This window comes from Streptomyces sp. EDA2-14 (assembly GCF_054963755.1).
This window is the reverse complement of the sequence record NZ_JBUEGE010000001.1, coordinates 342,439-399,698: the sequence shown is the minus strand read 5'-3', so window position 1 is coordinate 399,698 and position 57,260 is coordinate 342,439. Positions and strand designations below refer to the sequence as shown.

The 57,260-nt window shown below is 69.9% G+C and carries 51 protein-coding genes, 1 tRNA gene and 1 pseudogene (2 of these 53 only partly in view); 19 read left to right on the top strand and 34 right to left on the bottom strand.

Annotation, left to right across the window (positions count from 1 at the left end):
* The 4 genes in view from ACY34M_RS01745 to ACY34M_RS01730 are tightly spaced (at most 58 nt apart) and all read left to right on the top strand, a layout consistent with a single transcriptional unit that may run on beyond the window.
* Positions 1-1,553: the 3' portion of a serine/threonine-protein kinase gene (locus ACY34M_RS01745; RefSeq protein WP_462717706.1), read on the top strand. It extends 940 nt beyond the left edge of the window; only the last 1,553 of its 2,493 coding nucleotides appear in the window; its start codon lies off the left edge, out of view; the stop codon is at positions 1,551-1,553.
* A 2-nt stretch (positions 1,554-1,555) separates the two neighbouring features.
* Entirely contained in the window at positions 1,556-2,860 is a 1,305-nt protein-coding gene (locus ACY34M_RS01740) for a protein phosphatase 2C domain-containing protein (RefSeq protein ID WP_462717226.1), read from the top strand.
* A 47-nt stretch (positions 2,861-2,907) separates the two neighbouring features.
* Positions 2,908-4,263, top strand: coding sequence for a vWA domain-containing protein (locus ACY34M_RS01735; RefSeq protein ID WP_462717225.1), 1,356 nt, complete (start codon positions 2,908-2,910; stop codon positions 4,261-4,263).
* A gap of 58 nt (positions 4,264-4,321) precedes the next feature.
* On the top strand, positions 4,322-5,644 hold the full coding sequence (locus ACY34M_RS01730; protein WP_462717224.1) for an FHA domain-containing protein: 1,323 nt from the start codon (positions 4,322-4,324) through the stop codon (positions 5,642-5,644).
* 32 nt (positions 5,645-5,676) lie between these two features.
* Here ACY34M_RS01730 and ACY34M_RS01725 read toward each other — a convergent pair whose 3' ends face one another.
* Positions 5,677-6,660, bottom strand: coding sequence for a methyltransferase domain-containing protein (locus ACY34M_RS01725; protein WP_462717223.1), 984 nt, complete (start codon positions 6,658-6,660; stop codon positions 5,677-5,679).
* A 104-nt stretch (positions 6,661-6,764) separates the two neighbouring features.
* Between ACY34M_RS01725 and ACY34M_RS01720 the strand changes: the two genes are divergently transcribed.
* A complete protein-coding gene (locus ACY34M_RS01720) occupies positions 6,765-7,169 on the top strand; it encodes a globin (protein ID WP_462717222.1) in 405 nt (134 codons plus the stop codon).
* A 105-nt stretch (positions 7,170-7,274) separates the two neighbouring features.
* On the opposite strand, the gene ACY34M_RS01715 is transcribed toward ACY34M_RS01720, so the two are convergent.
* The 3 genes from ACY34M_RS01715 to ettA are packed head-to-tail and all read right to left on the bottom strand — an operon-like array spanning position 7,275 to position 10,050.
* Positions 7,275-7,967, bottom strand: a complete 693-nt coding sequence (locus ACY34M_RS01715) for a hypothetical protein (protein WP_462717221.1) — start codon at positions 7,965-7,967, stop codon at positions 7,275-7,277.
* Positions 7,964-8,386, bottom strand: a complete 423-nt coding sequence (locus tag ACY34M_RS01710) for an acyl-CoA thioesterase (protein ID WP_462717220.1) — start codon at positions 8,384-8,386, stop codon at positions 7,964-7,966. The genes ACY34M_RS01715 and ACY34M_RS01710 overlap by 4 nt, the downstream gene beginning before the upstream one ends.
* Positions 8,386-10,050: an energy-dependent translational throttle protein EttA gene (gene ettA / locus ACY34M_RS01705; protein WP_462717219.1), complete on the bottom strand. Its 1,665-nt coding sequence runs from the start codon at positions 10,048-10,050 to the stop codon at positions 8,386-8,388. The genes ACY34M_RS01710 and ettA overlap by 1 nt, the downstream gene beginning before the upstream one ends.
* A gap of 294 nt (positions 10,051-10,344) precedes the next feature.
* Between ettA and ACY34M_RS01700 the strand changes: the two are divergent.
* Positions 10,345-10,695, top strand: a pseudogene (locus tag ACY34M_RS01700) (winged helix-turn-helix domain-containing protein); the annotation flags it as partial.
* Positions 10,696-10,725: 30 nt separating this feature from the next.
* A complete protein-coding gene (locus tag ACY34M_RS01695) occupies positions 10,726-13,485 on the top strand; it encodes a BTAD domain-containing putative transcriptional regulator (RefSeq protein ID WP_462717705.1) in 2,760 nt (919 codons plus the stop codon).
* A gap of 84 nt (positions 13,486-13,569) precedes the next feature.
* Here the strand turns inward: ACY34M_RS01695 and ACY34M_RS01690 are convergent, their stop codons facing one another.
* From ACY34M_RS01690 to ACY34M_RS01670, 5 genes are all read right to left on the bottom strand, one after another.
* Entirely contained in the window at positions 13,570-14,394 is an 825-nt protein-coding gene (locus tag ACY34M_RS01690; RefSeq protein ID WP_462717218.1) for a cutinase family protein, read from the bottom strand.
* Positions 14,395-14,599: 205 nt separating this feature from the next.
* Positions 14,600-16,063 (bottom strand): Cys-Gln thioester bond-forming surface protein, encoded by a 1,464-nt coding sequence (locus ACY34M_RS01685; protein WP_462717217.1) that lies wholly within the window; start codon positions 16,061-16,063, stop codon positions 14,600-14,602.
* Positions 16,064-16,531: 468 nt separating this feature from the next.
* Positions 16,532-17,068 (bottom strand): single-stranded DNA-binding protein, encoded by a 537-nt coding sequence (locus tag ACY34M_RS01680; protein ID WP_462717216.1) that lies wholly within the window; start codon positions 17,066-17,068, stop codon positions 16,532-16,534.
* 122 nt (positions 17,069-17,190) lie between these two features.
* Positions 17,191-19,161 carry a YfjP family GTPase gene (locus ACY34M_RS01675; RefSeq protein WP_462717704.1) on the bottom strand — a complete coding sequence of 657 codons (1,971 nt, stop codon included), beginning with the start codon at positions 19,159-19,161 and terminating at the stop codon, positions 17,191-17,193.
* Positions 19,162-19,166: 5 nt separating this feature from the next.
* Entirely contained in the window at positions 19,167-20,810 is a 1,644-nt protein-coding gene (locus tag ACY34M_RS01670) for a dynamin family protein (protein ID WP_462717215.1), read from the bottom strand.
* A gap of 333 nt (positions 20,811-21,143) precedes the next feature.
* Here ACY34M_RS01670 and ACY34M_RS01665 point away from each other — a divergent pair.
* A tRNA-Arg gene (locus ACY34M_RS01665) sits at positions 21,144-21,216 on the top strand.
* A 359-nt stretch (positions 21,217-21,575) separates the two neighbouring features.
* Positions 21,576-22,145 (top strand): hypothetical protein, encoded by a 570-nt coding sequence (locus tag ACY34M_RS01660; protein WP_462723881.1) that lies wholly within the window; start codon positions 21,576-21,578, stop codon positions 22,143-22,145.
* Between the two features lie 119 nt (positions 22,146-22,264).
* Here the strand turns inward: ACY34M_RS01660 and ACY34M_RS01655 are convergent, their stop codons facing one another.
* The 18 genes from ACY34M_RS01655 to ACY34M_RS01570 all read right to left on the bottom strand — a co-directional run bounded on the left by ACY34M_RS01655 (position 22,265) and on the right by ACY34M_RS01570 (position 36,102).
* The gene (locus tag ACY34M_RS01655) at positions 22,265-23,653 is read right to left on the bottom strand and encodes a tyrosine-type recombinase/integrase (protein WP_462723882.1); all 1,389 of its coding nucleotides are present in this window, start codon (positions 23,651-23,653) and stop codon (positions 22,265-22,267) included.
* Positions 23,653-23,856, bottom strand: a complete 204-nt coding sequence (locus ACY34M_RS01650) for a helix-turn-helix transcriptional regulator (RefSeq protein ID WP_462723883.1) — start codon at positions 23,854-23,856, stop codon at positions 23,653-23,655. The genes ACY34M_RS01655 and ACY34M_RS01650 overlap by 1 nt, the downstream gene beginning before the upstream one ends.
* A gap of 345 nt (positions 23,857-24,201) precedes the next feature.
* Positions 24,202-25,593 carry a DNA primase family protein gene (locus tag ACY34M_RS01645; protein ID WP_462723884.1) on the bottom strand — a complete coding sequence of 464 codons (1,392 nt, stop codon included), beginning with the start codon at positions 25,591-25,593 and terminating at the stop codon, positions 24,202-24,204.
* A gap of 37 nt (positions 25,594-25,630) precedes the next feature.
* Entirely contained in the window at positions 25,631-26,545 is a 915-nt protein-coding gene (locus ACY34M_RS01640) for a bifunctional DNA primase/polymerase (protein ID WP_462723885.1), read from the bottom strand.
* 90 nt (positions 26,546-26,635) lie between these two features.
* The gene (locus ACY34M_RS01635; RefSeq protein ID WP_462723886.1) at positions 26,636-27,475 is read right to left on the bottom strand and encodes a phosphoadenosine phosphosulfate reductase; all 840 of its coding nucleotides are present in this window, start codon (positions 27,473-27,475) and stop codon (positions 26,636-26,638) included.
* A gap of 106 nt (positions 27,476-27,581) precedes the next feature.
* Entirely contained in the window at positions 27,582-27,860 is a 279-nt protein-coding gene (locus tag ACY34M_RS01630) for a hypothetical protein (RefSeq protein WP_462723887.1), read from the bottom strand.
* Complete coding sequence (locus ACY34M_RS01625; RefSeq protein ID WP_462723888.1) at positions 27,857-28,057, bottom strand: hypothetical protein; 201 nt, start codon at positions 28,055-28,057, stop codon at positions 27,857-27,859. Before ACY34M_RS01625 ends, ACY34M_RS01630 begins: the two co-directional genes overlap by 4 nt.
* Positions 28,058-28,071: 14 nt before the next feature.
* On the bottom strand, positions 28,072-28,260 hold the full coding sequence (locus tag ACY34M_RS01620; protein WP_462723889.1) for a hypothetical protein: 189 nt from the start codon (positions 28,258-28,260) through the stop codon (positions 28,072-28,074).
* Positions 28,261-28,263: 3 nt separating this feature from the next.
* Entirely contained in the window at positions 28,264-28,557 is a 294-nt protein-coding gene (locus ACY34M_RS01615; RefSeq protein ID WP_462723890.1) for a hypothetical protein, read from the bottom strand.
* Between the two features lie 153 nt (positions 28,558-28,710).
* Positions 28,711-30,933: a cell division protein FtsK gene (locus ACY34M_RS01610; protein WP_462723891.1), complete on the bottom strand. Its 2,223-nt coding sequence runs from the start codon at positions 30,931-30,933 to the stop codon at positions 28,711-28,713.
* A gap of 104 nt (positions 30,934-31,037) precedes the next feature.
* A complete protein-coding gene (locus tag ACY34M_RS01605) occupies positions 31,038-31,373 on the bottom strand; it encodes a hypothetical protein (protein ID WP_462723892.1) in 336 nt (111 codons plus the stop codon).
* Positions 31,370-32,338, bottom strand: a complete 969-nt coding sequence (locus tag ACY34M_RS01600; protein WP_462723893.1) for a DNA cytosine methyltransferase — start codon at positions 32,336-32,338, stop codon at positions 31,370-31,372. Before ACY34M_RS01600 ends, ACY34M_RS01605 begins: the two co-directional genes overlap by 4 nt.
* Positions 32,335-32,985 carry a GGDEF domain-containing protein gene (locus tag ACY34M_RS01595; protein WP_462723894.1) on the bottom strand — a complete coding sequence of 217 codons (651 nt, stop codon included), beginning with the start codon at positions 32,983-32,985 and terminating at the stop codon, positions 32,335-32,337. The genes ACY34M_RS01600 and ACY34M_RS01595 overlap by 4 nt, the downstream gene beginning before the upstream one ends.
* Positions 32,982-33,953 carry a DUF2637 domain-containing protein gene (locus tag ACY34M_RS01590; RefSeq protein WP_462723895.1) on the bottom strand — a complete coding sequence of 324 codons (972 nt, stop codon included), beginning with the start codon at positions 33,951-33,953 and terminating at the stop codon, positions 32,982-32,984. The genes ACY34M_RS01595 and ACY34M_RS01590 overlap by 4 nt, the downstream gene beginning before the upstream one ends.
* Entirely contained in the window at positions 33,950-34,240 is a 291-nt protein-coding gene (locus ACY34M_RS01585; RefSeq protein WP_462723896.1) for a hypothetical protein, read from the bottom strand. Before ACY34M_RS01585 ends, ACY34M_RS01590 begins: the two co-directional genes overlap by 4 nt.
* A gap of 128 nt (positions 34,241-34,368) precedes the next feature.
* Complete coding sequence (locus ACY34M_RS01580) at positions 34,369-34,860, bottom strand: nucleoside 2-deoxyribosyltransferase domain-containing protein (RefSeq protein ID WP_462723897.1); 492 nt, start codon at positions 34,858-34,860, stop codon at positions 34,369-34,371.
* Positions 34,857-35,213: an HIT family protein gene (locus tag ACY34M_RS01575; protein ID WP_462723898.1), complete on the bottom strand. Its 357-nt coding sequence runs from the start codon at positions 35,211-35,213 to the stop codon at positions 34,857-34,859. The genes ACY34M_RS01580 and ACY34M_RS01575 overlap by 4 nt, the downstream gene beginning before the upstream one ends.
* A 73-nt stretch (positions 35,214-35,286) precedes the next feature.
* Complete coding sequence (locus ACY34M_RS01570; RefSeq protein ID WP_462723899.1) at positions 35,287-36,102, bottom strand: DUF4097 family beta strand repeat-containing protein; 816 nt, start codon at positions 36,100-36,102, stop codon at positions 35,287-35,289.
* Positions 36,103-36,705: 603 nt separating this feature from the next.
* Between ACY34M_RS01570 and ACY34M_RS01565 the strand changes: the two genes are divergently transcribed.
* A complete protein-coding gene (locus ACY34M_RS01565; RefSeq protein WP_462723900.1) occupies positions 36,706-37,473 on the top strand; it encodes a helix-turn-helix domain-containing protein in 768 nt (255 codons plus the stop codon).
* A complete protein-coding gene (locus ACY34M_RS01560; protein WP_462723901.1) occupies positions 37,473-37,946 on the top strand; it encodes an NUDIX domain-containing protein in 474 nt (157 codons plus the stop codon). Before ACY34M_RS01565 ends, ACY34M_RS01560 begins: the two co-directional genes overlap by 1 nt.
* Here the strand turns inward: ACY34M_RS01560 and ACY34M_RS01555 are convergent.
* From ACY34M_RS01555 to ACY34M_RS01535, 5 genes are all read right to left on the bottom strand, one after another.
* Entirely contained in the window at positions 37,943-38,503 is a 561-nt protein-coding gene (locus tag ACY34M_RS01555; RefSeq protein ID WP_462723902.1) for an HD domain-containing protein, read from the bottom strand. The genes ACY34M_RS01560 and ACY34M_RS01555 overlap by 4 nt on opposite strands.
* Positions 38,504-38,514: 11 nt before the next feature.
* Entirely contained in the window at positions 38,515-38,961 is a 447-nt protein-coding gene (locus ACY34M_RS01550) for a winged helix-turn-helix domain-containing protein (protein ID WP_462723903.1), read from the bottom strand.
* Between the two features lie 186 nt (positions 38,962-39,147).
* On the bottom strand, positions 39,148-39,882 hold the full coding sequence (locus ACY34M_RS01545) for a pentapeptide repeat-containing protein (protein WP_462723904.1): 735 nt from the start codon (positions 39,880-39,882) through the stop codon (positions 39,148-39,150).
* Positions 39,883-39,904: 22 nt separating this feature from the next.
* Complete coding sequence (locus ACY34M_RS01540) at positions 39,905-40,210, bottom strand: hypothetical protein (protein ID WP_462723905.1); 306 nt, start codon at positions 40,208-40,210, stop codon at positions 39,905-39,907.
* Positions 40,207-40,503, bottom strand: coding sequence for a DUF6313 family protein (locus ACY34M_RS01535; RefSeq protein ID WP_462724105.1), 297 nt, complete (start codon positions 40,501-40,503; stop codon positions 40,207-40,209). Before ACY34M_RS01535 ends, ACY34M_RS01540 begins: the two co-directional genes overlap by 4 nt.
* Before the next feature lie 859 nt (positions 40,504-41,362).
* Here ACY34M_RS01535 and ACY34M_RS01530 point away from each other — a divergent pair.
* The 3 genes from ACY34M_RS01530 to ACY34M_RS01520 all read left to right on the top strand — a co-directional run bounded on the left by ACY34M_RS01530 (position 41,363) and on the right by ACY34M_RS01520 (position 43,728).
* Positions 41,363-41,632: a prevent-host-death protein gene (locus ACY34M_RS01530; RefSeq protein ID WP_462719207.1), complete on the top strand. Its 270-nt coding sequence runs from the start codon at positions 41,363-41,365 to the stop codon at positions 41,630-41,632.
* Entirely contained in the window at positions 41,622-42,080 is a 459-nt protein-coding gene (locus tag ACY34M_RS01525) for a PIN domain-containing protein (RefSeq protein WP_462719206.1), read from the top strand. Before ACY34M_RS01530 ends, ACY34M_RS01525 begins: the two co-directional genes overlap by 11 nt.
* 397 nt (positions 42,081-42,477) lie before the next feature.
* Positions 42,478-43,728 carry a DNA cytosine methyltransferase gene (locus tag ACY34M_RS01520; RefSeq protein WP_462719205.1) on the top strand — a complete coding sequence of 417 codons (1,251 nt, stop codon included), beginning with the start codon at positions 42,478-42,480 and terminating at the stop codon, positions 43,726-43,728.
* Between the two features lie 32 nt (positions 43,729-43,760).
* Here the strand turns inward: ACY34M_RS01520 and ACY34M_RS01515 are convergent, their stop codons facing one another.
* Positions 43,761-44,525 carry a hypothetical protein gene (locus ACY34M_RS01515; protein ID WP_462719204.1) on the bottom strand — a complete coding sequence of 255 codons (765 nt, stop codon included), beginning with the start codon at positions 44,523-44,525 and terminating at the stop codon, positions 43,761-43,763.
* 266 nt (positions 44,526-44,791) lie between these two features.
* On the opposite strand from ACY34M_RS01515, the gene ACY34M_RS01510 reads away from it, so the two are divergent.
* The 5 genes from ACY34M_RS01510 (at position 44,792) to ACY34M_RS01490 (ending at position 55,382) form a co-directional block, all read left to right on the top strand.
* Positions 44,792-45,091: a WXG100 family type VII secretion target gene (locus ACY34M_RS01510; RefSeq protein WP_033268020.1), complete on the top strand. Its 300-nt coding sequence runs from the start codon at positions 44,792-44,794 to the stop codon at positions 45,089-45,091.
* Between the two features lie 77 nt (positions 45,092-45,168).
* Positions 45,169-45,483 carry a hypothetical protein gene (locus ACY34M_RS01505; protein WP_361121436.1) on the top strand — a complete coding sequence of 105 codons (315 nt, stop codon included), beginning with the start codon at positions 45,169-45,171 and terminating at the stop codon, positions 45,481-45,483.
* Between the two features lie 32 nt (positions 45,484-45,515).
* Positions 45,516-46,214 carry a hypothetical protein gene (locus tag ACY34M_RS01500; RefSeq protein ID WP_462719203.1) on the top strand — a complete coding sequence of 233 codons (699 nt, stop codon included), beginning with the start codon at positions 45,516-45,518 and terminating at the stop codon, positions 46,212-46,214.
* A gap of 85 nt (positions 46,215-46,299) precedes the next feature.
* Positions 46,300-50,829 (top strand): RHS repeat-associated core domain-containing protein, encoded by a 4,530-nt coding sequence (locus tag ACY34M_RS01495; RefSeq protein WP_462719202.1) that lies wholly within the window; start codon positions 46,300-46,302, stop codon positions 50,827-50,829.
* A gap of 74 nt (positions 50,830-50,903) precedes the next feature.
* Positions 50,904-55,382, top strand: a complete 4,479-nt coding sequence (locus ACY34M_RS01490; RefSeq protein WP_462719201.1) for a DUF6531 domain-containing protein — start codon at positions 50,904-50,906, stop codon at positions 55,380-55,382.
* A gap of 119 nt (positions 55,383-55,501) precedes the next feature.
* On the opposite strand, the gene ACY34M_RS01485 is transcribed toward ACY34M_RS01490, so the two are convergent.
* Positions 55,502-57,260, bottom strand: partial view of an FtsK/SpoIIIE domain-containing protein gene (locus ACY34M_RS01485; protein WP_462719222.1) — the 3' portion only. It continues 2,633 nt past the right edge of the window; 1,759 of the gene's 4,392 nt are visible here — the last part of the coding sequence; the start codon falls outside the window, past its right edge; it ends in the stop codon at positions 55,502-55,504.

Genomic DNA, 57,260 nt, shown 5'->3' with positions numbered 1-57,260 from the left:
AGGTCGACAACGCGATCCAGACCGAGGACCAGCTCAAGCTCATCGACATGGGCGCGGTCCGCAGGATGGACGACGGCGAGAGCGCGATCTACGGGACGGTCGGCTTCCAGGCGCCCGAGGTCGCGGAGCTCGGCCCGTCGGTGGCCTCGGACCTGTACACCGTGGCCCGTACGCTCGCCCTGCTGACCTTCGACTTCCAGGGGTACACGAGCGTGTTCGTGGACTCCCTGCCCGACCCCGACAACATCGAGGTGTTCCGCACCTACGAGTCGTTCTACCGGCTCCTCGTGCGCGCCACCGACCCGGACCCGGCCCGCCGCTTCGCCTCGGCGCAGGAGATGGCCGAGCAGTTGACGGGTGTCCTGCGCGAGGTCGTCGCGCTGCAGACGAACCGGCCGAGGCCGGCCCTGTCGACGCTGTTCGGGCCCGAGGTGAAGGTCACGGACACGGAGCTGTTCGCCCTGCTGGAGGGCGAGGTGTCGCCGCTCGGCGCGCGGCAGATCCCGGTCCGCGTCCGCAACGGCCGGGGCTCACGGAAGGCGGTGGCCGCGCTGCCCCCGCCGCCGCCCGTCGCGCCCGCGCTGCCGCCGTCCTCGCACGAGCTCGTCAAACCGCTGCAGGGGCAGGGCACCGCGCTCGCGCTGCCGGTGCCGCGCGTCGATCCGGGGGATCCGAACGCCGGGTTCCTCGCGGGCCTCATGACGTCGGCGCCCGGCGAGCTGATCGCCGCGCTGCACGCGGCGCCCGCCGACTCCCTCGAACTGCGCCTGCGGGAGCTGCGGGCCCGCCTGGAGATGGGCGAACTGGACTCGGCCGCGCGCGGGTTGGCAGCTCTGGAGGCCGACCATCCCGACGACTGGCGGGTGGTCTGGTACCGGGGCGTCGCGGCGCTCGCGACCGGTGACCACACGAACGCGGCACTGTCCTTCGACGCCATATACGACGCGTTCCCCGGCGAGCCCGCGCCGAAGCTGGCGCTCGGCGTGTGCGCGGAGGTGCTCGGCCAGCTCGACAACGCGGCGGAGTACTACCGCCTGGTGTGGGCGACCGACCCGAGCTATGTCAGCGCGGCGTTCGGCCTCGCGCGCGTGCAGCTCGCCTCCGGCGACCGGGGCGGCGCGGTGCACACCCTGGAGTCGGTGCCCGAGTCGTCGATCCACTACACGGCGGCGCGGGTCGCCTCGGTGCGGGCACGGCTGCGCGGCCGGACGGCTCAGGGGGCGAACGGGGACCCGCTGCTGCACGACCTGACGGCCGCCGCGGGGCAGGTCGAGGCACTGGACTCGTTCGGCCTCGACGCGGTGCGCCGCGAGCAGTTGTCCACCGAGGTGCTCGGCACGGCCCTGGACTGGGTACTCTCCGGTAGGCAGGGTTCCGGTCCCGCTCAGGACCCCGTGCGTACGGTGGTGCTCGGCAGCGATCTGGACGAGCGCGGCCTCCGCCTCGGTCTCGAACGTTCCTACCGGACCCTGGCAAGGCTCGCTCAGCGCGGCGAGGAGAGGATCGAACTGGTGGAGCGGGCGAACCGCTACCGCCCCCGGACGTGGGTGTGAGGATGTCGCAGACGCAGAAGGCGGCCGCTATGTCGGTGTGTCCCAGTTGCGAGGAGCCTCTGGAGGAGGCCGATCGCTTCTGCGGGGCATGCGGGTACGACCTTTCCTCGGCGCCCCGGCCAGGCACGCCGGACGCCGGGCGGGACGGCGCCGAAGAGACCGCTTCCGTCGACTGGCCCGCGGCCCCCGATCTGGACGGTTCGGACCAGCCGGCCCCGGTGCACCTGCCGACGGACCTGCAGGGCACGGACTCCGGCGGCTCCGAACTGCCCGCCGCCGTACGCTTCGACGGGCCGCCGGCCGACGCGGAGGGCGATACGTTCCGGCTCGCCGCGCCCGACCCGCGCACCGCGACGCCCGAGCAGCTGGAGGCGGCGACGCCGGCGGCAGGCACCAAGCTGTGCGTGGCGTGCCGCTCCGGGCACGTCGACCCGGACGGCTACTGCGAGAACTGCGGGCACGCGCAGCCGCGCGAACGCGACCACATGGAGCAGGAGTTGGGCGCGGTCGCCGCCGTCAGCGACCGGGGCCTGCGCCACCACAGGAACGAGGACTCCTTCGTGATCTCCTCGGCGGCGCTGCCCGACGGCTCCGCGGCCGTCGTCGCCGTGGTCTGCGACGGGGTGTCCTCGGCGACCCGGCCCGACGATGCCTCGCTCGCCGCGTCCCGCGCCGCCACCGAGGCGCTGCACGAGGCGCTGCCGCGCGGCACGCACCCGCAGCAGGCCATGCACGAGTCGATCGTCGCGGCGGCCGAGTCGGTCAACGCGCTCGCGGACGAGCCCGAGACGGCCCGCGAGCACAAGCCGAACCAGAACGCGCCGGCGTGCACCTTCGTGGCCTCGATCGTCACCAAGGAGCTGCTCGTCGTCGGCTGGATCGGCGACTCGCGCGCCTACTGGGTGCCCGACGACCGCGAGGCGCCCGCGGCCCGGCTCACCGAGGACGACTCGTGGGCCGCGCAGATGGTCGCGGCGGGCCTGATGAGCGAGGCGGAGGCGTACGCGGACGAGCGGGCGCACGCGATCACGGGCTGGCTCGGCGCGGACGCGTACGAACTGGAGCCGCACACCGCGTCGTTCAAGCCGGACCGCCCCGGAGTGGTCGTGGTCTGCACGGACGGGCTGTGGAACTACGCGGAGTCCGCCGACGAGATGGCCCGCGCGCTGCCCGCGGACGCGGCCGAGCGCCCGCTGCACGCCGCGCAGGTGCTCGTCGGCCACGCCCTCGACGGCGGGGGCCACGACAACGTAACAGTGGCGGTGCTGCCGTTCCCGGTGCCGCAGACGGGGGCAGGATCGGCGTAGCGCGGGAAAGCCGCACAAATGGTCTTGTTCAGGGGGGACATGACGCCATGGCCAATTTCTCGAAATCGCACGTTCCACAGTTCAGCGTCGAGGTCTACCAGAACGAATATCTGCCGGAGGGCGGCCGCGAGGTCAACGCGATCGTCACGGTGACCTCGACCGGGGGAGGCACCGTGGGGGGCGCGGTGAGCGCTCCCCATCTCTACAGCGTCGCGGGCGGGGGCACGGACGCCGCGGTCGCGCTGATGGTCGACTGCTCGGGCTCGATGGACTATCCGCCCACCAAGATGCGGGGCGCGCGCGAGGCCTCGGCCGCCGCGATCGACGCGCTGCGCGACGGGGTGCGCTTCGCGGTGATCGGGGGCACCCATGTGGCCAAGGAGATCTATCCGGGCGGGGGCCGGCTCTCCGTCGCGGACCCGGCGACCCGCGGTCAGGCCAAGCAGGCGCTGCGCAAGCTCTCGGCGGGCGGCGGCACCGCGATCGGCACCTGGCTGCGCCTCGCCGACCGCCTGCTGAACTCGGCGGACGTCGCCATCAAGCACGGCATCCTGCTCACCGACGGCCGCAACGAGCACGAGTCGCCGGAGGATCTGCGGGCGACGCTCGACGCGTGCGCGGGCCGCTTCACCTGTGACGCCCGTGGCGTCGGTACGGACTGGGAGGTGAAGGAGGTCACAGGAGTCGCCTCCGCCCTCCTCGGCACCGCGGACATCGTTGCCGATCCGGCGCATCTCGCGGAGGACTTCACGCAGATGATGGAGACGGCGATGGGCAAGGAGGTCGCGGACGTGAGCCTGCGGCTGTGGACGCCGCTCGACTCCGAGATCAAGTTCGTGAAGCAAGTCGCGCCCACGGTCGAGGAGTTGACGGATCGCCGCACGGAGGCGGGTCCGCGGGCGGGCGACTATCCGACCGGCTCCTGGGGCGACGAGTCCCGCGACTACCACGTGTGCGTGCGCGTCCCGGACGCCGAGCTCGGCCAGGAGATGCTCGCCGCCCGCGTCTCCCTGGTGATCCCGCAGCCGGACGGCTCGGCGCAGGCTGTGGCGCCGGGGGCACAGGGTCTCGTCCGTGCGGTGTGGACGGACGACATGGCAGCCTCTACGTCGATCAACCCGCAGGTTGCCCACTACACGGGCCAGGCCGAACTGGCACAAGTCATTCAGCAGGGTCTTGACGCCCGCAAATCGGGTGATGTGGATGGGGCGACCGCGAAGCTGGGCCGCGCGGTGCAGCTGGCGGCGCTTTCCGGGAACGCCGATACGGCCAAGCTGCTTTCGAAGGTGGTGGACGTGGTGGACGCCGCGGAAGGTACTGTTCGATTGAAGACGAAGGTCGCGGAGGCCGACGAGATGACTCTCGAAACCCGGTCGACCAAGACGGTTCGCGTCAAGAAATAACCACCCACGCACTACCGCAAGCCCGGCTTGCACTTGAAGGAGAGGGGGAAGCGCCGACATGCCGACCTGCCCGAACGGACACCAGTCGGGTTCCGACGACTGGTGCGAGGTCTGCGGTCACCGCATGGCCGGTGCCGTGCCCCCGCCCCCTCCGCCGCCCCCGGCCGCCGGCTACGGCTATCCCCCGCAGCCGGCCGCGCCGCAGGCGCCCCAGGGTGGGGCCGGGACGCCCGAGCTGTGCCCGCAGTGCCGTACGCCGCGTGAGGGCGGCGCCCCGTTCTGCGAGGAGTGCCGCTGGAACTTCCTCACGAACACGGCGACGTCGTACACCCCCGCGGCTCCGAACCCGCCGCTGCCCACGTCGGGCGGCCAGGGCGGCCCCGGTGCGCCCGGCTTCCCCCAGCAGCCCCAGCAGCCCCAGGACCCTCAGGGCCCGAACCCGGCGCTGCGCTTCCAGCAGCAGCCGCCCGGACCCGACTCGTACGAGTACCAGGGCTCGCGGCCCTCGCAGATGAACCGGCCCGCGGAGCCGATCCCGCCGTCGCCGTTCGGGACCGAGCCGTCGGGTCAGGCCCCGCCGCCGCCGCCGTCCTTCGACGAGACGGGCGGCGGCGCCCCGCAGGGCTTCCAGCAGCAGGCTCCGGCCCCGGCCCCGCCCGCGCAGCCGGGCCCACCGCCCGGCTTCCCGCAGCACCAGGACCCGCAGGGCCCGCCGCCGCCCGGACCGGCGCAGCCCGTGCAGCCGGGGCCCATGCAGCCCCCGCCGCCCGGTTTCCCCCAGCACCAGGACCCGCAGGGCCCGCCCCAGCCGCACAACCCGTCGTTCGGCGGCCCTGGTGGCCCCGGCGGCCCGGGTGGTCCCGGTGGCACGAACGGGGACGACTGGATGCTGCCGCCTCCGTCGGACCCGTCGGCCGGTCCTTCCACGACCCCGCCGCCGTACCAGCAGCACCCTCCGCAGCAGCCGCAGGGGCCGGTGACGTGGTCGGCGACGATCGGCCCGGACCGCGACTACTTCATGGCGATGATGCAGCGCAGCGGCCCCGAGGCCTCGGGGCTCAACCTGCCCGCGTACTCGCCGGAGCAGCAGCGTCAGCTCACCGGGAACCAGCTGTCGATCGGCCGGCGCCGGCACTCCACCGGGGAGTCGCCCGACATCGACCTGTCGGTGCCGCCGGAGGACCCGGGCGTCTCGCACCAGCACGCGGTGCTCGTGCAGCAGCCGGACGGCACGTGGGCCGTCGTCGACCAGAACTCGACGAACGGCACGACGGTCAACGGCGGTGACGAACCGATCCAGCCGTTCGTCCCGGTGCCGCTGCAGGACGGTGACCGGGTGCACGTCGGAGCGTGGACGACGATCACGATCCGGCGCGGCTGAGCACACGGAGCAGCAGGAAGTTGCCGGGCGCCCTACGGGGTGTCCGGCAACTGCCATGTGTGGGGTCCGTCCGGATCGTCCAGCCAGGCCCACTGGCGCTCGCCGCGCACGGTCACCCCGAACCGTTCGCGCTCGGGCCGCCCCTCGCGCTCCCACAGCGAGAGCACCTCGCGCGCGTCCAGGCGCCCCGACGTCAGCGTCAGCAGGAACCGGAACGACTCCTCCCGCAGCACCGGGTGGGGCAGGCCCCCGATCCACGCCTCAGGCGCCGGGCCCGCGCCGCCGCGCAACGCCATGAAGTACGCGGGCGTGTGCAGGAAGCGCCCTTGCGCGTACTCCGCGTCGCGCACGTCGAGGGCCACGATCCCGGTCGACAGCGGCGCGAGGATCCGGCCCCCGGCCGCGCACTGGCCGAGCCACGCCCGCGGCACCGAGGGCAGCGCGCACGTCGCCATGATCCGGTCGTACGGTGCCCGCCGCGGGCAGCCGCGCGCCCCGTCGCCCGTGACGAGGGTCGGGTGACAGCCGGCCGCGGCGAGGTGGCTGCGGGCGGATTCGGTGATCTCGGGATCGAGGTCGACGGATGTGACGTTCTCGGCACCGACCCGGTACGCAAGCAGCGCCGCGTTGTACCCGGTGCCCGCGCCGATCTCCAGGACTCGCTCCCCGCCCCGCACCCGCAGCCCCACGAGCATCCGCGCCATCAGGGACGGCTGGCTGCTGGAGGAGACCAGCTCGCCGTCGCGCAGCCGGGTGGCCAGCGGCTCGTCGGCGTAGGCGCCGCGCAGCCACCGCTCGCGCCGCTCCGGGTCGGGGTGCTCGCCCCACAGCCGCTCGTATCCGCCGGGCACGCCGACGAAGTAGTACGGCACGAACAGGTGGCGCGGCACCGCGGCGAACGCCTCCCGCCACACCGGATCCGCGTCCCAGGCCCCACTGTGATCGATCTCGCGCACGAGCCCGGCCCGCGCCCGTACGGCGAGCTGCTCAAGATCTCCGGTGTGCTCTGCGCCCATATGTCCACTGTCCTGCGGCAACCGGAAAACGGCGACCCCCGCTCCGGAGCCGGAGGGGTCCTAGGACCGGGGCCCTGGGCCGGTGCGTCTGAGAGCATGGAGGGGTGACTGAGATCCCGCGCGACACGCTTCAGGAGCAGACGTTCTACGAGCAGGTGGGTGGCGAGGAGACGTTCCGCCGCCTCGTGCACCGCTTCTACGAGGGCGTCGCACAGGACGAGCTGCTGCGCCCCATGTACCCGGAGGAGGACCTGGGCCCGGCCGAGGAGCGCCTCGCGCTGTTCCTCATGCAGTACTGGGGCGGCCCCCGCACGTACAGCGACAACCGCGGCCACCCGCGCCTGCGGATGCGGCACGCCCCGTTCCAGGTGGACCGTGCCGCGCACGACGCGTGGCTGAAGCACATGCGGGTGGCGGTGGAGGAACTGAGCCTCTCCGAGGAGCACGAGCGGACGCTGTGGAACTACCTGACGTACGCGGCTGCCTCGATGGTGAACACGGCGGGCTGACGCATCCGGTCAAGCCCCTTTTCCAGCCCCTGCGGCGATTGAGCAGCGGGGTCCGGGGCGGAGCCCCGAGGCCGCACCCCGTCTGGGCGCACGCTCGGACGGGACTCAGGCGGGACTGACGGAAAGCCCACCCAACCCGGCGGACGCCCTCCGCACCGCCACGGACCCGTACGCGGTGCGCAGCCTCACCCACGCCCCGGCCGCCAGCAGGTCGACCTCGGACCCGCGCAGGAACCCGAGGGAGGCCGCGGCATGCACGATCCGCACCGGAGCCCCGCTCGTGCCGATCTCCCGCGACCAGACCTCGCCACCGATCCGGTCGAGTTCACCGCGGGTGCGCGCCTCGGGCGCCAACTGCTCGACACGCGCCCGGAATTCGGCCACGGCCGCCTTCACGAGCCCACGCAGCGCGTCGGCGTCCGGGAACCCGGCCACCCGCTCCCAGCCGCCGAGCGGCGGCAGCACCCCGGCCCAGGGCGGACCGGTGACGGCGGCGGGGACGGTGACGGTGGTGTCCGTCTCGCCCTCGTCACGGATGGAGTCCAGCAACTCCCCCGCGGACACGGTCACGTCGAGGGAGTCCTCGATCCCGTGCTCGTACGGCTTGAGCAGCCGTGCCGTACGCACGGCGAGCACCTCGAACGAAGGCGGCCGGCCGAACACCGCGAGCGCCTGGCCACCGGCCTGCGCGCGCAGCCGTACGGCGGCCGCCTTGTCGTAGTGCAGCAGCCGGCCGAGGAAGGCGGCGAGGTCCGCCGCCTCCCCCGAGTCGGCCAGGAACAGCACGGGCGCGCTCATGCGACGAGCGCCTCCGCACGGTCCGCGTCGTCGTCCCGGTACTCGTCGAGGAACTCCCGCTCCTCGGCGGTGATCCGGCGCGGCCGCTGCGCCTCGAAGTCGAACGGCACGACGACCGTGGAGGCGCGCACGTACACCACGTCCTCGTCCTTGACCTCGTACGACAACGTGAACGAGGCGGCCTTTATCTCACTCACCCACAGCTCGATGTCCACCGGACGGTGCCGGTGGACCAACTGCCGCTTGTAGTCGATCTCATGGCGCGCCACGACGGACCCCTGCTGGAAGTCCTTGTCGGGCCGGAACAGGAAGTCGATACGGGCTTCCTCCAAGTACCGGAGGAACACGACATTGTTGACGTGTCCGTACGCGTCCATGTCGGCCCAACGCAGGGGGCAGGCGTATACGTGGCGAGCCATCAGCCGCGGGTCAGCTTCTTGTAGGTGGCGCGGTGCGGACGGGCGGCGTCCGCGCCGAGCCGCTCGATCTTGTTCTTCTCGTAGGACTCGAAGTTGCCCTCGAACCAGAACCACTTGGACTCACCCTCGTACGCGAGGATGTGCGTGGCGACCCGGTCCAGGAACCACCGGTCGTGGGACACGACCACAGCGCAGCCCGGGAACTCGAGAAGCGCGTTCTCAAGGCTGCTGAGGGTCTCGACGTCCAGGTCGTTGGTCGGTTCGTCGAGGAGCAGCAGGTTGCCGCCCTGCTTGAGGGTGAGCGCGAGGTTCAGGCGGTTGCGCTCACCACCGGAGAGCACACCGGCCGGCTTCTGCTGGTCGGGACCCTTGAACCCGAACGCCGACACGTACGCACGCGACGGCATCTCGACCTGGCCGACGTTGATGTAGTCGAGCTCGTCGGAGACCACGGCCCAAAGGGTCTTCTTCGGGTCGATGTTGGAGCGGTTCTGGTCGACGTACGAGATCTTGACGGTGTCGCCGACCTTGATGGCGCCGGAGTCCGGCTCCTCGAAGCCCTGAAGCATCTTGAACAGGGTGGTCTTACCGGCACCGTTGGGACCGATGACACCGACGATGCCGTTGCGCGGCAGCGTGAAGGAGAGGTCGTCGATGAGGACCTTGTCCCCGAACGCCTTGCTGAGGTGCTCGACCTCGACGACGATGTTGCCCAGGCGCGGGCCCGGCGGGATCTGGATCTCCTCGAAGTCCAGCTTCCGCATCTTGTCGGCCTCGGCGGCCATCTCCTCGTAGCGGGCCAGACGCGACTTCGACTTGGTCTGACGGCCCTTGGCGTTGGACCGCACCCACTCGAGCTCTTCCTTGAGCCGCTTCTGCCGCTTCTCGTCCTTCTTGCCCTCGACCTTGAGGCGCTCGGACTTCTTCTGCAGGTAGGTCGAGTAGTTGCCCTCGTAGGGGATGGCCCGCCCGCGGTCGAGCTCGAGAATCCACTCGGCGACGTTGTCCAGGAAGTACCGGTCGTGAGTGATCGCGACAACGGTGCCCTTGTACTGGGCCAGGTGCTGCTCCAGCCAGTTCACGGACTCGGCGTCGAGGTGGTTGGTGGGCTCGTCGAGGAGCAGCAGGTCGGGCGCCTCGATCAGCAGCTTGCAGAGCGCGACGCGACGCTTCTCACCACCGGAGAGGTTCGTGACGGCCCAGTCGCCGGGCGGGCAGCCCAGGGCGTCCATGGCCTGCTCCAGCTGACCGTCGAGGTCCCACGCGTCGGCGTGGTCGAGGTCCTCCTGAAGCTTGCCCATCTCCTCCATGAGCTCGTCCGAGTAATCGGTGGCCATGAGCTCGGCGACCTCATTGAAGCGCTTGAGCTTGCCCATGATCTCGGCGGCGCCGTCCTGCACGTTCTCCAGAACGGTCTTGGACTCGTCGAGCTTCGGCTCCTGCATGAGGATGCCGACGCTGTAACCGGGCGAAAGGAAGGCGTCACCGTTCGACGGCTGCTCAAGGCCCGCCATGATCTTCAGGACGGTCGACTTACCGGCACCGTTCGGGCCGACAACGCCGATCTTCGCCCCCGGGTACATGCTCAGGGTGACGTCGTCGAGGATCACCTTGTCGCCGTGCGCCTTGCGCGCCTTGCGCATGGTGTAGATGAACTCAGCCAAGAGAAACCGTCCGGCAGTCGAAGTGTGTATCGCAGTAAGGGGCCCGCGTGCTGCGGCTCCACCGCGTGAGGGCAGATACACCCCATCTTGCCGTACAGCCACCGCTCGGCGGAAACCCGTATCGACGGAGGGCCCTGAACTGCGCTTTCGATACGCCCTGCCGTAGCGGCTACGTCACTGTCGGTGGCGCCCCGTCCGGGACCGCGGGCCGCCCGTCGGGCAGACGGATGTGTCGTCGTCGTACGCGATGGGCGCAGGTCTTGTGGGGGTCGTGCAGGGAAGGGGTGGGGGTGAGTGCCGCCCGGTTACCCTCGCCGCGTGCCGATTCCGAGCGAGTTGCCCACGGAAGCGAACCAGAACCAGCAACTTCGTTTCGCTCTTCTCGGTCCGCCCCAGGCGTGGCGGGGCGAAGCCGCTGTGGAGCTCGGGCCGGTTCGTGAGCAGGCGCTCCTGATCTCCCTGCTGCTGCGGCCGGGGCGGACGGTCAGTCGGCAGCAGCTGCTCGACGGGGTGTGGGGGACGGAGCCGCCCGGCACCGGTAACAGGGTGATCCCCGTCTACGTGCATCGGTTACGGCGTCGGCTGGATGCCCCCGGCGACGGCTCGACGGATTCCGTGGCTTCTGTGATCGAGACCGTTCGCGGTGGGTACCGCTTCGTTCCGGGACGTGCGTCCGTGGATGTCGCACGGTGGGAGGAGGCCGTCGCCGAGGGGCACGCGGCGAAGAACGCCGGGGACCGGGCGGCCGCGGTGGACGTATGGTCCCGCGCGCTGGAACTGTTCCGCGGTGAGCCCCTGGCCGGGATCCCCGGACCGTTCGCGGAAGGGGAACGGCTGCGGCTCGTGGAGCAGCGGCTCCTGGCCGTGCAGGACAAGGTGGACTGCCAACTCTGCGCCGGGCAGCACTCGGAGGCCATCGGCGAGCTGTTCTCCCTGACCACCGCCCACCCCTACAACGAGGCGCTGGCCACCCTGCTCATGCGCGCCCTGCACGCCGCCAACCGGCAGGCCGACGCGCTCGACGTCTACGCGACCGTGCGCCGCCGTCTCGTGGACGAGCAGGGCGTGGAGCCCGGCGCCGAACTGCGCCGGACGCACGCGGCGGTTCTGCGGGGCGACGATCCGTACCCGCCGCCGTCGCCATCGCCGTCACCGTCACCGTCGCCATCGCCGTCGCCGTCGCCGTCGCCCGACGGGACCGTCCCCTCCGCTTCAGTACCCGCGCCGGCGCCGGCACCAGCCCCGGTACAGGAAGCACGGCCGGACCGCTCACCCCGCCCGCATCCGGCCCGGCACGAACTGCCCGTCGACATCAGCAACTTCACCGGCCGAGAGCGACAGCACCAGCTCCTCGTCGCCCCCGCCGACGACCAGGAGGTCACCGTCCGGGCCGTCGACGGCATGGCGGGCGTGGGCAAGACCGCGCTGGTGGTGCGCGCCGCGCGCGCCCTGCGCGGCCGGTATCCGGACGGCTGCCTGTTCGTGGAGTTGCACGGGCACCGCGAGGGGCGCGAGGCCGTGGGGCGGCAGCGCGTCCTGCGCCGATTACTCCGCGCGGTGGGCGCCGGCGAGGGGCAGGACTCCGAGGACCTGGACGAGCTGGCCGCGTCGTGGCGCGCGGCCACCGCCTCCCTCCGGCTGCTCCTCGTACTCGACGACGCCGCCCGCGCCGAACAGGTGCGCCCCCTGCTGCCCGCCGGTCGCGGCACCCTGGTGATGGTCACGAGCCGTCGGCGCCTGACCGGCCTCGACGTGGACCGCCGGGTCTCCCTGTCCCCGCTCGGCATCGACGACGCGACGGAGCTGCTGACCCGGATCGTCGGCGGCGAGGAAGAGGACCCCGAGGCCGACGCCGGGGCCGACGCCGGGGCCGACGCCGGGGCCGGTCACCAACGCGCCGCCGTACGCGAACTCGCCGCGCTCTGCGGACGGCTCCCCCTCGCCCTGCGCATCGTGGGCGCCCGCATACAGGACCGCCCGCCCTGGGCGGTGGAAGCCCTCGCGGCCCGGCTGACCGACGACGAGCGCCGCCTCGACGAACTCGCGGTGGAGGACCGCAGCGTGGAGGCCGCGTTCGGGATCTCCTACGCCCAGCTCCCGTCCGCCGAGCAGCACGCCTTCCGTGTCCTGGGCCTCTCCCCCACCGTGCGCCTCGACCGGCTGACGCTCGCCGCGCTGCTCGACCTGCCGCCCGCCGACGCCGAGCGCGCCCTGGAGAACCTCGCCGACGCGAGCCTGCTGCAACGGGTGACCGCCGACCGCTACCGCCTGCACGACCTGGTCGCGGTGTACGCCCGCCGCGTCGCCGCCGCGTCCCCCGACGAAGCCTCGGCGGCACGCGAGAGGGTCTTCCGGCTGTACGTCGCCGCCGCCCGCTGCGCCAGCGACTGGGGTACGTCGTCCACCCCGACGGGACCGCAGGGCATCGGCCCCTTCACCGACTGGGAGGAGGCGACGGCCTGGCTGGACGAGGCGGGCGGCGAACTGGTCGACGTCGTCGGTCAGGCAGTGGCCGTCGGCCGGGTGGACGAGGCGTGCTGGATCGCCGAGGGCCTGGTCGACTACCTCACCAGACAGGGCCGGTTCCACGAGTGCCGCACCGCGCTGGACATGCTGCTCCCCCTGCTCGACCGGGCCACCGACCGCCGCATGGACTCCGCACTCCGCACGGGACTCGGCATTCTGTACGGGGTCCAGGGCCGCTACGAGCAGGCCCGCGACTGGTTCGGCCAGGCCCTGGACATCAGCCGCCGGGCCCACGACCGCCACGAACAGGCCAGGGCCTCGGCCGGCCTCGGGACCTTCGCCAATCTGGAGGGGCGGGTCGCCGAGTCCATGACCCACTTCGGCGAAGTGCTGCGGCTCGCAGGTGAGTTGACGCACGACGAGTGGCTGACGGGTTCGATCATGACCCGCGCCGGGGACATGCACCACCAGCTCGGCGAGCACGACAAGGCGTACGACCGCTATCTGAAGGCGATCGCGCTGGCCGAGAAGGCGGGCAGCCCCCGGCTCCTCGGCAAGACCCTGCTCCGCCTCGGCGGCCTCCAACTCGATCTCGGGCGGCCCACCGAGGCCGTCGGCACCCTCGGCAAGGCGGAGAGCCTGGCCAGACGTCTCGGCGACGTCCCCCTGTACGCCGCCGCCCTCGACCGGCTGTCCACGGCCGAGGCCGAGCTGGGCAACCTGGAGGCCGCCGCCGATCTCCGGCGCCGTGCGCGCACCGTCCTGGACGGGACGACCGGCACCGCCCCGGAGCTCGCGATACGGCACCGGCTGCTCTGGCACGACGCCGTGGCCGAGGATCTGTCCGGGTCCCGCGACTTCTTCGAACGCGGCACCGCCCTCCCCGACACCGAAGCCAACCGGGCGCGCATCTCCCGCGTGCTGGACGACCTCGGCGACGGGCGCGAGGCCCCGGAGGACGGGGCCTAGGGCCCCGTGTCCGGCGCCCCGTGTCCGGCCCCTGTTGCACCCCCGTGTCATCAGGGACCGGCACCGCGTGACCCTCGATGCGACCTACACGGGGTCACCGTTCTGGTTCAGCCACTCGACTCCGTTCCCACCGGTGCGGGTGAGGTTCTTGGGGATGGCGACCGCCGGATACAGCGGATGGATGTCGAAGTAATGGGGCGCGTTGGTGATCGACCGCAGGTCGCAGACCGGGTCGCCGACGATGCAGAACCGCTTGACCGGGATGCCCTCGAAGTTCGCCGGGCCCGCGCCGGGCGCGGAGGCCACGCCGGGGATGCCGAGCCCCTTCGGGACACTGGCCCCGAAACCGGTGTCGGGCTGCATCGGGTCGGCGTAGAGCATGCCGTCGACCTGCGAGCGCGGAATACCGGTGTCGCCCTTCGCGATCTTCTGGAGCACCACGTCCGCCGCCTGCGCCCCCTGGGAGTAGCCGGTGATCGTGAGCTGGGCGTCGGGGTGCGCGTTGTGCGTGTCCTGCGCCGCCTTCAGCCCCCGCTCGATGCCGAGCTGCACGCTGGCGTCGTAGGTCGGCGAGGTGAGGGCCTCGGGGTTGACCTTCCCCGAAGGCTCGACGAGTCCGCCGGACGGGCCGATGAGCGGGCCCGCGGACGCCGGGTAGCACACCTTGATCGCGGAGGCGCCGAGGCCGAACGCGTCGTTCGCGGCGTCGTACGACGAATTGGTGTTGGGGCAGCCGTCCTTGTTCGTCGTGGGACCGGTGCCGCCGATCTCGATGTAGTAGTGCTCCGCGCCGTCCGCGTGCGCCGCCGGCGCGAACGCGACCGCGCTGCCTGCGGTCAGCACCGCCGCCACGGCAGCGGCTCGAACAGTCCCCGCCAGCCTGCTCTTCTTCGACATGTGCTTCGACATGTGCGATGTCCCCCTCGGGTTGTGGACGTACCGGGCAACCAACGCACTTGACGCTAGGCACCGGTGATCACATCCCGTTGACATGTAGATGACAGCGCAGGTCAGGGGGTTGCGGCACGCTCAATCCGAGCTGGGCGTGGGGGTGGGGGTGGGGGTGGGGGTGGGGGTGGGTGGGCCGGGGTCGGCCGAGCCGACTCCGGCGCGGTCACTCGCCTTCGCCGGGCGACTTCTTCTTGCGGCTCAGGACCACCGACACCCCACCGATGAGGACCAGCAGCACGGCGATGCCCGCGATGATCGGCGTCGCGCTCGAACTGCCCGTCTCGGCCAGGTCCGTGTCCGCCCCGCTGTCGGAGCCCGTGCCGCCGACGGAGGCCGGGCTCGGCTGCGTCGTCGTCTGCGTGGTCAGTCCGTCGCCCGCACCGGCGCCCGCCGCCGAGGTCGTCGCGCAGTCGAGCACACCGCGTATCCGCTTCTCGAAACCGTGCGGCCCCTCGATCGTGAAGTCGTACGCCTGGTCCTCCTGGAGCGGTATCGGCACCGTCCGCGTCTCACCGGGCTGGATCGTGTGCCGGTTGCCCATGAGGGTGAAGGTGTACGGAGCGTCCCCGCTGTTGGTGGCCGTTATCTCCACGCCGCTCTCGGCGCAGTTCTCCCGCGCCGACAGCGCGGGCACGGCGCCCTCGCTCGCCCAGGTAGCCGTGGCGGTCGCGGAGACCGTGGACTCGCTGGAGCCCGCGAGGATCTGGGTCTGGCTTCTGCTGTCGGAGGCGAAGGCCCGGCCGACCGGAACCGTCGTCGAGGCCTGCACGGTCAGCTCCGCCGAACCCGCCTTGGACCGCTTCGGCACGTCGAAGTACAGCCGGCTGCCGTTCTTCGCGGTGGTGACGGGCGCGCCGTCCTTGTCGACGATCTTGACGCCGGCCGCGGCGGCCCGGGCGGGCGGCAGCACCGACACGCTCTCGGCGTTCGTGTGCACCGTGACCGGGCCGACCAGCCCCCGAGACTCCGATCCCGGAGCCCCCGCACCCCGATCCGCATCCGCATCCGCATCGGCACCCGCGTCCGCGTCCGCTCCGGCAGGAGAGTCCGTGCTGTCAAGCCGCTTGGAGACAGCCTGCGGCGTCAGGGTCAGCGAGGCCTGCGGCTCCGCGAGGTCACGCGCGCCGCGCTGCAGATAGTCGGCGAGCTTCTCGGCGGCGGGGCTGACCGCGTCCACGTCGACCTTGTCCGAGTAGCGCCAGATCGCGACCTGGGTGCCGGCGGCGGCCTCCTTCTCGGTGAGGCTCCCCACGTGCGCCTTGCGGGCGAGCGCGGCGAGGTCGTTGACCTGCGGGTACGAGTTCTGCAGGATCCAGCGGATGCGGCCCGCGTTCGCGTTGTCGTGCAGCGACGTGCCGGACCAGGCCGTCTCCTGGTACTTGGCGTCCGGCTGCGTCGGGTTGTGGATGTCGACGCAGTACGTCTGGAGCGTCCCACCGCCCTCGACGGCCATCCGGAACAGGCCCGCCGACACCGTCTCGTCCTTCCCGCCCTCGTGGATCACGGCCGAGTCGTACGTCTCCAGTCCGGCCAGAGTGGCGCTCGCACCTCTCTGCTCCGTGGCACCGTCGTCGGCGTGCGCGACGCCCGCGCCGGATATCGCCCCGGTCGCCATGAGTCCCGACATCAGGGCCGCCGCGGCGAGACGGGCTGCGCCTCGTCCTCGCCGTGCGGTCCGTGAGCACACAGAAAACACGTAATTCCCCTTCAGGCGGGACGGATGGTCACATGGGGGGTGGTGTCCCGCCGGCAGAATCAACGCCAACCTCGGTCAATCGGCTGGCCCTTGCTCTCCTGACCCGCAGCCGCGCCTGGTGCGCAGAGGCCGCAACGAGCCCTGGAGTCACGCTCGGCATCCTAAGGAAATGATCTTCAGTGATCCTCGGAGCCGCCTTCCGGCAACCGATCCGAATCGCAATCGTTATCGCCAACACCGTTGCCGAACTGGGCGTATCGACAAATCCCCTGCCCACGACGGCAGATAAGCCGCAGTTCGGCCACGGCCGTCATCGAAGGGCCACGCGCGTCCGATCAGCCACGTCACGACACCCGTTGCGGCCTCATCATCAGTTGCGGTCACGTCACCAGTTCGCGCTCACCCCACCGGCTGCGGCTCCGCCAAGTCCGGCTCGGCCTGCGCCGGTTGTTCCTCCGCCGTCGACGCCGCCTCGGTCGGCCAAGCCGCGCCGCCGGCCCCGGCCCCCGTACTCGCCCCGTCCGGCTTCGCCGTGTCCCACGGAGAATCACCCCGCGGCACGCTCTCCGCCCGAGGCGGCTGCGAGCGGCGGAACGCGGAGGTGCCGCGTGACAGATCGTGCCCGATCGCGACCGCCTCGATGTCGGCCGACGTCCAGTGCTGCCCGCCCCGCTCCTCGTCGCGCACCCGCAACCTGCCCTGCACCACGACCGGTTCGCCGAGCGCCAACGAACTCTGCACGTTGGTCCCCAGCGCACGCCAGGCCCAGACCGTGAAGAAATTTGTGTGCCCGTCCACCCACGCGTTCTGCACCCGGTCGAAGCGGCGCGCGTGCGACGCGAGCCGGAACCGGGCGACCGGCCCTGTCGGCAGCTCCCGGAACACCGGCGTCGTCGCCACGTTCCCCACCACGGTCACCATCGTGTCGCTGCTCATCCGGAACCCCTCCCGTACCCCACCCGGCCCGCTCGGCCAGGACGTCCGTGCGCGGCCCGAGCCCTTCCCGAGCCGCGATCACAGATTGCCCCCGCGCCGCGATCCCCGCCGACGCCTGTGCCCTACCCGCGGGTTGTGGAAATCCCCGTCACCCGTACGTACTGCTCCCGCACCTCCCGGTACCGCAGCAGCTCCGCCGCGACCGGATCGAGCACCCGCGCCCTGCCACAGGCCGCGGCCGCGCCCCTGAGCCGCCGCTCGGCCTCCTGCCCGTACCGGCGCGCGGGCCCCTTCGCCGCCATCCGGCAGGACCACTCCACGCACGGCCCGCCCACGATCCCGGCCAGCATCAGCAGCAGCGGCACGCCGAGGTTCGACGAGAAGACCCCGACGACCTGCCCGAACAGCCACAGCACACCCAGGACCTGCAGCAGCGTCATGCCCACCTGGGCGAACACCGCGACCGGCCACCAGCCGGGCCTGGGCGGCCGTCCGGCCCCGTACTCCGGCTTCAGCTGGTCGGCGGCGGCATCGGAGGCCAGCTCGTCGAGCGCCTCGGGCAAGCCCTCCCCGCCCCGCGTCGCGGCCTCCCGCACGGCCTGCCCCCACGCCTCGGGCAGCCCGGTCGCGGCGGCGTCGCCGACCACCCGCACCGCGTGCTCGACGCGCTGCCGGGCCGTGACCTCCTCCTCGTCGGCCGCGACCACGGGGGCGGTGACGGGCGATCCTGCCGCGCGCCGCTCCTCATACCAGCGCCAGAGCCTGAGCCACGGCGTGCCGCAGGCCCGGTTCGCGCCCCGGCTCCACTCCCGTTCGGCCGCCTGGCCCGCGGCCGCCGCGCCGACGGCCTCGGCGAGCCGGTCCGCGAACTCCTCGCGGGCCTCCTCGCTCAGCCCGCTCTGCCGCCCGGCCGCGTACACCGGCTTCAGGTGATCGGCGGCGGCGTCGACGTCGGCGCCGATCCGGCGCGCGGCGGCCCGGTGTTCGCTGGTCACCTGGTCGAGGCAGTCGCGCAGTTCGTCCACGCCCTCACCGGTGAGGGCGGAGAGCGGGAGCACCGTGGCGCCGGGTTCCCCGTGCTCGCCGAGCGCGATGCCGTCCTCGTCGAGCAGTCGCCGCAGGTCGTCCAGGACCTGCTCGACGGCGTCGCCGGGCAGCCGGTCGATCTGGTTGAGCACGACGAACATCACCTCCGCGTGCCCCGCCATGGGCCGCAGATACCGCTCGTGGAGCATGGCGTCGGCGTACTTCTCCGGGTCGACGACCCACACGACGGCGTCGACCAGGCCGAGCACCCGGTCGACCTGCTCGCGGTGCTCGGTCGCGGCGGAGTCGTGATCGGGGAGGTCGACGAGGACCAGCCCGTCCAGCGGCGCCTCGCCCTGCTGCCCCTGCACGGGCCGCCGCCGCGACCGCCCCGGAATCCCGAGCCGGTCGAGCAGCCCTGCGGCCCCGTCCGTCCAGCTGCACGCGATCGGCGCGGAGGTGGTGGGCCTGCGCAGCCCGGTCTCCGAAAGGGGCAGCCCCGCGAGGGCGTTGAACAGCGTCGACTTGCCACTGCCCGTGGCTCCCGCGATCGCGACGACCGTGTGGCGCGAGGAGAGCCGCCGCCGGGCCGCGGCCTCGTCGAGCACCTGTCCGGCCTCGGCGAGGGTCGCCCCGTCGAGCCGGGTGCGCGAGAGCCCGACGAGCTCGCGCAGCGCGTCGAGCCGCTGCTTCAACTGCCCGTCATACGTCCCCGGTCCGGCCGGCACCGCCACCTCACCGCCCTGCTTGGCGACGCGCCGCGCGATGAGCCCGTCGTCCCAGGGGGTGGCTCCCGTACGCCGATCGGCTCCCCCGGAGGCGCGCGAAGCACCGCCGTCGGCGCCCGCGGACGCCGTGGCCTCTTCGGACGCCGCGGCCTCTTCGGACGCCGCGTCCCCGAGGTTGTCCGCGAGGTCGGTCAGATCGGAGTCGTCCGTGGGGTCGATACGACGGGTGGTACCGGTGGGATCGGTGGGATCGGTGGGATCGGTGCGATCGGTCGAAGCGGCGTGGCCCGTGGGGTCGGTGCGGCCTGTGGAGCCGGTGTTGCCCGTGACGGCGGTCAGCGCCCTCACCTCTCCTTCTGAAGCAGCGAAAGGGCCGCGATCAACTCGGCCTGGGATTCGGGTGTGATGTCGAGCGCGTCGAGGGGCGCGAGCCGGCGCTCACGCTCCGCGCCGATGACGGTGTCCAGGTACTCGTTCAGGAGCTGCCCGCCTCGGTCCCGCAGCCGCAGGGCGGCCTGGGCGCCGATCCGCTCGGCCAGGTTCTCGCCGGCGGCCTTGCCCCGGCGCCCACCGAGCAGGCCGGTGGCGACAAGCGCCGCGACGGCCTCGGCGTCGGGCGGCGATGCGTCCATCGCCTGGGCGGCGACCCGTACCTCGTCCTCTGCGTACTCCTCGAGCACCCGCCGCCAGCGTCGTACGGCGAGACCGATCCGCTGCTCGGCGGTCTCGGACTCGGTCTCCTGCCTACGCAGCTCGGGGGCCCGCGCGCCCGGCTCCCGACGCCAGGCCTCCTCCACCCGCTCGTCGGCGGCGGTCACCGCACACGCCAGCAACGAACCGAGGCTCTCCACGAGAGCATCAAGCAGCTTGCCCGCCGCACAGTCCGCCGGGTAACTGCGCCAGTGCTTCAACGCGTTCCCCGAGAGGACACCGCCCTTGCGCAAACGCTCCAGTACGCGCGCGTGCTCGCTCTCGTACGCGTCCTCGACGGCGGAGGTGAGCCGGACCATGGCGGAGTGCTGGGCTGCGACGGCCGAGGCCAGTTCGGGCATCCGGGCACGCAGCGAGTCGAGCGTTCCGCGGGCGGTGCGGGCCATGGCGCGGGCGCGCGCCTCGGGGTCCTGGGCGCGATGGGTGAGCCAGGCGCGGAGCGGGGCGACGGCGGTCGCGGGCAGCAGCCCGCCGTTGCCGGTCGACTCCGGCAGCTCCGGCACCGTGAACCGCGGCACCTCGCCGAGCCCGGCCTTGGCGAGCAGCGCGCCGTACTGCCGGGAGACCTCGGTGACGACCTGGTGGGGCACCCGATCGAGCACGGTGACGAGCGACGCGTCGTACTCCTTGGCGGTACGCAGCAGCCGCCAGGGCACCGCGTCGGCGTAACGGGAGGCGGTGGTGACCATCACCCACACGTCGGCGGCGCTGATCAGCCGTGCGGCGAGCGTGCGGTTCTCGGCGACGAGGGAGTCGATGTCGGGGGCGTCGAGCAGGGCGAGCCCGCGCGGCAGGACCCCGGAGGTCTCCACGCGCAACACCCGCACCTCGACATCGGGCACGCCCTCGAGATCGTCCTCCTCCTCACCTTCCGCATCCAGGCCCCCGTCCGCCTGCTTGGGCACCCATACGCGCGTGAGGTCGGGCAGTACCCGCATCCCGGAGAACCAGTGGTGGTCGTCCGGGTGGCAGACGAGGACGGGCGTACGCGTGGTCGGCCGCAGTACCCCGGCCTCGCTCACGACCCGCCCCACCAGGGAGTTCACCAGGGTCGACTTGCCGGCGCCGGTCGATCCGCCCACCACGGCGAGCAAAGGCGCTTCGGGAGCCCGCAGGCGGGGCACCAAATAGTCGTCGAGCTGTGCGAGCAGTTCGCCGCGGTTGGCACGCGCGCGTGGAGCCCCCGCGAGCGGGAGCGGAAAGCGCGCGGCGGCGACACGGTCGCGCAGCGCGGTAATTGCGTCGAGCAGCTGAGGCCGAACGTCCAAGGTCACCACACGTGAAGAATGCCCAATTTTGGCTGCTTTATGAAGCATATGACCACGTCTGCGTGCCGATAAGTCACGCGATAAGGCACAGGAAGCACACAGCGGGACGGAAGGGGCGACTGGGGGCGCAGGCATAACGAGTGCACAACACCCGAGGCGTATGACGCCAAAAGCGCTGCAGGATTCGTACCTACCTGCGATTATCGGGACCGCTTCACCGAACCTCCACATCGTGCCGCGGAGGCGAAGCAGCAGGGACAGGGACCCGGGAGCCCTATCCTTGTCCCCGGCAAGGTCACGGATCACCCACATCCGCCCGACCAAGCCACCGGCCACACACCGGCCCCCGTAGCTCAGTGGATAGAGCAGGCGCCTTCTAAGCGCTTGGCCGCAGGTTCGAGTCCTGCCGGGGGCGCCTCTCTTAGGCCCTACTTCGGTAGGGCCTTTCTGCTGGTCAGAGCAGGTCTTCTTGAACACACGGCAGCGCCGGACCCTCCCCTGGCGACCGTGGGGAAGATCCGGCGCTGTCCGGCTGTCACCGGGTTCTTGCGGGTGGCCACGGTGGATACACGGTGGCGCTTCCAGACACGAGTCTGCCCTGGGATGCGCCACGTGGAACGGTTAGGCGGCGGCACCGGCATGCTGTTGTCCACCCGGCACCCCTATGCCGACAGCAGAGGACGATCGGCGCATGACGGTCACGGTCGGCGGTCTGCCTTACAAGTTCGGTGACACCGGTGATGCGCGGTGGGTGTGTCGCGCCAGAATGCAAGGATGGACTCAGGGATTGCAGCACTTGCCGGGGCCGCCGTCGGCGGCGTCCTGGGGGCCGGCGGGACGTTGGGGGCCGCATTCCTGACAGGTCGCCTACAGAGACAGAATCAACACGGCCAGTGGCGCCGCGAGGGCCGACGTGAGGTGTACAGCACGTTCATCGCCTCTGTGGCCGAGTTTCAGCGGGCGCTTGAGGAGTGGATACAAGCTCACGAGGTCTGGGGCGATACACCGCGAGACGAGCGCGATTTGGCGGCTTTCACCGCCGTCTTGCAACAACTATCAGAACTTTGGCCACCGATCCGCACTGCACGTTCCGTGGTCGCCGTGGAAGGGCCAGAAGAGGTCGCCGAGCTCGCCCGCAAGATCGACAACGTCGTGATGCATGCCGTAAGCCTTGCGGATTTGACTCTCGAATCCGTCACATACCGACTGAACCTCAGCGACGCCGAGACGAGCCCCTATGTAATCCGGGCTCATGAGAATCTCGTCGACAGCTACGTGCATCTTGAGGGATTCACAACCAAGGCTCGCGCAGCCTTGGACGCGCCGAGCGTGGCAGGCGACTGATTCATCAAGTACGGATCTCCCTTCGAGCTTGCTCCACTAGGCAGTTACCGGCAATCAATACAGTGAAGCGCAGGGCCCTCCCCTGGCGACCGTGGGGAGGGCCCTGCGCTGTCCGGCTGTCAGGCCGTGTCCGACAGCTCCGGGAGGTCTCCTCTCGCCTCGATGCGCTTCTTGAGGTCCGAGAGCTGCCCAGAGATGCACCGCGCGTATGTGGTGAGCAGCACGGGCACGCTATTGCCTGCCCACTCAGCTACCTGCGCGGGCGGGATGCCGTCGTTGAGCCAGTTCGTCAGGCAGGTGTGCCGCAGGTCGTACACGCGCCTCCCGAGCGGTGAGGAGAACTCCTCGGGGGTGAGTTGCTTCTCACGTGCCGTACGCCACGCGCGTCGAATGACCGAGCCTGCGAGCATCTCGCCCTTCTCGCCAGGGAACAGAAGGTCGCCGGGCTTCAGCTCACTCGCCGCGATGTGCTCACGCAGGATGCGCGTCAGCGAGGAATGGCCAGGAACGACACGAGTGTCGTCCCGAGCGCGGCCCTTGAGCCCACGTCGTTCGTGGATCTCACCGTTGTCCGTCCAGTTCTTCCCGACCTCGGGCTGAGCCGTGTGGAACACCAGCTCGCACCACTGGTCCTCGGCGCTCCGATCCGGCAGGTGGACGTCGTAGACGTGCATCGCGATGACTTCCTCGGGCCGGGCCCCCGCGTAGTACATCGTGGCGAAGAAGGAATGGAGCCGTTGGCCGCCACGTGGTCGCTGCCGCACCCAGCCGAGCAGGCGCGCCGCTTGCGTGGGGTTGAGCAGCGATCGTTTGTCGACAGTGGTCGACGTCTTCGGCGCGGTCCCCTTCCCCTTGGGCAGGGGGTTCGCCTTGAGGACTTGATGCGTCACGGCGTACTCCATGACGACGTTCAGGATCCGTCGGTGGCGCTTGACCGAGCTTGCCGCGGCCGTGCTGCCATCGAGTTTCAGGGAGAGCGCTTGAAGCACCTCGGCCACCTTGGCGGGGTCCTCCCACGCGGCCATGGAGAGCGTGTTCCGCTGCACCCATTTGAGGATGGCCGCCACGGCCGACGGGGCCTCTTCCCGGCGCCGGGTGTTGAACGCGAACTCCCGTAGGGCGGTCCGTACGTCCACCGGCTTGAAGTTCGTCGGCGACGTTCGCAGCAGCGCGACCGTGGTTGTGGTGAGCGCCTTCGCCACGTTCTTGCGGTTGTTGCCACCCGTGCGTACCCACTGCGCATCGGCGAACTGCACAGCGAAGTCGTACCAGTTGACGTCGCTCGCGCCGGACCGGTGGGAGACCGGGCGGCCCGTGGTAAGGCTGAACGCCTCGCCACGACGCGTGGCGCCGACCAGCTCGGAGCGGAAGGCGTCGGCGAGTGCGCGGGTCTTGAACGGCGCCCGCCATTCCCTACCGTCCACGGTCCACCGGACCGTGTAGGTGGTGCCGCGAGCCTGCTTCCGGGTCCCGATCTTCCAGATCTTGACGTTGTAAGTGCCCTCCATCAGGCGCAGTCCTCCCGGTCATCGAGCCAGTTCTCGTAGTCGCTGCGCCTGATCCGGAGGTCACCGTTGGGCAGCTTGATGCAACGCGGCGCGCGCCCCTTGGCGCGCCAGTCGTAGAAGGTGGAGCGCGAGATCGTCAGGTCTTCGCAGATCTCCGCGAGCGTGAGCTTGTCTTCTCGCGACCTCGGCAGAGCCGTCGTCATTGCGCGCTCCTCTTGTGGGTCGAGTCGGACAGTCCGCTCCGTGACTTGGCTTGGGGCCCGGTCGACCAGGCGCACTTCTGGTGTTCGAGCAGGGGTTGGTGAGACATTCCGTGGCTCCTCGGGGAAGCGTCGGGAGTGGCGGGGAAAACTGGCGGCACAATGCTGTGGACCGCGGACCATCGCGGACCACCCTGTTTGACCTGCGGTTTTGCAGGGGGTGTTGTGCGGACCATCGCGGACCACTCTTGGAGGCGTGGTCCGCGATGGTCCGCAATCGGGGTCGGGAAAAGGTGCAGGTCAGATGGTGTGGTCCGCGATGGTCCGCGGTCCTGGCGATTGCGGGCGTTACTCGGTGGCTCCGGGCACGGGCCGGACCGTGATGCCGGTGTAGATGCGCACGCGGGTCTCGCCCTCGCGGGGCCGGCTGACGGCCAGTTGAGGGATGGCGGATTGGAGATCGCGGCCGAAGACCTGTTTGCTGCCGGGCTTCACGCCGTTGTCCTCGGCCCACTCGCGCCAGATCGCCCACAGGTTGTCGACGGGGATCGTGCAGGCCGATCCCGTGGCGCAGCGCTCACGGATGAACGCGGTCGTCGGCGACGCGGTGTCCTGCATGGTGGTGACCGCATCCCGGCTGGCCGTCGGCTCGGTGATCCTGCGCGTGCGCTGGAGGCGCGCGAGCCCGTCCAGGGCCCAGTTGAGAATGCCGGGCAGTTCCGCAACGAGCCGGTCCAGGAGAGTGGAGTCTTCCTGACCGAGCCAGGAACGCGTGAAGTTGAGGACGATGAAGCGTCGGGCGATGACGCCGGAGGAGTCTCCGAAGTTCGGCAGCTCGTTGGACAGCATCATCAGCCGAGTAGGCAGCTTCCCCGTCCACTGCTGCCGGAACTTGCGGTCGATGTCGATGGTGTCCTCACCGGAGATGGTCAGCAGCCGCTCCACAACTTGACTGTCATTGCCGGACAGGCGGGCATCGGAGATGACCGCGAGCGGCTTGCCGATCAGTGTGGCCATCCCGAAGTTGGTACCGAGCCCGGCGAGAGTGGGGCCGGCGAGGTTGTTCTTGCCGACCAGCTCTTTCATGACGCGGGCGATGGTGCCCTTGCCGGAGCGGGACGGGCCGACCATGAGCAGGATCTTTTGCTGGTCGGTGCGGCCGGACAGGACGTAGCCGAACCACTCCTGAAGCGCCGCGATGGCGTCCGGGGCATCGGGCCAGATGTCGGCGAGGAAGCGGTGCCACTCCGGTGCGGTGGCCTCCGGGTCGTAGGCGAACGGGACGGAGACGTGGTTGAAGAAGTCCGGGGTGTGGGTCAGTAGTTCCCGGTCCCGGATGCGCAACAGTCCGTTCGTGCACGCCACGATGGGACCCCACTCGCTCGTGTCCTCGCCGCCGCGGTCCAGCCAGGCGGGAGCGTCGACGTCGGCGGGCAGCAGGGTGATGGAGCCGAGTGCGTCCAACAGGTTGCTGATCTTCGGCTTCGTCGGGGCCCACTCGCGCGGCTCCATCTGGTCACCCTTGCCGGGCACGAGAAAGACCGCGTGTTCCAGGCGTTCGTACATGCCCGCGCGGATCTGCTCCTCGTCGATCTCGCGCCAGTGCGTGCGGCTCCACTGCATCCATGAGCCTCGCCAGCGCCGGCACACCATCTGTCCGTCCTCGTTCTGCCAGTCCGGCAGGATGCGGCGGGCGACGGCCATGGGGTTGGAGGGCGCGGGCAGTTCTTCGGCGTTCATGCAAGGCCCCTCCTTTCCGTGGTGGTGCGTACGGGGGTCACGCCGCGGTGGACGCGGTGAGGTTCAGGCCGTTGGTGACGGCGCGGCGCGCGTACGGCTCGGGGACGCCGACCACGACGGCGGCCGTCACGACCTGCTCGGCGAGAGCGTCCAGTCCGCACGGGCCGGGGCACTGCGCGTGCTGCCGGGCGAGGAACCGACCGACCGCGAACGCCTGTGTTCCGGCGCCGGAATCGGGATGCTCGGCGATCAGGGCCAGACCGCGTTCCAGACCGGTACGGACGTAGCCCTCGGTGTGACGGCAGCCGTGGGCCACCTCCCGCTTCCACAGCGCGTGAGAGGCGCTGGAAGAGGCCACCGCGCCGAGCCGGGTGGCCTCTTCCTCTCGGACGGTCAGGGAGCGCACGGCGTCCGGCAGACCGGTCATGGTGCCGGTGCCGGGGCCGAGCCAACGGGCGTAGGCCATAGCGGACTTGATGTCGACGCCGGGCCGCACCGCGTTGGCCGAATGCATCGTCCCGAGGTACAGCCAGTGCTCACCGCGCGTCGTGGTGACAGTGCGGGTGGCAGGCAGATTCAGCCTGGCCCACGCGATGGCCGCCGCGTCGTCAAGGTCGACAACCGTGAGACCGGCGCCGGCCGGGTGGTAGGCCACAGCCACCGCCCTGCGCCACGCGGTCGACCAAGCGGCAGAGGTGAGCGTGTCCGGCTCGGCGGTAGCCGCGGCCCACCCGTGGCAGGGGGCGGGGCACCAGCAGGGGCCCGGCGTCTTCATGTGGGGCCGTCCGCCGCACGCGTTGTGCGCGCAGTCCGGGCAGTTACCGAACGGCACCTTCCCGGACCGCAGGGGCAACACGGGTGCGCCCTTGGCGGCGAGCGTCAGCGCGGTGGACAGCAGTGCGGGCCCAGGTGGCCGGAGGCCGTCTCGCCGCAGGGGGGTCGGATGGGTCATGCTGGGGGTTCTCCTGCTCTCTTGGAGGGACTGGAGATCCGGGGCGGGGTGCAGGCTTGTGGTGAGACGGCACCCCGCCTCGGGCGTTGTTCAGGTCATGCACCAGCCGGAGTCACAGCCGGTGTCGAACTCGTCGAACGGCAGGACGTCCACGCCGTCCGGGATCGCCTTGCGCAACGGGCGGGCGAACCGGGTCAGGTAGACGTGGTCCTTGCCGAGCATGTCGCGGCGCTCGTTGAGCAGGTCTTCGAGCTGGCACGCCTTCTCGAACAGCTCCGGCTCGCTGCGGCGCATCTCCTGCCAGGCTTCGGGCCGGTGGAACGGGCAGAACCAGCAGGAAGACTTGGGCGGCACGGGCAGGCCCGCGCTGCGGATGATGCGGGCACAGTCGATGCGCCGGATGCCGCGTTCCAGCAGCGGGTATTCGATGCGCTCGTGAGGTTCACAGCGTCGGTTGTTGGCCCGGCCGATCTCGTCGAGGCTGATGCCGATCCCGACTGTGGCCGGATGTTCGGCGCTGGCACCGCGGCGCTTGAGTTCGTCCGCGATGACCTTGATTTTGAAGCTGGCCGTGCAGGAACGGGTGCCGGGGGCCCCGTTCGACATCCGTACCGGGATCTTCAGCGAGCGCGAGCCGGGCCGGGTGAGGTCCTGATACAGAGTGCGGACTTCCCCGGTGCGCTTCATGACCCGATCAAGCAGCACGAGTTCTATGCCGTGGTCCTCGGCGAAGGGGCGGGCGTACTCGTCGACGTAGCGGATCGTGCCGGGGTGTTCGGAGTCGTCGCCGACGTTGGCCATCAGGAAGGTGCGGTAGTCGAGTTCACCGCGGGCGGCGAGGACGAGTGCGGCGGTGGACTGCCAGCCGCCGCCGAAGCTGAACGAGCGCAGCTCCCGTACGTCCGGGCCGGGTATGGCGGTTGTGGTCATGTTCTTGGTTCTCCTGATCACATGGAGGGACTGGGAGGACCGGGGGCGGGGTGCAGGCTTGTGGTGAGACGGCACCGCGTTCCGGATGAGGCTGGGAGGACCGCGCTCACGCGGCGTTCCCCTCAACGGTGTTCGGGATAGTCGGGGTGGTGCGGGTTCGGTGCTGGGGAAAGACGATGACGGCCGCCCCGGATCCGCTCTCGTCCTCCGGCGCGGGGTGCGGCTCGCCGGGCCCGCCCGGCCCGTCCGGCGCCGTGGTGGCCGCCAGAGCAGCGGTGAGTGTGTCGTCGGCGCGGCGGGCACGGGCGTGGCCGGTGAAGGTGATCGCGGCGAACAGGGCGGCCGGGGTGGCGAGCGCGGCGGCGGCGATGAGGTCGCCGTTCATGACCGCTCCCGGTCGACGGTGGCCAGGAGTTCGGGCAGCGTGCCGCCGAACTCGGCGAGACGGTCGCGGATGGCGGTCCAGGAGCCGGTGTCGATGCTCATGAGCGCGGTGATGGTGGCGGGGACGTCGCCGCGGGCGTGCGCTTCCAGTGCGGTCCGCAGCTCTCCGGCGGCCATCAGGGTCGGGTGCTGGGGCATGGCGTCGGTCCTCCTCACAGTTGCTGGAACGCGTCGATGACGGCGGTGGCGAGTTGGTTGATGGGGCCTGCGGCACCGGTGGAGGCGAGGAAGAAGCCGAAGCCGGTGGCGACGAACGCGCTGCCGTAGCCGAGCGAGCGGGAGCGCAGCAGGAGGAACAGGACCAGTCCGAACAGGGCGACGAGCGAGAACGTGACGGCCATGGGTCATCCCTTCTTCGCGAACGGGTGGGCGGGTGTGGTGGGGGTCTGGTGCTGGCCGTCGCGGTAGATGCGCAGCCAGAGGTTGAACAGGTGGCGGCCGACGCGTATCCGTTTGCCGTGGCCGTGGCAGCGGCGGCAGGTCTTGCCGCGCTTGGGGCGGCCCTTGCGGTCGGTCTTGATGGCGTGGCCCATGCCGTGGCAGCGGCGGCAGTCGCCGTACGGGCTGCCCGCACACACTGCGACGTAACCGAGCGTGACGACGAGTAGGCAGGCGCTAGCAGCGAGCAGGGGTGTCATGGGATGCCCTCCGGGCAGGTTTTCGGGGATTCCCGCAGGTGAGGTGCTAGATGCGAGTTCCCTGATCAGACGGGGAATGGGGTGCTAGCGGGGCTGCTAGGTCTAGCAGCGCGGGGGTGCTAGACCTAGCAGCGGTGCGCGCCCCTCTCGGGACTACTTTTCGTCACGCTCCGCGACGGCCTTGAGGACGTCGGCGCGGGCGATGCCGCGCCGGGTGGTGCCCTTGCCCTTGTCCGTGGTGCCCCAGACATCGAGCGCGCTGACGCCGTGCGGGCGCAGGTTCTTGGCGACCGTCTCGGCCTTCCAGCCGCTGTAGACCTCGGGGCGGAGGTTGGCGAGGCGGGTGGCGACCTTCTCGTTCCACACCTTCTCCTCGTCGACCGCGACGACGTTCAACACGTCGGCGAGCAGGTCGAACCCAGCGGTCTCGGTCTCGGGCTGCTGGCCGATGGCGTGGCCGGTGACGTTGCCGTACTCCTCGCGCATCTTCCGCGCGCGGGCCACGACCTGCTCGGCGCCGACGGCGTCGACGAACGCGGAGGCCACGATGCGCGGGTCGTCGCCCTCGCCGGCCATCCAGCAGATGCCCCGGTCGGTGCGGGAGAACATCGTCGCCCGGTATCCAGCCTTGTACATCGAGGTGCCCAGCACCATGTCGTTGGCGGGCTGGCCCATGACCTTGAGGCAGAACCGCAGCACGGCGTTCGCACTGATGCCGGTGGGCAGCGACTGCGCATCCGGGCGCTGGGTGCCGAACAGCATCGTCATCCCGAGCGCGGGACCGCGCTTGCCCAGGTCAGTGGCGATTTCCTCGATCTCCTTCCCGTACTTCTCGTGCTCGAACGGGACCTGGCACTCATCGAACCCGGCGACGATCGGGTGCAGCCCGAGCGTCTTGTCGTTCGCGAGTTCCGGGGTGACCTTGGACTCCGGGCAGCGCGAACGCGGCAGCGACTTGATGACCTTCGCGCGGCGCCGCAGCTCCTGGCGCAGCTCGCGCAGGGCGTGCAGGACGTATTCGATGTCCTCGTCCTCGTCGCCGGCCCGGTAGCGGTGGCAGATCGGCTCCAGGGCCCCGAAGTCGCCGGTGCCCTTGAAGTCGAACGCGTGGACCTCCGCGCGCGGGTCGAGTGCGGCGATGAGCAGGAACAGCCGCATCAAGAACGTCTTGCCCATGCGCGGGATCGAACCGACCACGACCGAGGCGAACATGAGGGTGACGTCCACATCCCCCATGCGCTGGTCGTTGCCGAACACGACCGGCTTGAACAGGTCGACGCTGCCCGACTTCAGCAGCGGCCAGGCCGGTTTGGTGGTCTCGTTCATCGGCTTGTCCCCGACCCACAGGATCAGCCGGCCCTCGTGCTCGTCCGGGTCGGCCGACGGCCACACGCAGCCGACCTTGCGCCGCAGACCCGAAGCCAGCGCCTTGCGGGACTCCATGATGTCCTCCGGCGTGACACCCCAGGGAAGGTCGAGGTCGGCGCGGTAGCCGGGGCCGTCGCGGGTGACCTCGGAGGTGAAGCGCATGCCGTTCATGTCGCCGCCCTTCTTGATGGCGGCGGTCAGCTTGGCGTTGCCGATGTTGTCCAGGGCGCGCAGCACGATCGGGTGCGTCAGCTTCTGCAGCTCGGTCTTCAGGACCGCGCGGCTGATCACCGGCTCGTCGACGGTGCCGCCCTTGAACCCGGCCACCAGCACGGCGGCCGACGCGAACAGCACCAGCATGCCGGGCGCCAGCACGTAGGCGGCCAGCGCCAGCGGCACCCCGATGAGCCCGGCCAGCGCCATGACCAGCATCCGCAGCCGTACCCGCCTATCGCGCTGGCGGGACAGCTTCAGGTACTCGCCGGTGTTCTCGTGCTCCACCTCGTAGGCGCGCAGCGGGGCCGCTTCGGCGTCCCACACCCACCGGTTGGTCTGCGAGACCAGCCGGGCCGCACCCCGCGGAGCGTCCATGGACAGGCGCAGCGCGTACCAGGGGGTGCGGATGCCGTGGAACACCGTGGCGTACAGGGCATTGCCGCTCGCGCGCTGCACCGTGGACACAAAGCCCGGCTTGGACGTCAGCCACGACGGCAGGATCGGCTTGCGCTTGAAGGTGGTGATTCCCGGCTTGGGGAGGTTGGGCGGGTCGACCAACTTCGCCGGTGCCGAGTCGGGCGACTCCTCGTCGTCCTCGTCGGCCGACTCAACGGCGGTGGAGACGGCCGACTCGTCGACCACAGAGTCGGGCGACTCGACCGCCGCACGGTCGGCCGACCCGGCACGAGCGCTGCGCGCCTTGTCGAGGTCGACTACCTCGCCGCCGGGGTCGGCGTTCATCTCGGCTTCGAGGTGCTCGAAGAACTCGTGGTTCTCGTCGGGGTGATTCACTGAACTTCCTTCCGCTTCCGGGTGTGAGGGATCGCGGGCCCGGTCGTCGCTGTGAGAGGTGGGCGACCGGGCCCGTGGCACACGTACGAGTCGGGGACGGGCGGTTACAGGTCGAACAGGCCCGGCGCCTCGGCAGCCGGGGCGGCGGCCGTGCGGCGCGCGCGGCGGGCGGCGGCGGTGTGGCAGTCCGGGCACCACGCGACCAGCTCGGCGGCGGGCAGCGAGGCGGCCGTCACCGGCGAGGCGAGCGGGTCGACCGGGGCGGCCATCAGCCGCACCCGGTGCCCGTGCTTGCTGGTGTAGCCGTCGTGCTCGTGCAGGCAGCGCCCCTCGCCCTTGGCGTGCGGGTTGCCGCACTGCCCGCTGCACTGGCAGCGGTAGCCGGCCGCCTCCATCACCGGGCTGAAGACGGCGGTGCCAACGATCGGTTGGGACTTCATGCCGCGCTCCTTTGCTCGAAGGAACCGGCGCGCGCCGACAGCAGACGCAGCGCGGCGGCGGCCTGCGCGGGCACCACGCCGTTGCCGAGCGCTTTGAGCTGCTGGGTGCGGGTCAGTTCGGGAACGGCGGCGACGTGGCCTGCGGGCAGGCCCATCATCCATTCGACGAATGCGGGGCTCAGGCGTCCGCGATCGTCAGTTGCCCAGGGGGCACGGCGGCCCGTGACCGCCTCCCACCGCGCGATGGCCGGGGCGTATCGGCCCCAGCGCTGCGGATCGTGTCCGTCGCGGTCGGGGTGGGCAGCAGCCATTCGGCCTCGTCGGCCAGCGTCGGGCCGTGCCCGCCAGACCGCCGCTTGTCGGGATGCTGCGATCCGCCGTTGACCGCCAGTTGTGCCGTGGGGGTCTTCAGCAGCGCTACCGAGTTGGGAAGCTGCCCCTCGTATCCCTCGCCCTTCCAGTCCCTCGCGCAGGGCGTCGGGAGCTGTGGCGAGGACGATGAGGCGGCGCCGCTCGTGCGGAGCGCCGACCTCGTCCGCGCGTACAACGTCCCAGTCCGCATCGAGCCCGAGGCCGGCAAGGTCGCAGAGGACAGTGTCGAAGCCGAGTCGAAGGTGGTTCGCGACGTTCTCAAAGACCGCGATGCGGGGTCGAAGTACCCGAAGGGCACGGGCAATGTACGGCCAGAGGTGCCGCTCATCAGCGGTTCCTTTCAGCTCGCCGGCCAGGGAGAACGGCTGGCACGGATAGCCGCCGATGTAGATGTCCACCGGTTCGACGTCGTGCCAGTCGACGGCGGTGATGTCCCCGAGGTTGGGCACCTCGGGGTGGTGGTGGGCGAGGATGCGGGCGGCGCCGGGGTCGTTGTCCGCGACCCAGGCGAGCGTGCCGCCGAACACCTCCTGGACGGCCGTGTCCAGGCCGCCGTATCCGGTGCACACCGAGCCGATCCGCAGCCCCGTCATGCCGCGACCCCGATCGAGGGCGGGGCGGTACGGGCGCCGCGGCGTCCGGAGCGGCGCCCGGCGACCGTGGCGAAGAGCCTGCCGAGCCCGGCCCGCTTGAGGCCGGTGCGCGCCTGCTTGGCCGCGTACATGGACTCATCGGCCCGCCGCAGCAGACCGGACAGGTCGTCCGTGGGGAAGTCGGCGGCGCGGACCCAGCCGAGCGAGACGGTGGTGTGCACGTCGGGGTTCTGGCCGTCGACGGGGCGGGCGAGGATGCCGTGCAGCAGGGCGAGCAGGTCGGCGGCGACGCCGTGCTCGTCAATGAGGACGGCAGCGAACTCATCGCCCCCGAGCCGGCCTGCCACCCCCTTGCGGCCCACGTGGCGGGTGAGCCGGTCGGCGGTGGCCTTCAGCAGGACATCCCCGGCGGCGTGGCCGTAGGTGTCGTTGATCTGCTTGAACCGGTCCACGTCGGCCAGCACCACGACCGCGCGCGGGTCCTTGAGCAGGGCCGTGGCGCGGCGGGTGAAGGCGTCGCGGGTACGCAGCCCGGTGAGCGGGTCACGGCGGGCGACGTGCAGGCGCCGGCCGAGCCAGCGCACATGCACCGCCCATCCGACGGCCAGCGGACCGGAGACGGCGAGAACGCCTAACAGGGTGCTCATGCCGCCACCTCCCCGGCCGTCTCGACGGCGTGCAGCGGGCGGTTGGCGCGCTCGCTCAGCAACTGGTCGCGCAGTTCGCGGGAGTTCGCGGCCGAGCAGTGCAGTGCGGTGCGGAGCGCTTCCGCGTTGATCGCGCCGTCCGCCCACTCGGCGGTGGTTTCCCGCGCCTCGGTGAGCAGTTCGGCCGGGGTCCTCGACGCCTTGGGCGCCTTGGCCTTGCCCGTCCGCTTCCGCGGCGGCTTGGGCGCCTGCTCCTTGACCGGGGCGGGCTTCTCCTCGACCGGCGGGGCCAAAGGCTCCTCACCGGCCGGGGCGAGATCACCCAGCTTGAGCAGGACCCGCGCCCGTCGTGGCGTCTTCGAACGCCAGCGACGACCGTGCTGCTCGCGCAGGTCCGCGCGGGCCAACTGCCGCTCCCGCTCACGGGCGAGCGCGTCGGCGTAGGAGGTGATCTCCCACAGCGTCATCCGGCGCCACAGCGTGAAGGTGGGCCAGGGGGCGAGCAGCCACCGCGTCCACCGGATCTTGTCCATCCGGCGGCCGGTCACCGCGCCGATGCGGACGGCGTAGATGTGGGCGCCGATCTCGGAAAAGACCACCCACAGCAGCGGCATCGTGCCGTGCGCCAGCTTGGCCCACATCCCGTGTCCGGCAGCGACGTTCAGACCGCAGGTCACCAGGGTGAGCAGCCAGGGCACACAGCGCACCCACGCGAGCGCCATGTCCATACGAATCAGGAGCAGGTTGGCGACGGTGAACACCGGGATGGCCACGTCGATGCCGACCGGCAGCATCCACGGCTGCTCGAACCCCCACCGCAGCGCGGCAGAGGACACGGCGTCGAAGGAGGCGAGGAAGCCGAGCGAGCCGACGCCGGCCGCGAATACGGCGCCGACTCCGGCCAGGCCCAATTCCGGGCGCGTCAGTGGCGGAACCGCCGGACGCTCGATGGTCTCCGGGGCGCTCATGCGGCGACCCCCTTGCGGGTGCGGCGGCGGGCGACGGGGCGGTTCAGCGGGAGGACGTTGCCCGGCTCCGGCACGTACGTGTCGAGCGCGTCGGCGGCGAGGCGGATCGCGTCGTCGACCAGGTGCGGGTTGTCGGCGAGGATGTCGCGCGCCGCGTCCTGGCGGGCCGCGCGCTCCTCGGCGCTCTCGCCCTCCACCCCGAGCCACAGGTCGACCGGGGTGCCGAGGGCGAGTTCGATGTAGTCGTCAGCGGAGACGACCTGGTGCGTACCGACGAAAGACTTCATGGCGAAACTCCTGATGGGAGGGACTGGAGAAGCCGGACGGGCGCAGGCTGTGGTGAGACGGCACCCGTTCCGGACCTCCGCCGCGAGCGCGGCGAGGTGAGCGCCCCAGCTAGGGGCGGTGTGGCGGCCTAGCGGGCCGCGATGAGGTACAGGGCGGCCGTGACTGTGTCGGCGAGCGTGTCGAGCACGGGGACGCCGTGGCGCCGGGCGACGTAGATCAGGTAGCGGTTGCGCTCGGGGTTGGGGCAGTCGGGCGGGCAGCCCAGCACCGCCCGGCCGGTGGCGACGTCCAGCCCGAATTCCACGTTGGTGGTGAAGCCCGGCAGGGAGCGCAGGTCGCGCGGAATCCAGAACAGGATGGCGTCGGCGGCGGTGCGAGCGTCGGTCTCCCAGCCCACCTGGTCGTCGTAGTGCTCGGCCCGCTTCCCGCCCCTGGATTCGGGGGTGAGCACGGTCAACGGGTGCGGGCCGGTCCAGCGGGCGGCCAGTTCCGCGACGGCGGAGGGGCGCCAGGATTCGACGTCGCCTCCGGCGCGCGGGGTGGGCCCGGCAAGGAAGACCTTCGGCCCCTCGGACGGGATCGGCTCGCGGGCGTGGACGACTGAGAGCTTGCCGCTCACCGGCCCTCCTCGGTCTGCTGCGGGGTCCAGGGCAACGGCAGGTCGTCGCCCGTGCTGCGGGGCACGACGTGAATGTGCAGGTGGTAGACGGTCTGGGTCGCCTCGGCACCCTTGGACGTGATGATGTTCGCGTTCGGGCACTCGGCCATCAGCTCGGCCGCGCACGCCATCGAGCGGGCCGACACCGCAGGGTCGACACCCGCGTCCGCGACATGCTCGCGCGGGATGACCAGGACGTGGCCCTCGTTCACCCCGCCGCGCGGGCGGATCGCGAGGACGTCGTCCCACTCGCGCACAACGGTCGCCGGGGCCTTGCCCGCTGCGATGGCACAGAACACGCAGGTCTGAGACATGATCAGCTCTCCTCGTTCCGGCCCCGCGCACGGGCGGGGCCGGAAGGTAGGTCCGTGACGGGCGAGCGCGGGACTAGCTGATGTGGAGGCTGCCGCTGGTCACGCGGCGGCGGACGTTCAGGTGACCGGCGCCCGTGATGGAGGCGTTGCCGGAGGTGATGCCGACCGCGAGGCGCCCGGTGGACTGCGGGGTGGCGGCCATCCGGACGTTGCCGGAGGTCATCGTCAGCCGGGCGTCGGTGCCGCTGTAGGCGCCGACCGTGAAGTTCCCGGAGGTCAGGTTCGCGGCGAGCGTGCCGGTCACCTCGCCGATCCGGACGCTGCCGGAGGTCATGCCGGCGTCCAGGTCGCCGACCCGCTCGGCGGTGACCGTGCCGGAGTAGCCGTCGTAGTCAAGCCGGGCCAGCTCGCCCGTGACCACGGTGTCCGCAGAGTGCGTGCTGATCTGCGCCTCGGACCGGGCGGGCAGGTAGACGGTCGCCGTGATCGGTGTCGCCGCGGAGGCGTCGCCCGCGCTGTCTGCGGTGACCTCGCGGCCGTTGATGAAGACCCGGCCGCCGCGGTTGCCGGAGACGTAGACGTTGCCGCCCACGAACGAGACGCCGTTGCCGCCGGAGAAGGTCATCGTGTTGCCGCCCACCTGGATCGTGGTCTGACCGCCACCGGAGCCCTCGACGTCCGGCACGCGGACCGTGACGCGCTGGCCACTCTGCCGGATGACGGTGTCGCGGACGGCGTCGGCGGACGGGCCGGAGGTGGCCTCGGTGGTCAGGACGATGCGGGCTTGCTTGAGCGTCGGGTCGACGGCGAGGCGGATGCTGCCGGCGTTCATCGTCAGGTCGAGCGCGATCGGGCCGAAGTTGTCCACGGGGATGATGCGTTCGGTCATGGCCGACTCCTGGAAAGGAAGGAGGGACTGGAAGACCGGCGGGCGCAGGCGTTGGTGAGACGACGCCAACCGGGATGAGCGGAGCGTTCGCGGCTCCCCCTCACCGCACCTTCGGGAGATGCGGATCGGGCAGCCGGCCGCCGCACGAGGCGGCGAAAGCTGAGGTGGTGCGGTGTCTCCTTCGCGGGTGCCGCGCCCGTATCAGGTAGCGCGGCATGGCCACGTTGTAGGCGTATGGAGACGTGGTCTTTCGACCTAAGCCATCCCGATGACAAGGGCCGGGTGCCCTCGGCCCGATCTGTCCCGGGCCCCTTGGCGCCGAATCCGAGGACTCAACGCCCGATCTTGCAGGTCAAACCACTTCCACTCGCTCGATGAACCGATCCGAACGAGAGGAACATGTATTACGTGTTCCTCATCATGCAGAGGGAGGTTCGCGTCGTCAAGTCCTTCGACTTTTTGAGTTCCGCGAGCCCTCGTGCTCGATGTACCTACAGACTGGCCGCGGCCGGGGCGACGCTCGACTCCGCAGGTGTACGGCTCAAGTCGTTCTCGGTTAGCGTGAAGTCGTACCAAGTCGTCCCAGAGAGACGGAGGTTGGCCGTGGCGAACGAGCGGCTGCGCGGCGCGATCGTGGATCTTGGCCTCAGCCTCGATGAGGTAGCCGAGCGGTTGGGCGTGGCATCCAAGACGGTCGAGCGCTGGATCAACGAGCCAGAACGCAAGCCATACCGTCGCTTCCAGTACGCAACGGCGTCGCTCCTGAAGTGCGAGGTCTCGTACCTGTGGCCGGACGAACGCACGTCAGCCGAGGTCACCGCCTCAGGCAACGCAGAGCTCGTCAGGCTCTATCCGCACCGCTCCGTCGTGATGCAGACCCTCTGGCCGAAGCTCTACTCCACAGCGACTCGCCAGTTCGACCTATTGGTGTACTCCGGGTTCTGGCTCACGGAAGACGCCACGTTCCACCGCATCGTGAAGGAGAAGTCGGCCGATGGTGTGCCGATCCGCCTCATGCTCGGAGAGCCCACGTCGCCGGCCGTTGCCGTGCGCGGAGAGGACGAGGGGATCGGCGGGGCCATGGCGGGCAAGATCCGCAATGCCCTCGTCAACTACGGCCCGCTCTTCGGCCTTCCTGGAGTGGAGTTCCGGCTGCACAGCACGACCCTGTACAACTCGATTTACAGGGCCGATGACGAAATGCTGACGAACGGACACCTCTACGGCGTGGGCGCCTACATGGCCCCTGTACTGCACCTGCGTCGTGTGCCCGGAGGCGAACTCTTCGACTCTTACGCTGAGAGCGTCGAGAAAGTATGGGAATCTGCCCGCCCAATCACTTCACCCGCAGACTGTGAAGGCACGGACTGATGAGCCGCATTGACTACTTCCGCGACCCGAGTGCACCCAAGGCCAATTCCGTCGTCCCGTCGGTGACTGCGGTCGTTCGGGACGACACCGGGCGGTTGCTGCTTATCCACAAGACCGACAACGACCTGTGGGCGCTGCCCGGAGGCGGTCATGACATCGGCGAACGCATCGCTGACACCGCAGTACGGGAGGTTTCGGAGGAGACCGGCATAGACGTTGAGGTGGACAGCATCGTCGGGCTCTACACGGACCCCGAGCACGTACTCGCGTACGACGATGGCGAAGTCCGGCAGCAATTCTCCATCTGCTTTCGAGCCCACCCTGTTGGTGGCTCTCTTAGGACTAGCAGCGAATCGAAAGAGGTCCGCTGGGTTTCCCCAACGGACCTCGATGGACTCGAAATCCATCCCTCGATGATGCTTCGGATTCGGCACGGCCTCGATGACTCGCGTCGAGAGCCCTACATCGGCTAATCGCCGGCGGAGGCTCGTGCCAACCGACCCTCCACCCGATTCGCGGCCGCATGAATCTCGGGAGCTGCACGCCGAATGAACCGCCACACGATGGTGTCCGGGCCGTACCTGTGCTCGATCTCCCCCAGCCGCTCGGCCGGCGTGGTCTCCGTCCCGTCCGGCGTCGTCGTCATGTCGCAGTAGAGCAGGGCATCAACGAGGTCAGGACGTTCCAACTCGAACTCCCCCTCCAGGTCCGCCCTCAATCCGCGCTCCTCGGCCTCCAAGAGCGCGCAGGAATGGTGCGCGACGAGGCGGACCACCCGCTCGTCCGCTCGTTCCTGGTCGCGCAGAAACCGGGCTCCGTCCAGCGGGTGAAATCCGGTGGTGGCAATCGTGGGCGAGTACCCAATGTCATGCAGTACCGCGGCAGCTTCCAGCAGCTCTGCATCGCTACCGAGGATCGGGCCCAAGGAACGGGCTCGCTTTGCCACTCCGAGTGAGTGCGTCCATCGGCGTGGAAGCGGTTCGGCCAGCAGCGATTCGGAGAGCGAGTACGCCCACTCAGTCAGTCCCATGGCTGCCAAGGCTACGACCGAACGCTGGTTGACGGGAGAGCGCGTACTGTCCGCCCCTTGCCGTGAACGGTGTCAAGCAACCCAGTCCCCTCCATCTGGGCAATGGCCCGGCGAACGGCCGTACGTGAGACCCCGAAGCGCTCGCAGAGCTTCGCCTCTGACGGAAACGTGTCTCCGATGGCCAACGAGTCCTCCGAGATCATGTCGGTCATGCGCTCGGCGAGCGTCCGACGGTCGCCACCGCGAGCAACTCGCCAACCGATGCCCGGTGCGGACTCCAGAACGCCTTCCGCCTCAAGAACCTTGAGCGCCCGCCGGATCGTGTTCCGGGAGACCCCGTGCGACCGCATCAGGTCGGCTTCGGACGGGAGAGCGTCAACGATCTCGCCATGCTCTACCGCCGTCCGTAGCGCCTCTGTGATGACCAAGTAGGTTCCGCGCGGACTGGCCTCCGACACTTCGTCTCCTCTCGCCCGCCATTGCTTGCTGCCAAGAGTGCCACGACCGGCAAGCTCATCTCCGGACAGAGGGTATGCCACGTGTTTGACTATCCAGTTAGGCCCCTGAAGTGCATAAACGAACCGGACCTCCTGGAAGAGCCAGTGTCCGATGTATCCGGTCGAGAAGGCTGCAACACACGTCTTTCAGACCCGAACGGCGCCTGGTCGGTCTGGCGCGCGCCCACCATGCACCTGATAGATACCGGGACTGATCTCGTCGGAGTACTGCAAGACAACTGATTCCAACGCGACTGGCCACACAGTTTCCCGGTTCCAGACCGCGCCCGGCGGAAGGTGTACTCCCAAGGCGTCCTTAAGCCTTGCCCCGCTCAGGTCCGCATCACGCAGAATCGCGCCGGTCAGGTCCGCGCCACGGAGGTCCGCGTGGCTCAGGTGCGCGCGATGGAGGTCCGCCTCGGTCAAGACCGCTCGGGTCAGATTCGCGCGAGTCAGGAAGGCGTGGCTCAGGGTCGCGCTGCCTAGGTACGCGCGCGTCAGGTTCGCGTTATGCAGGAACGCACCACGCGCATACGCGCCAGTCAGGAGCGCGTCGCTCAGGTCTGCGCCGATCAGGTTCGCTCGGGTCAGGTCCGCGCGGGTCAGGTCCGCGCCACGCAGGTCTGCGCCCCGCAGGGCCGCGCGGGTCAGGTCCGCGTCACGCAGGGACGCGTCACTCAAGTTCTGTTCGTCACCCGGCCTGGGCACCTGCTCAGTGAGTGCTTGGGCTTCGGGTACAGGCTCTCTAGGCACCTCGTCTGCGCCCTGTTCGATGGCCCGAGCGGTTTCGGTGATCGCGGTGGAGGGCGCGTCAGGACACGCAAGGAAGAGCAGTCCGCGTAGGGCGGCCGCGTGTTGGGCGCGTTCGACTTCCGTCACCACGTCTCCAGAGTAGACCGGGGGTTCATCGCGAAGAACCCTGCCGCTTGACGCAAATTGGACAGCGGTAGTGGGGCCGGGCGTTGACCGCCAGCAGAAATCCGATGGCTTCGTTCTCGGCCCGGTGCACGATGGCGGTGGTGGTTGCCTGGGATGGAACTGCCGTTCCCATGATGGTCTCGATCAGATGGGTGAAGTGCTTCTCAGCTCTCTTCCAGTCCGGTTCGGAGTTCGGCCCGGCGCCTTCTGGGAGATGACGGGCGCCGAACGCCAAGATCGCGCGCCTGACAGCGTCACTGCCCACTTCATATGCGTCGTACAGGGAGATCACACGCCGCCCCCGGAGGACGGCGGACCGGGCTGTTCAGCCAGTCGGCGCAGTTCGTCGAGGACATCGTGCAGCTCACGGGCATGGTGGGCCTGGATCTGTTCGGTGATGACATACCCAGCCGCCGCGCCGACAATGGCGGGAATCGCAGCCCATCCGATCAAGGACAGCGGCCATGCGCACCACTGAGGGCGGACGTCAGCTGGCGAGGTGATTCCGACCATCACGTCGTAGGCGTTCGCCCAGCCGATCAGGAAGCCGTCGAGGACGTATAGGGCCCCACACATCGTAAGCACGATGGCGCCCCGACTGAGCAACCAGTAACCGAACCGCGGTAGGGCGTGCCGGGCTGCCCAACGGCCCCGTAGGTGTTGCCGCCAACCGGGCGGCGGAGGGCCACCGGGAGCGGATGCGGGTGCTGTGGACACCCTGATCACGATAGGGGCGATCCCTCTGGATTGGGAGTGGAACAGCAGACACGAACTCCACGACGTACCTTACGAGTTACTCGCAAACTGGCACCCAGGATGCACCCTGGGCCAACACGAAGTGCCCCAGGTGTCCGACTATCCGGCTAAGGCACTGACCTGCTCGAATGGGCCGGTCCCTCAGTAGGGCCAGTGCTCGGTGTGTCAGGTCAAGGAGGCTGCGACACCGCGCAACTGAGTGTTACGTCTCTCTGTCGTCGCACCCTGAAGGACTCCCTTGAAGGGAGTCGGAATGATGACTTCCGGTGGACCCACGGTGGCGTCACTTTCTCCCGTGTCGACCGACACTCCAAAACACCAGGTCAGGGCGCAAATCGTCCGCGATGGCCCGAGTCACTTCTAAGCGCTTGGCCGCAGGTTCGAGTCCTGCCGGGGGCGCCTTTCTTAGGCTCCGCTTCGGCGGGGCCTTTTTGCTGGTCAGAGCCTTTCTTCGCGACACGCCGTTACCCGCCCAATCGGCCACCTGAGCGGGCGGGGCCCCGCCGTTGAGCCACTTGGCCAGGCGAGTGCGCCTGGCAGCACATCACCGTGAGACCAAGCGACTTCACTCATACGCGATCGCGGATGCTGGCAGGCCTGCGTCGCAGCGGCAGCGGCTCACGTCGGCGTACCCGCGCTTGAAGCACGCGGTAGCACCAGGTAGCACACTGTCGATATCGTGGGCAGCATGACAGCGCAGCCCGAGATCACTCAGCGTGATCTACGCACCCGCTCCAAAGAGATCATGGACGCCGTCCAAGGAGGGCAAGCGTTCACCGTCACCCGTGATGGGCACCATGTCGGCGAGCTCGTCCCGCTCCGGCGCAGGCGTCGTTTCGTTCCCCGTGCCGAGTTCGCGGCCATGTCAAGCACCGCCCCTGACATCTCGCTGGACGCCTTCCGTGACGACCAGGACGTCGTCGTCGAGCAGGAGTTGGACGACCCGTATGCCCGTTGAGCACGAGCAGGGGCTGCTCGACACCAACATTATGATCCTGCGCAAGTGGATCGATGCCGATGAACTGCCTGCCGAGATGGCCATCACCGCCATCACCCTCGCGGAACTTTCCGCGGGCCCCCACCAGGTACGCGGCAACGCCGAAGAGAGCGACTACGACGAGCATGCCGAGCGGGCCCGGCGCATGGACGTCCTGCAGCGCGCTGAGAACGAATTCGATCCCATCCCTTTTGACGTGGAGGCTGCCCGCATCTACGGGAGGATCTGCGCCGCCGTCGTTTCGGCAGGTCGAAAGCCACGCCGGCGAGTGGCCGACCTGATGATCGCCGCAGTCGCGGCTGCCGAGGAACTCCCCCTCTTCACCACCAACCCTGATGACTTCAAGGGCCTCGACGGCTTGATCACCATCGTTCCCGTCACGCGGCCCGAAATCCTGCACGACCGGTAGCACCGAGCCCGAGTGACGGGCGTGGCCGTATCGCGGGGCCCCAGTCATCGACACATCCGCGCTGAGTGCATCGCTCGGCCCCCTGGCGCCTCAAGTAGCGCCGTGGCGCAGCCCACCGCAATCACCTCGTGCACCAGCAGTTGCGGCCCGCTTCATGAGGCTCGCTGCACCCGCGGCTCGAAATCAGCACAGGCAACCGCACAAGTAGACTCACCAGCCGGATAAATGTTCAGCGATGGATGTCGATGGACCGGGGCGGGACATGAGGCAGGGTTCGCCTCGAATGTCAGTGGCTACCGCCACAATGTCCGGTGTGCTCGTGGGGTCCCATCGAGCGTTGACGAGGTCGCTAGGATCGCGGCGCGACTGTCGTGGTCGCCGAGGGAAGGGCAGCTGGATGCACCGATGGACGTTCGCCGACCTGTTCAGTGGTGCCGGCGGAATGAGCTACGGCTTCCATACACACGGTGACTTCGAGTTGGTCGGGGCCGTTGACGCCCAGCTGGGCAAGCCCAGCAGCGGCAGGGGGTCGCTGGAGTGCAACGACACCTATGCCGCCAATATGAACGTCCAGCCATTCGAGGAAGACATCGCCGAGCTTTCCGGGGCCAGGCTTCGGTCGCTGCTGGACCAGCGGCTCGAGGGACGGGAACTCGATGTGCTCAGCGCCTGCCCACCCTGCACGGGCTTGTCCCGGGCCAATCCGCAGAACCACGTCGCGGACGATGCCCGGAACTCGCTGATCGGGAAGACCGCGGAGTTCGTCGCGGAATTGATGCCCTCCGTTCTCGTCATGGAGAATGCGCGCGAGATGCTGCAGGGCAATTTCCGCCATCACTTCGAGCAGCTCCGCGCGGACCTGAAGGACATGCGCTACAGCGTGCATGCCAGCACTCACATGCTCAACAGGTTCGGGCTGCCGCAGCAGCGCGAGCGTGCCCTGGTCATCGCGGTCCGTGAGGACAAGCAACTCCACACCCTTGAAGAGTTGTGGGGCGATGCGACGGTGAACCCGGAGGCCGTTTCGGTGCGGCGGACGATCAGCCATCTGCCTCGGATCGCGGCGGGCGAGCGGCATCCGGACGATGCCATGCACGTCTCCCCCTCCATCGGTACGGACGTCACGCGCAGGCGGCTCCAGGCGACCCCCCACGACGGCGGGTCCTGGCTCGACATGCGGGAGCACCCCGACGCCGACATCGTCCTGACCCCGGCCATGAAGCGGACGATCGCCGCCGGCAAGTTCGGCTCCTACCCTGACATCTACGGGCGACTGTGGTGGGACAGGCCGTCGCCCACGATCAAGCGGGAGTGCTCGCACTTCGGCAATGGCCGGTACTCGCATCCGGAACAGGACCGGCTCTGCACCGTTCGCGAGCTCGGCCTGCTCTCCGGGTTTCCGGAGGACTTCGTCTTCAAGGCGCGAGCGGTCTCGAACATGTACCGGCACATCGGCGATGCCGTACCGCCGCTCATCTCGCACCAGTTGGCGCACGTCGCCGAGTGGGTACTGACCGGGAATCAGCCGGAGCTGGGGAGTGTCGTACTCCCCGGGACCAGTCTCCGGGCGAGCGACATCGTGTCGCCGAGCGAACCGTCGAAAGAGGCGGTACCGGCACCGGTGCAGCTGGATCTCACGGCGGCCTGATTTCCGCCGCCGAGTGATCCCTCTCCCCTCGCCTACTCTTCCTCGCTCTCCGGAATCGTAGGAACCGTCCAGCTCGCGTGAGCCCGGCAGCGACGAAGCGAGATTCTGCTCAACGTCACCTTTTCCACGCTGCCGTCGAGCACCACTTTGCAGGCTATTCCGCCGTCGTCCCTGACGAGCGCGGAACTGCCGCCGTTCCTGGTACGTGGCGTGAAATCCTCCGGCCCGAGGTCGGCCACGCCGACCAGCAGGCTCTTCGGGATTTCCACCAGGTCGTAGCGAACGAGTACAGGGCTCACGGAAAATGCGCGCAGCGTGACTATTCTGTCGTACTCGTCCAGATGTCGAAGAAATCTCGGGACGCACTCGCGTGCAAAGTCACCGGGCGTCTCGCAGTCCCTGATCCAGCGGGCCTCGGAGAACTTCGACACCACAATGCTGGACTTGCTGATCTTCGCCGCCGCCTCGGTCTTCAGGGACCAGCGCACCCCGTCCACCGTGACATCGGCGCCCTGGAAGGTCTGGGATCGCGTCTTGGTCGCGTGGGCGCCGGAATAGCGAGCCGCGGCGATGAAGGCGTACTCGAACGAGACCTTCTTGAACTTTTCCTCCGACGTCGCGTGGTGGATCTTCAGACGGTTCAGGAAGTAATCACTGAATGCGCCGTCCACCAGATCCGAGGTCGGATCGACGATGGCCTCGCACGGCTGCCGCAGAGCCGCGGCCATCTCCTCGAGCATCTCCAACTGCGCGGCGCCCAGAAACCGCGCCTGCGTCATCAAATGATCCAGCGCCACTGCGATCCCCCCGAGTAACACCAATAAGAACGCAATGGGATCACCTGGCGGAGCCCTCAGTCAACCAACTTGACCGGCTGACACAGGACTTGGCTGGGGGCTTCGCCGGGCTGGAACCGCCGACGGTTCCCGCTGGCCAAGGCCACAGAGGGCAGTTTCGTCACCGTTCCGCAACAGGCATGAACCGCCTCGCCAGGTGCCCCGTAGACCCCGGTGTGCGCGGATCTACGACCGCGGGCGAACCGAGAACGAGAGAAGGAGCCGAGATGGCCGGCGGCAACATCAAGATCAGCCCCGACGAGATGCGCGAGGCGTCCACCTGGCTGCAGAACCAGAAGGAACTCATGCAGCAGAGCCTGCACGAGGCCAACACCAAGATGGACGAGATGGTCGAGGCGGCCTACGCGACGCCCGGTTCCGAGTCCAAGTTCCGCCCGTACTGGGAGGAGTACAAGAACGGCACCGAGAAGGCCATCGAGGGTCTGCAGGGTGTCAGCGAGTTCATCAAGCAGGTCGCCGACGCGTTCGTCGACACCGACGACCAGACCGCCGGCTCCATCGGCTGAAGCTCCCCCGCATCGTCCGGCCCCGCTCTCCCCTGTGAGGGCGGGGCCGGGCGGCTGGGACAGGAGAGGAGACACCGATGGGCAACATCAGCGTGCCTGTGCAGGACCTGAAGGACACCGTCAAGGAGCTCCAGAACATCGGGGATCTGATCGGGAACTCCGCGACGCTCTACAACGCCACCGGCGGCGCGGGGGACTTCAAGAGCCTGGCCGGCGACAGCACGCTCGCGGACGCCCTCGACGCGTTCGACAAGGCGTGGGTGGCAGGTCACGAGCGGGTTCACGACAACGTGAAGACGTTCGCCGACAACACGGACACGATCGCCGAGAACTTCACGCAGACGGACGACGAGACCGTCAAGTCGCTCGACGAAGACAAGCAGGACGCGTGACGGAGGAACGTCGCGCCGAAGGGAAAAGCGCCATGACGGAACCGACCACGGATCAGCCGGAGGCGGCCGCGCCCGCGGAATACAGCCTGAGGTTCCCCGATTCGTGGTGGCATCTCGACCTCGACCCGAGCACCCGGGACGCGTCGATCCGCCGCCGCATCGAGGCACAGGTGGAGAAGGCCCCCCAGCTCACCCGCGAGCAGGTGGACGGGCTGATCCGCAACACCCGGCGCATCGCCCGCGAGGCGCACGCGCAGGGTGCTCTGCGAGCCTCGGGAATGCTCAGGATCCTGCGCGCGGGCAGTGGCCCGCTGGTGCTCAGCGCCACCACGGTGGTGCTGCGGATCACCGTTCCGGAGGGCGAGTCGGAGGATCTGGCGGACCTCGTCATGGCCGCCGGCGTGCAGCTCGGCACCGATGCGGAAGGCACCGGTCTGCCGCCCGGCGAGGTCGAGTTGGTGGAACTGCCGCACGCCGGGGCGGCCGGGCGGATCTCCCGCGTCGAGGACGTGGACTACGGGGGGAAGCGGGTTCCCACCGCGGTGCGGCACACCCTCGTCCCGGTGCCCAATACCCACGACTACCTGGTGATCGCCAGCTCCACTCCCAACGTGGATCTGGCGGAGCAGTTCTACGAGGTCTTCGACGCGATCGCGGAGTCGCTCCGTTTCGGCGACTCGACAGACACGACGGACGCAGCCGGTACGGCCGACGCAGAACAGGGAAAGTGAGGTAGCGGCCATGGCTCGGCCTGCGGTGTCCGATTGGGAAGACGTCTTCGGGTTCTCGGACGACCCGACCCCGGGTGATGCGGACATGCTCGGGGATCTCGCCCGCCAGTACCGCTCCGTGGCGGACAATGCGGGCGATGCCCTGCCCCTTGTCTCCGGCCTGGAGAACAACCAGGTCGGCGAGGGCAAGACGATGGACAAACTCCGGGACAAGCTGGGCGACCTGGCCGAGCAAGTACGCAAGCTCCACAGCTCGTACGACCAGGCCGCCGGCGCCCTGGACACGTACGTGCACTCCCTGCGCGACCAGCAGCGCAACGCCGACAACGCCCTGGAGAAGGGGCGTGAGGCCAAGGACCGGCTCGAATCCGCCACCGATGTCGTCAAGGCGCTCACTGCCGACATCAGTCATCTCGACGGCGTCAAGCACCCGCCGGACGACAAGGAAGCCCGGGCCAGCACCCGCCGCGCCCTCGACGAGGCCCACAGCAAGCAGTCCTCCGCGCAGACCCGGGCCGACGACGCCCAGGCCGACCTCGACGCCGCCCGGATGCTCGCCGAGGACGCCCGCCAGGTCCGTGAGCAGGACGCCGCCGTCGCCGCCGGGAAACTCGACGACGCCCGCGACGAATCCGTCGCCGGCTACAGCCTCTGGGACAAGATCAAGAAGGCATTCAGTCAGGCCCTCGGCATCATCAGTGCCGTGCTGGGAGTCATCGCCCTCCTCGTGCCCGGCCTCCAAGGCCTCGGAATCGCCCTCACCATCGGGGCCGTCGTCGCCGGCGCCGCGTCACTCGGCATCAATATGTCGATCATGGCCGAGACCGGCGACTGGGACATCGGCGAGATCGTCCTCGGCGTCGTGGGAATGGTTGCCGGCGGTGGCGCGCTGCTCAAGGGCGCCGGGAGTATCGGCTCGGCCCTGAAGGGCGCCGCGCAAAACGGGCTGAACAAGATCGGATCGGCCTTCCGCATCAACGGCCGCGGCGGGGGCGTCAAGAAGTGTGCGACCGACCCGGTGGACGTGGCCACCGGCGAGATGCTGCTGCCGCAGACCGACCTGGACCTGGACGGTGTGCTGCCGCTGCGGCTGAACCGGACGTTTCTGTCGACGTACCGCTACGGGCAGTTCTTCGGGCCTTCCTGGGCCTCCACCCTCGACGAGCGGCTCGAAGTCGACGGCCGGGGGCGGGCGTTCTGGGCGCGTGAGGACGGGTCGATTCTGAGTTACCCGCGGCTCCCCTCGGCCGGCCCGGCGAACGACCTGGTGTTGCCCGAGGAGGGGGCGCGCCTGCCGCTGGCCGCCGAGGAGACGGCCGAGGGCGGGGTCGCCTACTCGGTCGCCGATCCGCACACCGGCATCGTCCACCACTTCACGGACCGCGCCACGGACGGCTCCGACGGCGACACCCGCGTGCACTGGCTGGTCCGGTGGCACGACCGGAACGACAACGAGGTGCGCATCGAGCGGGAGGAGGACGGATCGCCGACGGCGATGGTCCACTCCGGCGGCTACCGCGTGGAAGTGAATTGTCTCGTCGGGCTGCTCCTCGACGTGGCGGTCGCCACTCCCGAAGGACCCGTCGAGGTGATGTCGTACCGGCACGACTCGGACGGCAACCTCAGCCATGTCGTCAACTCCAGTGGCAAGGCGCTGGTGTTCGACTACGACGAGCAGCACCGCATCACCGCCTGGACCGACCGCAACGACTGCACCTACCGCTACGTCTACGACGACGCGCATCGCATCACCGAGACCATCGGTCCTGAGGGTTATCTCTCCTCGCAGTGGTCCTACGACCCCGTCGAGCAGCGCAACCACTACACCGACGCGTGCGGCGCCACGACTGTCTACCAGCTGAACGATCTGTATCAAGTCGTCGTCGAGACCGACCCGTTGGGCAACACCACCACGTCCGAGTGGGACCGCTGGGACAACCTCCTCGCCGATACCGACGCCCTCGGCGACACGATCCGGTACGAGTACGACCGGGCCCACAACCCCACCGTCATCGAACTCCCCGACGGCAGCCGGTCCACGGCGACGTACAACGCGCTGAACCTCCCCGTCACGATGACGGACCACGCCGGGGCGGTCTGGCACCAGGAGTTCGACGAGCGGGGCAATCTGACCGCCGTCACGGCACCGGGCGGCGCGACGAACCGGTTCACCCACCACGCGGGCGGCGCGGTCGCCTCGGTGATCGACCCGGTCGGTGCGCAGGCCTCGTACGAGGTGGACGGCGCGGGCCTGCCCGTCGTCATCGGCAACCCGGCCGGGGAGCGGTCGACGATCGAGCGCGACGCGTTCGGCCGGCCCACCGTCGTCACCGACCCGGCGGGCGCGGTCACCCGCGCGGCCTGGACCGTCGAGGGCCTGTTGGCGGAGCGGACCGCGCCCGACGGCCGGGTCGAGCGGATGACCTGGGACGGCGAGGGCAACTGCCGCGTCTCCACCGACGCCGCGGGCGGCATCACCCGCCACGAGTACACCCACTTCGACCTGCTGTCGGCCCGGACCACTGCGGACGGTGTCCGCCACACCTTCGCCTACGATCCCGAACTCCGCCTCACCCAGGTCACCAACCCGCAGGGTCTCACCTGGGACTACACCTACGACCGCGCGGGCAACCTGATAGCGGAGTCCGACTTCGACGACCGTGAAGTCCGTTACGAGCGCGACGCGTTGGGGCGGGCCGTGTCCCACACCACGCCGCTGGGAGCGGAGATCACCTTCCGGTACAACTCCGTCGGTGAGCTGGTGGAGAAGAACGTGGCGGGGGCGGTCACCTCGTACGCGTACGACTCGGCCGGGGCACTCGTCCGGGCGGTCTCCCCCACCTCGACGCTGGAGTTGGAGCGGGACGCCCTCGGCCAGATCGTGGCCGAGACCGTCGACGGACGGACCACCCGCTTCACCTACGACGTGCTCGGTCGGCGCATCTCCCGCACCACCCCGACCGGCGCCGTCAGCGAGCTGGGCTACGACGGGCGCGGGAACCGCGACACCCTCACCTCCGCCGGTCACCGCCTCGACTTCACCCATGACGTCGTGGGGCGGGAACTCGCCCGCGTCTGGGGCGCGTCGACCTCCCGGGCAAGCGCGAGCTCCCGGGGAAGCGCGGCCTCCGGGGTGAGCGCGACGACCGCTTGGGACGTGGCCGGGCGCTCGGTCTCCCACTCCCTCGTCGCACCGGGGCGCACCCTGCGCGAGCGGTCCTACACCTACCGGGCCGACAACCACCTGACCGGCGTCGCGGATCGTGCGACGGGCAAGCGCCAGGACATCGAACTCGATCCGGTCGGACGCCCGTTGACGGTCACCGCCGACGGCTGGACCGAGTCCTACGCGTACGACCAGGCGGGCAATCAGACGGCGGCCGACTGGCCCGCGAAGGCGCCCGGCGCCGAGGCCCGCGGCGAACGCACCTACGCCGGAACCCGTATCCAGGGAGCGGGTTCGGTCCGCTACGAGCACGACGCCGCGGGCCGCATGGTGCTGCGCCAGAAGCGCCGCCTGTCGAAGAAGCCCGACACCTGGCGCTACGAGTGGGACGCCGAGGACCGCCTCACCGCCTGCGTCACCCCCGACGGCGTCCAGTGGCGCTACACGTACGACCCGATGGGGCGCCGCACCGCGAAGTACCGCATGGCCGAGGACGGCGTGAGCGCCGTCGAGACCGTGCTGTTCACCTGGGACGACTCCAACCTCGCCGAGCAGACCGACACCACCACCGGCGTCACCCTCACCTGGGACCACGACGGCCACCGGCCTCTCACCCAGCTGGAGCGCAAGCCGCGGGGACAGGGCGAGTACGATTCGCGCTTCTTCGCCATCGTCACCGATCTCGTCGGCGCCCCCACCGAACTCGTCGACGAACAGGGCGACATCGCCTGGCGCTCCCGCACCACCATGTGGGGCACCACCGCGCACAGCCGCGGTGCCACGGCGGTGACACCCTTGCGTTTCCCGGGTCAGTACGAGGACCGCGAAACCGGCCTGTACTACAACTACTTCCGGCATTACGACCCGGAGAGCGGCCGGTACACGGCACCGGACCCCCTGGGGCTCGGCCCCGCCCCCAACCCGGTGGCGTACGTCGACAATCCGCAGTCGTTCAGCGACCCGCTGGGTCTGGTCAAATGTGACGAGCGGGACCCCACCTGGGGCGGGAAGGTCAGGTTCTCGAGCGACCGCCTCAAGCGCACCGGGAAAATGTCCGCCAAGCTCGACCCGGGCATGACGGGCGGCAAGACCAACGCAAGGCCCACTACCGAGCCGCCGGGTTGGCCAGGGGGAAAGACCCCCGACCCGATGAATCGCTGCCATCTGCTCGGCGCCCAGATCGGCGGCTCGAACAAGCACCCGCTGAATTTCATCACCGGGCACCGCCACATGAACAACCCGGTCCATTTGCACTACGAGAGGGCAATTCGCAATGCTCTTGATTCCGGAGAGGACATCAAATACAGCGTGACGCCCATTTACAAGGGGAAAAACCCCATCCCGTCCTACTTGAAGCTGGACGCCTCGGGGACCAACGGGTTCCAATTCACCCATCACCAGTCCGGCAGTCTCATTAACAAGGTGCTGATCCCCAACAAACGGGGGTAATAGCGCACGTCGAGGTTCTGAGAAAACTCGTAAGACTCAACGAAATTGAGGTTAAGGCCATGGTCCGGCCTGCGGTGTCCGATTGGGAAGATGTCTTCGGGTTCTCGGACGACCCGACTCCCGGCGATGCGGACATGCTCGGCGATCTCGCCCGCCAGTACCGCTCCGTCGCGGACAACGCGGGCGATGCCCTGCCCCTCGTGTCCGGCCTGGAGAACAACCAGGTCGGCGAGGGCAAGACGATGGACAAACTCCGGGAAAAGCTCGGCGATCTGGCCGAGCAGGTGCGCAAGTTGCACAGCTCGTACGACCAGGCAGCCGGCGCGCTGGATGTGTACGTGCATTCGCTGCGGGATCAGCAGCGCAACGCCGACAACGCCCTGGAGAAGGGGCGCGAGGCGAAGCAGCGGCTCGATTCCGCCACCGATGTGGTGAGTGCGCTCACCGCCGACATCAGCCACCTCGACGGCCAGAAGCACCCGCCGGACGACAAGGAAGCGCGGGCCAGCACCCGGCGCGCCCTGGACGAGGCCCACAGCAAGCAGTCCTCCGCGCAGGCGCAGGCCGATGACGCGCAGGCCGACCTGGACGCCGCCCGGCTGCTCGCCGAGGACGCGCGGCAGGTGCGTGAGGACGACGCGTCCGTAGCGGCGCAGAAGTTGGACGACGCGCGGGACGAGTCGGTCGCCGGTTACAGCCTCTGGGACAAGATCAAGAAGGCGTTCAGCCAGGCCCTCGGCATCATCAGCGCCGTCCTTGGCGTGCTGGCGATGTTGGTGCCGGGGCTTCAGGGTGTGGGGATCGCGCTCACGATCGGTGCGGTCGTTGCAGGTGCGGCCTCACTCGGCATCAATATGTCGATCATGGCCGAGACCGGTGACTGGAACATCGGCGAGATCGTGCTCGGCGTGATCGGCATCGTCGGGGGCGGCGCCGCCGCGCTCAAGGGGCTCGGCGGGATCGGGGCGGCGCTCAAGGGGCCCAAGCCCGGCGCGGTCAAGACGCCGGACGCCCGCGTCACGGGGCGCGGCATCGACAGGCGCACCTGCGCGACCGACCCGGTCGATGTGGCCAGTGGCGAGATGCTGTTGCCGGAGACCGATCTCGCCCTGCCCGGTGTGCTGTCGCTGGCCGTGTCCCGTACGTATCTGTCGAGCTACCGGTACGGGCAGTTCTTCGGGCCCTCCTGGGCCTCCACGCTCGACGAGCGGCTTGAGGTCGGCGAGCGGGGGCGGGTCGCGTGGACCCGTGAGGACGGGTCGATTCTGTTCTATCCGGGGTTGCCGGACACGGCAGGCGAGGGCGGTTCCGTATGGCCCGAGGAAGGGGTTCGGCTGGCGCTCGCCCGTGCCGCCGAGGACGGGGACACCTACCGTGTCACCGACCCGCACACCGGTGTCGTACGGACCTTCACCAAGAATCCGGATGACCCCAACGGGCTGTACTGGCTCGCAGGTTGGTGTGACCGGAACCTCAACTCCGTCACCGTCGAGCGGCTCGCCGACGGCACCCCCACCGCGCTGCTGCACTCCGGCGGGTACCGCGTCGACGTCCACTGCGTCGCCGGGCTCGTCCTCCAGCTCTCCGTCGCCACGCCGGACGGTCCCGTCGAGGTCATGTCGTACGAGCACGACGCCAAGGGCAACCTCACGCACGTCGTCAACTCCTTCGGCAGGCCCATGGTGTTCGGGTACGACGAGCGGCACCGGATCACGTCCTGGACGGACCGGAACCACTCCGTCTACCGGTACGTGTACGACGACGAGAACCGGATCACCGAGACCGTCGGGCCCGAGGGGTATCTGTCGTCGAGCTGGTCGTACGACCGCGACGCGCGGCGTTCGTACTTCACGGACGCCGAAGGCGCCACGACCGTCTACCAGCTCAACGAGCTGCATCAGGTCGTCGCCGAGACCGATCCGCTGGGCAATGTCGTCCGTTCCGAGTGGGACCGCTGGGACAATCTGCTGTCCCGGACCGACGCCCTCGGCCACACCACCCGCGTCGAGTACGACGAGCGGCACAACCCGACCGTCGTCCACCACCCGGACGGCAGCCGGTCCACGACGGCGTACAACGAGCTGAACCTGCCGGTCACGGAGTCGGGGCCCGACGGCAGCGTCGAGCGGCAGGAGTTCGACGAGCGGGGCAATCTCGTCGCATCCGTCGCGGCCGACGGCTCCGTGCACCGCCTCACCCGGCACGCCAACGGTGCCCTCGCCTCGCTCACCGATCCGGCGGGCGGCGTCGTCTCGTACGAGGTCGACGCCGCGGGGCTGCCCATGGCCGTCGACCGGGGGGACGGGACGCGGGAGACCGTCGAGCGGGACGCCTTCGGGCGCGTCGTCACGGTCACCGATCCGCTGGGCGCGGTCGTGCGCAACGAGTGGACCGTAGAGGGGCTGCTCGTGCGGCGCACCGGGCCCGACGGCCTGGTCGAGCGCATGACCTGGGACGGGGAGGGCAACTGCCGCTCCGCCACCAGCCCGGCGGGCGCCACCACCCGCTACGAGTACACCCACTTCGACCTGATCGCGGCCCGCACGGGACCCGACGGGGTGCGCCACACCTTCGGCTACGACCGGGAGCGGCGCCTCACGCGGGTCACCAACCCGCAGGGCCTGACCTGGGACTACACGTACGACGCCGCGGGCCGCCTGATACGCGAGTGCGACTTCGACGACCGTGAGGCCACGTACGCCCACGACGCGGCGGGCCGCACCGTCGCCCGTACGACGCCGCTCGGCGAGGAGATCGCCTACGAGATCAACGCCTTCGGCGACCTCGTGCGCAAGGACGTGGCGGGGGCGGTCACGTCCTACGACTACGACCTGTCCGGGGCGCTCACCCGGATGTCCTCCGCCACGTCGACGGTGGAGTACGAGCGGGACGTCATGGGGCGGGTGCTCGCCGAGACCGTGGACGGGCGGCGCACCGCGTTCGGCTACGACGTGCTCGGCCGCCGCACCTCCCGCACCACCCCGTCCGGCGTCGTCACCGAACTCTCCTACGACGAGCGGGGAAACCGGGACGGCCTCGCCGTGGACGGGCACCGGATCGCCTTCAGCCACGATGTCCTCGGCCGCGAGCTGGCCCGCACCTGGGGCCCGGGGTCCGTGGCCGCCACGACCAAGTGGGACCTGGCGGGACGCGCCGTCAACCGTGGCCTCGGCGCCGCGGGACGCACCCTGCGCGACCGGCACTACGGCTACCGCGAGGACGGCCTGCTCACGTCCGTCACGGACACGGTCACCGGCGTCGGCCGGCGGATGGAACTCGACCCGGCGGGGCGCCCGTTGACGGTCACCGCCGAGAACTGGACCGAGTCCTACGCCTACGACCAGGCGGGCAACCAGACCACGGCGACCTGGCCGGAGAAGGCGGGCCGCCCCGAGGCCCGCGGCGAGCGCACCTACTCCGGCACCCGCGTCCAGAGCGCGGGCGCGGTCCGCTACGAGTACGACGCGGCGGGCCGCGTCGTACTGCGCCAGAAGCGCCGCCTGTCGAAGAAGCCCGACACCTGGCGCTACACCTGGGACGCCGAGGACCGCCTCACGGCGTGCGTGACACCCGACGGCGTCGAGTGGCGTTACACGTATGACCCGTTGGGGCGCCGAACCGCCAAGTTCCGTATGGCGGAGGATGGTTCGACGGCGGAGACGGTCCGCTTCACGTGGGACGCGAGCCGGCTCGCCGAGCAGACGGACAGCACCACGGGCGTCACCACCACCTGGGACCACGAGGGCCACCGTCCGCTGACCCAGTTGGAGCGCAGGCCGCGCGGCAAGGATCCGAGGACGCAGGACGCGTACGACTCGCGCTTCTTCTCCATCGTCACCGACCTCGTCGGCACGCCCACCGAGCTGGTCGACGAGCGGGGCGACATCGCCTGGCGCTCCCGCTCCACCCTGTGGGGCACCACCAGCCGCAACCGGGACGCCGTCGCGCTGACGCCGCTGCGCTTCCCCGGCCAGTACGAGGACGCCGAAACGGGCTTCCACTACAACTACTTCCGCCATTACGACCCCGAGACCGCGCGCTACGCCTCCCCCGACCCGCTGGGCCTCGAACCGGCCGACAACCCGGTCGCGTACGTCCACAACCCGCACACCTGGGTCGACGTCCTGGGGCTTGCTCCGCAGACCTGCGCGTCGGAGGTGCCCGCCAACCGGCACCTCCTCACCAAGCAAGGCGCGTTCCGGGCGGCGTTGCGGGACCTGGGCATCGAGAAGCGGCAGCGGCCCATCAAGGTCGAGCGCGTGGACATGGAGAAGCCGAACAAGGAAAAGGTGAAGTGGCCGCATACGAAGTTCAACATGATGAAGGGGAGGGCCGGCGAAACAATCAAGACCAAGGAATTCCACTACGTACGCGACGACGGCAGCGAAGTGGTCATCCAGGACCACTCCGCGGGGCACATCTACGGCCGCGCCGACCGTGTCGGGGACGTGGGTCCGCACTTCAACGTGCGCCCCATCAGCGACACCCGCAACGGCAAGGTCCCGGGGACCGCGGAGCACTACGGCTGGGGCAAGCCCGGAGGCCTTGGCTGACCTGGACCGGCCATGTCGTCCGGTCGACGGCTGAGCGGAACCGCCGGACATGAGTGAGGGCTCCCGCCGAATACGTTGATCACGTTCGGCGGGAGCCCTCAACTCATCTGCGGATACGGTCAGTCCACCGCCGCCGGCAGCACCGTCTCCGGTACCTGGATCGTGCGCAGCACCCCGTCGCCGAGGTGCAGGATCGCCCGGCCCGCGGTGGGGGCGTTCAGGCGGCTGCGGGGGATCTTGACGCCGATGAGGTCGCCGTCGCTCATGTTCTGCGGCTTCAGGAGGAGGCCGCTGCGGTTGCGGCGGGCCTCCGTGTGCCAGCCGGAGAAGCCGGAGGACAGGCGGTCGGTCTGGCCCGCGATGATCAGGCCGCGGCCGTTCTCCGCGCCGGACTTGGCGATCTGGGTGAGGACCGGTTCGGCCTTCGTCTTCAGCAGCAGGTCGGCGTCGTCCAGGATCACCACGGCGCCCTGCGGCGCCGACCCCAGTACCTGTTCGAGGGCCGTCGGGTCGATGTCGGAGTCCTCGTAGACCGCGAGGACGCCGGGGCGGCCCGCGAGCCTGCGCAGCGGCGACCTGGCGGGCGCGCCGATGACGACGGGTGTCTTCGTCGACAGGAGCGACATCGCGAGCGTGGAGAGGACCGTGCTGCGGCCCGAGCGGGCGGGGCCGGAGACCATGAAGGTCGGCGTGACCGAGAAGTCCGGGCCGACCGCCGCGAGTTCGTCGCCGCCGACACCCGCGATGGCCCACCGCGGCGACGGCAGCCTGCGCGGCACGTACTGGATCGCCTGTTCCCAGCTGAGCCGGTCCGGCAGCGTGTCGACGCGGAACGGGCGGGTGGTGGGCGGCAGTTGGGCGGACTGTGTGCGGCAGTGTTCGGCGATCTGGTGGAGTGCGCCCGCCTGTGCCTGGCCCTCCGGGTTCTCCGTGAGGAGCGCGATCTGCACCTCCGCCTTGTCGGCGGCGCGGAAGGCGCGGCCCGGCGGGATCTCGTCGGGGACGTTGCGCTGCGTGATGCCGATCTGGCCGTACTCGGACTTCTCGTTGAGCTTGAGGACGAGCTTGTCCTCGGTGGAGCCGTTGACGCGGCTGGAGAACAGCGCGCGGTCGCCGGTCATCAGCAGGTGGATGCCGACGCTCGCGCCGTCGCGGAGCAGGTTCATGACGGAGGTCAGCAGGTTCCCGGAGTCGTACTCGCCGAGCTGCTTGTCGAAGACCTCCCAGCGGTCGATGAACAGCACGATGTGCGGGGGCCGTTCGGCCTCCGGCAGCGCGCGGCGGAGCTCCGGCAGGTCGGCGCTGCCGCGGGCAGCGAGCATCTCCTGGCGGCGGGTCAGCTCGCGGGTGAGGCGGGCAAGGAGCCGGGCGACGCGGTCGGGCTGGGTGCGCTGGGTGATGGCGCCGCAGTGCGGCAGTCCCTCGATGGGCAGCAGCGCGCCGTTGCCGCAGTCGATGCCGTACATGTGGAGCTTGTCGGCGGAGTGTGCGAGGGCCATGGCGCCTGCGATGGTGCGCAGCGTCTGGGACCTGCCCTGGCGGGGCGAGCCGATGATGTGCAGGTGGCCGAGCGTCGCCGGGTCGATGACCAGGGACTGCCGGGCCTGCTGTGCGGGCAGGTCCACGACGCCGTACCCGACGGGCGCCAGGTCGTAGTCCGAGGGCGGGGCCGGAGGGAGTTCGCCGGTGACAAGGGTCTCGGGCAGCGGCGGCAGCCAGGGGCTGTGCTGGGCGGGGATGCCCATCGTCCGGTCGGCCTCGCGGATCGCGGTGACGAGCCCGGTGAGGTCGGTCTCGACCTCGGCGGGCGCGGCGGCGGCGCGGGGGCGCGTCGGGAGCGGTTCGCCGAGCCGTTCCCAGCCGACGGCGACGGCCCAG

Excerpts from the sequence above, each read along its gene's own strand:
- ACY34M_RS01730 (WP_462717224.1), top strand. The coding sequence starts at position 4,322 with ATGCCGACCTGCCCGAACGGACACCAGTCGGGTTCCGACGACTGGTGC.
- ACY34M_RS01510 (WP_033268020.1), top strand. The coding sequence starts at position 44,792 with ATGGCCGGCGGCAACATCAAGATCAGCCCCGACGAGATGCGCGAGGCG.
- ACY34M_RS01630 (WP_462723887.1), bottom strand. The coding sequence starts at position 27,860 with ATGAACGGCGACCTCATCGCCGCCGCCGCGCTCGCCACCCCGGCCGCC.
- ACY34M_RS01680 (WP_462717216.1), bottom strand. The coding sequence starts at position 17,068 with ATGAGCAGCGACACGATGGTGACCGTGGTGGGGAACGTGGCGACGACG.
- ACY34M_RS01495 (WP_462719202.1), top strand. The coding sequence starts at position 46,300 with ATGCTCGGGGATCTCGCCCGCCAGTACCGCTCCGTGGCGGACAATGCG.
- ACY34M_RS01505 (WP_361121436.1), top strand. The coding sequence starts at position 45,169 with ATGGGCAACATCAGCGTGCCTGTGCAGGACCTGAAGGACACCGTCAAG.
- ACY34M_RS01570 (WP_462723899.1), bottom strand. The coding sequence starts at position 36,102 with ATGACCGAACGCATCATCCCCGTGGACAACTTCGGCCCGATCGCGCTC.
- ACY34M_RS01520 (WP_462719205.1), top strand. The coding sequence starts at position 42,478 with ATGCACCGATGGACGTTCGCCGACCTGTTCAGTGGTGCCGGCGGAATG.
- ACY34M_RS01645 (WP_462723884.1), bottom strand. The coding sequence starts at position 25,593 with ATGAACGCCGAAGAACTGCCCGCGCCCTCCAACCCCATGGCCGTCGCC.
- ACY34M_RS01590 (WP_462723895.1), bottom strand. The coding sequence starts at position 33,953 with ATGAGCGCCCCGGAGACCATCGAGCGTCCGGCGGTTCCGCCACTGACG.
- ACY34M_RS01650 (WP_462723883.1), bottom strand. The coding sequence starts at position 23,856 with ATGACGACGGCTCTGCCGAGGTCGCGAGAAGACAAGCTCACGCTCGCG.
- ACY34M_RS01620 (WP_462723889.1), bottom strand. The coding sequence starts at position 28,260 with ATGGCCGTCACGTTCTCGCTCGTCGCCCTGTTCGGACTGGTCCTGTTC.
- ACY34M_RS01640 (WP_462723885.1), bottom strand. The coding sequence starts at position 26,545 with ATGACCCATCCGACCCCCCTGCGGCGAGACGGCCTCCGGCCACCTGGG.
- ACY34M_RS01600 (WP_462723893.1), bottom strand. The coding sequence starts at position 32,338 with ATGACGGGGCTGCGGATCGGCTCGGTGTGCACCGGATACGGCGGCCTG.
- ACY34M_RS01715 (WP_462717221.1), bottom strand. The coding sequence starts at position 7,967 with ATGAGCGCGCCCGTGCTGTTCCTGGCCGACTCGGGGGAGGCGGCGGAC.
- ACY34M_RS01690 (WP_462717218.1), bottom strand. The coding sequence starts at position 14,394 with ATGTCGAAGCACATGTCGAAGAAGAGCAGGCTGGCGGGGACTGTTCGA.
- ACY34M_RS01635 (WP_462723886.1), bottom strand. The coding sequence starts at position 27,475 with ATGACCACAACCGCCATACCCGGCCCGGACGTACGGGAGCTGCGCTCG.
- ACY34M_RS01625 (WP_462723888.1), bottom strand. The coding sequence starts at position 28,057 with ATGCCCCAGCACCCGACCCTGATGGCCGCCGGAGAGCTGCGGACCGCA.
- ACY34M_RS01555 (WP_462723902.1), bottom strand. The coding sequence starts at position 38,503 with ATGGGACTGACTGAGTGGGCGTACTCGCTCTCCGAATCGCTGCTGGCC.
- ACY34M_RS01525 (WP_462719206.1), top strand. The coding sequence starts at position 41,622 with ATGCCCGTTGAGCACGAGCAGGGGCTGCTCGACACCAACATTATGATC.
- ACY34M_RS01710 (WP_462717220.1), bottom strand. The coding sequence starts at position 8,386 with ATGGCTCGCCACGTATACGCCTGCCCCCTGCGTTGGGCCGACATGGAC.
- ACY34M_RS01725 (WP_462717223.1), bottom strand. The coding sequence starts at position 6,660 with ATGGGCGCAGAGCACACCGGAGATCTTGAGCAGCTCGCCGTACGGGCG.
- ACY34M_RS01500 (WP_462719203.1), top strand. The coding sequence starts at position 45,516 with ATGACGGAACCGACCACGGATCAGCCGGAGGCGGCCGCGCCCGCGGAA.
- ACY34M_RS01585 (WP_462723896.1), bottom strand. The coding sequence starts at position 34,240 with ATGAAGTCTTTCGTCGGTACGCACCAGGTCGTCTCCGCTGACGACTAC.
- ACY34M_RS01740 (WP_462717226.1), top strand. The coding sequence starts at position 1,556 with ATGTCGCAGACGCAGAAGGCGGCCGCTATGTCGGTGTGTCCCAGTTGC.
- ACY34M_RS01615 (WP_462723890.1), bottom strand. The coding sequence starts at position 28,557 with ATGACACCCCTGCTCGCTGCTAGCGCCTGCCTACTCGTCGTCACGCTC.
- ACY34M_RS01660 (WP_462723881.1), top strand. The coding sequence starts at position 21,576 with ATGGACTCAGGGATTGCAGCACTTGCCGGGGCCGCCGTCGGCGGCGTC.
- ACY34M_RS01605 (WP_462723892.1), bottom strand. The coding sequence starts at position 31,373 with ATGAAGTCCCAACCGATCGTTGGCACCGCCGTCTTCAGCCCGGTGATG.
- ACY34M_RS01560 (WP_462723901.1), top strand. The coding sequence starts at position 37,473 with ATGAGCCGCATTGACTACTTCCGCGACCCGAGTGCACCCAAGGCCAAT.
- ACY34M_RS01530 (WP_462719207.1), top strand. The coding sequence starts at position 41,363 with ATGACAGCGCAGCCCGAGATCACTCAGCGTGATCTACGCACCCGCTCC.
- ACY34M_RS01655 (WP_462723882.1), bottom strand. The coding sequence starts at position 23,653 with ATGGAGGGCACTTACAACGTCAAGATCTGGAAGATCGGGACCCGGAAG.
- ACY34M_RS01575 (WP_462723898.1), bottom strand. The coding sequence starts at position 35,213 with ATGTCTCAGACCTGCGTGTTCTGTGCCATCGCAGCGGGCAAGGCCCCG.
- ACY34M_RS01595 (WP_462723894.1), bottom strand. The coding sequence starts at position 32,985 with ATGAGCACCCTGTTAGGCGTTCTCGCCGTCTCCGGTCCGCTGGCCGTC.
- ACY34M_RS01685 (WP_462717217.1), bottom strand. The coding sequence starts at position 16,063 with ATGTCGGGACTCATGGCGACCGGGGCGATATCCGGCGCGGGCGTCGCG.
- ACY34M_RS01735 (WP_462717225.1), top strand. The coding sequence starts at position 2,908 with ATGGCCAATTTCTCGAAATCGCACGTTCCACAGTTCAGCGTCGAGGTC.